Annotated in this window: 52 protein-coding genes (2 of these 52 running past the window's edge); 33 read left to right on the top strand and 19 right to left on the bottom strand. The window is 65.8% G+C overall.

What is annotated here, in order from left to right:
• Positions 1-345, top strand: the 3' end of a protein-coding gene (gene icmH / locus LDO54_RS03340; protein ID WP_224006232.1) for a type IVB secretion system protein IcmH/DotU. It extends 480 nt beyond the left edge of the window; only the last 345 of its 825 coding nucleotides appear in the window; its start codon lies beyond the left edge, outside the window; it ends in the stop codon at positions 343-345.
• A 77-nt stretch (positions 346-422) separates the two neighbouring features.
• Here the strand turns inward: icmH and LDO54_RS03335 are convergent, their stop codons facing one another.
• The gene (locus tag LDO54_RS03335; RefSeq protein ID WP_224006229.1) at positions 423-941 is read right to left on the bottom strand and encodes an Hcp family type VI secretion system effector; all 519 of its coding nucleotides are present in this window, start codon (positions 939-941) and stop codon (positions 423-425) included.
• A gap of 698 nt (positions 942-1,639) precedes the next feature.
• Here LDO54_RS03335 and LDO54_RS03330 point away from each other — a divergent pair.
• The 14 genes from LDO54_RS03330 (at position 1,640) to LDO54_RS03265 (ending at position 17,560) form a co-directional block, all read left to right on the top strand.
• Entirely contained in the window at positions 1,640-4,180 is a 2,541-nt protein-coding gene (locus LDO54_RS03330; RefSeq protein ID WP_224006226.1) for a type VI secretion system Vgr family protein, read from the top strand.
• 12 nt (positions 4,181-4,192) lie between these two features.
• Positions 4,193-6,364, top strand: coding sequence for a T6SS effector phospholipase Tle3 domain-containing protein (locus LDO54_RS03325; protein ID WP_224006223.1), 2,172 nt, complete (start codon positions 4,193-4,195; stop codon positions 6,362-6,364).
• A gap of 244 nt (positions 6,365-6,608) precedes the next feature.
• Positions 6,609-8,093 carry a type VI lipase adapter Tla3 domain-containing protein gene (locus tag LDO54_RS03320; RefSeq protein WP_224006220.1) on the top strand — a complete coding sequence of 495 codons (1,485 nt, stop codon included), beginning with the start codon at positions 6,609-6,611 and terminating at the stop codon, positions 8,091-8,093.
• Between the two features lie 71 nt (positions 8,094-8,164).
• On the top strand, positions 8,165-8,683 hold the full coding sequence (locus LDO54_RS03315) for a hypothetical protein (protein ID WP_224006217.1): 519 nt from the start codon (positions 8,165-8,167) through the stop codon (positions 8,681-8,683).
• Positions 8,684-8,716: 33 nt separating this feature from the next.
• A complete protein-coding gene (locus LDO54_RS38990) occupies positions 8,717-8,974 on the top strand; it encodes a PAAR domain-containing protein (protein ID WP_224006215.1) in 258 nt (85 codons plus the stop codon).
• Positions 8,975-9,466: 492 nt separating this feature from the next.
• A complete protein-coding gene (locus LDO54_RS03305) occupies positions 9,467-10,432 on the top strand; it encodes an AraC family transcriptional regulator (RefSeq protein ID WP_224006212.1) in 966 nt (321 codons plus the stop codon).
• A 229-nt stretch (positions 10,433-10,661) separates the two neighbouring features.
• Complete coding sequence (locus LDO54_RS03300) at positions 10,662-11,261, top strand: carboxymuconolactone decarboxylase family protein (RefSeq protein WP_224006209.1); 600 nt, start codon at positions 10,662-10,664, stop codon at positions 11,259-11,261.
• Positions 11,258-12,373, top strand: coding sequence for an acyl-CoA dehydrogenase family protein (locus LDO54_RS03295; RefSeq protein ID WP_224006206.1), 1,116 nt, complete (start codon positions 11,258-11,260; stop codon positions 12,371-12,373). Before LDO54_RS03300 ends, LDO54_RS03295 begins: the two co-directional genes overlap by 4 nt.
• Complete coding sequence (locus LDO54_RS03290; protein ID WP_224006203.1) at positions 12,370-13,215, top strand: ABC transporter ATP-binding protein; 846 nt, start codon at positions 12,370-12,372, stop codon at positions 13,213-13,215. The genes LDO54_RS03295 and LDO54_RS03290 overlap by 4 nt, the downstream gene beginning before the upstream one ends.
• Positions 13,216-13,292: 77 nt before the next feature.
• The gene (locus LDO54_RS03285) at positions 13,293-14,483 is read left to right on the top strand and encodes an ABC transporter substrate-binding protein (protein ID WP_224006199.1); all 1,191 of its coding nucleotides are present in this window, start codon (positions 13,293-13,295) and stop codon (positions 14,481-14,483) included.
• Entirely contained in the window at positions 14,476-15,321 is an 846-nt protein-coding gene (locus tag LDO54_RS03280; protein WP_436975488.1) for an ABC transporter permease, read from the top strand. The genes LDO54_RS03285 and LDO54_RS03280 overlap by 8 nt, the downstream gene beginning before the upstream one ends.
• Positions 15,322-15,439: 118 nt before the next feature.
• A complete protein-coding gene (locus LDO54_RS03275; protein WP_224006196.1) occupies positions 15,440-16,441 on the top strand; it encodes an aliphatic sulfonate ABC transporter substrate-binding protein in 1,002 nt (333 codons plus the stop codon).
• A 158-nt stretch (positions 16,442-16,599) separates the two neighbouring features.
• A complete protein-coding gene (locus LDO54_RS03270; RefSeq protein WP_224006193.1) occupies positions 16,600-16,929 on the top strand; it encodes a DHCW motif cupin fold protein in 330 nt (109 codons plus the stop codon).
• Between the two features lie 64 nt (positions 16,930-16,993).
• Positions 16,994-17,560 (top strand): DNA-binding protein, encoded by a 567-nt coding sequence (locus tag LDO54_RS03265; protein ID WP_224006191.1) that lies wholly within the window; start codon positions 16,994-16,996, stop codon positions 17,558-17,560.
• Between the two features lie 25 nt (positions 17,561-17,585).
• On the opposite strand, the gene LDO54_RS03260 is transcribed toward LDO54_RS03265, so the two are convergent.
• Positions 17,586-17,837 carry a hypothetical protein gene (locus LDO54_RS03260; RefSeq protein ID WP_224006188.1) on the bottom strand — a complete coding sequence of 84 codons (252 nt, stop codon included), beginning with the start codon at positions 17,835-17,837 and terminating at the stop codon, positions 17,586-17,588.
• Between the two features lie 75 nt (positions 17,838-17,912).
• The gene (locus LDO54_RS03255) at positions 17,913-18,563 is read right to left on the bottom strand and encodes a response regulator transcription factor (RefSeq protein ID WP_224006185.1); all 651 of its coding nucleotides are present in this window, start codon (positions 18,561-18,563) and stop codon (positions 17,913-17,915) included.
• A gap of 510 nt (positions 18,564-19,073) precedes the next feature.
• On the opposite strand from LDO54_RS03255, the gene pstS reads away from it, so the two are divergent.
• Positions 19,074-20,153, top strand: coding sequence for a phosphate ABC transporter substrate-binding protein PstS (gene pstS, locus LDO54_RS03250; RefSeq protein WP_436975487.1), 1,080 nt, complete (start codon positions 19,074-19,076; stop codon positions 20,151-20,153).
• A 49-nt stretch (positions 20,154-20,202) separates the two neighbouring features.
• Here the strand turns inward: pstS and LDO54_RS03245 are convergent, their stop codons facing one another.
• The 7 genes from LDO54_RS03245 to LDO54_RS03215 all read right to left on the bottom strand — a co-directional run bounded on the left by LDO54_RS03245 (position 20,203) and on the right by LDO54_RS03215 (position 25,074).
• Entirely contained in the window at positions 20,203-20,934 is a 732-nt protein-coding gene (locus LDO54_RS03245) for a 2OG-Fe(II) oxygenase (protein WP_224006182.1), read from the bottom strand.
• Positions 20,935-20,956: 22 nt separating this feature from the next.
• Entirely contained in the window at positions 20,957-21,709 is a 753-nt protein-coding gene (locus LDO54_RS03240) for a 2OG-Fe(II) oxygenase (protein ID WP_224006179.1), read from the bottom strand.
• A gap of 108 nt (positions 21,710-21,817) precedes the next feature.
• Complete coding sequence (locus tag LDO54_RS03235) at positions 21,818-22,093, bottom strand: DUF3325 domain-containing protein (protein WP_224006176.1); 276 nt, start codon at positions 22,091-22,093, stop codon at positions 21,818-21,820.
• A complete protein-coding gene (locus LDO54_RS03230; RefSeq protein WP_224006173.1) occupies positions 22,093-23,751 on the bottom strand; it encodes a PepSY-associated TM helix domain-containing protein in 1,659 nt (552 codons plus the stop codon). Before LDO54_RS03230 ends, LDO54_RS03235 begins: the two co-directional genes overlap by 1 nt.
• On the bottom strand, positions 23,751-24,062 hold the full coding sequence (locus LDO54_RS03225; protein WP_224006170.1) for a DUF3649 domain-containing protein: 312 nt from the start codon (positions 24,060-24,062) through the stop codon (positions 23,751-23,753). Before LDO54_RS03225 ends, LDO54_RS03230 begins: the two co-directional genes overlap by 1 nt.
• Entirely contained in the window at positions 24,059-24,316 is a 258-nt protein-coding gene (locus tag LDO54_RS03220; RefSeq protein WP_224006167.1) for a hypothetical protein, read from the bottom strand. Before LDO54_RS03220 ends, LDO54_RS03225 begins: the two co-directional genes overlap by 4 nt.
• Before the next feature lie 98 nt (positions 24,317-24,414).
• The gene (locus LDO54_RS03215) at positions 24,415-25,074 is read right to left on the bottom strand and encodes an NADPH-dependent F420 reductase (protein WP_224006164.1); all 660 of its coding nucleotides are present in this window, start codon (positions 25,072-25,074) and stop codon (positions 24,415-24,417) included.
• Positions 25,075-25,240: 166 nt separating this feature from the next.
• Here LDO54_RS03215 and LDO54_RS03210 point away from each other — a divergent pair, with 166 nt between their 5' ends.
• Positions 25,241-26,128 carry a LysR family transcriptional regulator gene (locus tag LDO54_RS03210; RefSeq protein ID WP_224006161.1) on the top strand — a complete coding sequence of 296 codons (888 nt, stop codon included), beginning with the start codon at positions 25,241-25,243 and terminating at the stop codon, positions 26,126-26,128.
• A 37-nt stretch (positions 26,129-26,165) separates the two neighbouring features.
• Here the strand turns inward: LDO54_RS03210 and LDO54_RS03205 are convergent, their stop codons facing one another.
• A complete protein-coding gene (locus LDO54_RS03205) occupies positions 26,166-26,507 on the bottom strand; it encodes a hypothetical protein (RefSeq protein WP_224006158.1) in 342 nt (113 codons plus the stop codon).
• Positions 26,508-26,532: 25 nt separating this feature from the next.
• Between LDO54_RS03205 and LDO54_RS03200 the strand changes: the two genes are divergently transcribed.
• From LDO54_RS03200 to dbpA, 8 genes are all read left to right on the top strand, one after another.
• Entirely contained in the window at positions 26,533-26,916 is a 384-nt protein-coding gene (locus LDO54_RS03200) for a hypothetical protein (protein ID WP_224006156.1), read from the top strand.
• Between the two features lie 291 nt (positions 26,917-27,207).
• Positions 27,208-29,127, top strand: coding sequence for an SMP-30/gluconolactonase/LRE family protein (locus LDO54_RS03195; RefSeq protein ID WP_224006153.1), 1,920 nt, complete (start codon positions 27,208-27,210; stop codon positions 29,125-29,127).
• A 108-nt stretch (positions 29,128-29,235) separates the two neighbouring features.
• Positions 29,236-29,883: an acrylate utilization transcriptional regulator AcuR gene (gene acuR, locus LDO54_RS03190; protein WP_224006150.1), complete on the top strand. Its 648-nt coding sequence runs from the start codon at positions 29,236-29,238 to the stop codon at positions 29,881-29,883.
• A gap of 57 nt (positions 29,884-29,940) precedes the next feature.
• Positions 29,941-30,924, top strand: a complete 984-nt coding sequence (gene acuI / locus LDO54_RS03185) for an acrylyl-CoA reductase (NADPH) (RefSeq protein WP_224006147.1) — start codon at positions 29,941-29,943, stop codon at positions 30,922-30,924.
• A 195-nt stretch (positions 30,925-31,119) separates the two neighbouring features.
• Positions 31,120-32,019, top strand: coding sequence for an alpha/beta fold hydrolase (locus LDO54_RS03180; protein WP_224006144.1), 900 nt, complete (start codon positions 31,120-31,122; stop codon positions 32,017-32,019).
• A 51-nt stretch (positions 32,020-32,070) separates the two neighbouring features.
• Entirely contained in the window at positions 32,071-32,670 is a 600-nt protein-coding gene (locus tag LDO54_RS03175; protein WP_224006141.1) for a CGNR zinc finger domain-containing protein, read from the top strand.
• A gap of 197 nt (positions 32,671-32,867) precedes the next feature.
• Positions 32,868-33,521, top strand: coding sequence for a DsbA family oxidoreductase (locus LDO54_RS03170; protein ID WP_224006139.1), 654 nt, complete (start codon positions 32,868-32,870; stop codon positions 33,519-33,521).
• Positions 33,522-33,806: 285 nt separating this feature from the next.
• Positions 33,807-35,204 carry an ATP-dependent RNA helicase DbpA gene (gene dbpA / locus LDO54_RS03165; protein ID WP_224006136.1) on the top strand — a complete coding sequence of 466 codons (1,398 nt, stop codon included), beginning with the start codon at positions 33,807-33,809 and terminating at the stop codon, positions 35,202-35,204.
• A gap of 51 nt (positions 35,205-35,255) precedes the next feature.
• Here the strand turns inward: dbpA and LDO54_RS03160 are convergent, their stop codons facing one another.
• Together LDO54_RS03160 and LDO54_RS03155 are read right to left on the bottom strand one after the other, a co-directional pair.
• Entirely contained in the window at positions 35,256-36,377 is a 1,122-nt protein-coding gene (locus LDO54_RS03160; RefSeq protein WP_224006133.1) for an ATP-binding protein, read from the bottom strand.
• Positions 36,374-37,087 carry a response regulator gene (locus LDO54_RS03155; protein WP_224006130.1) on the bottom strand — a complete coding sequence of 238 codons (714 nt, stop codon included), beginning with the start codon at positions 37,085-37,087 and terminating at the stop codon, positions 36,374-36,376. Before LDO54_RS03155 ends, LDO54_RS03160 begins: the two co-directional genes overlap by 4 nt.
• 296 nt (positions 37,088-37,383) lie before the next feature.
• Between LDO54_RS03155 and LDO54_RS03150 the strand changes: the two genes are divergently transcribed.
• The 4 genes from LDO54_RS03150 (at position 37,384) to LDO54_RS03135 (ending at position 44,276) form a co-directional block, all read left to right on the top strand.
• Positions 37,384-38,625: an efflux RND transporter periplasmic adaptor subunit gene (locus LDO54_RS03150; protein WP_224006127.1), complete on the top strand. Its 1,242-nt coding sequence runs from the start codon at positions 37,384-37,386 to the stop codon at positions 38,623-38,625.
• Between the two features lie 8 nt (positions 38,626-38,633).
• Positions 38,634-41,765 carry an efflux RND transporter permease subunit gene (locus LDO54_RS03145; RefSeq protein WP_224006123.1) on the top strand — a complete coding sequence of 1,044 codons (3,132 nt, stop codon included), beginning with the start codon at positions 38,634-38,636 and terminating at the stop codon, positions 41,763-41,765.
• On the top strand, positions 41,762-43,282 hold the full coding sequence (locus tag LDO54_RS03140) for an efflux transporter outer membrane subunit (RefSeq protein ID WP_224006119.1): 1,521 nt from the start codon (positions 41,762-41,764) through the stop codon (positions 43,280-43,282). Before LDO54_RS03145 ends, LDO54_RS03140 begins: the two co-directional genes overlap by 4 nt.
• Before the next feature lie 100 nt (positions 43,283-43,382).
• The gene (locus LDO54_RS03135) at positions 43,383-44,276 is read left to right on the top strand and encodes a LysR family transcriptional regulator (RefSeq protein ID WP_224006116.1); all 894 of its coding nucleotides are present in this window, start codon (positions 43,383-43,385) and stop codon (positions 44,274-44,276) included.
• Positions 44,277-44,308: 32 nt separating this feature from the next.
• On the opposite strand, the gene LDO54_RS03130 is transcribed toward LDO54_RS03135, so the two are convergent.
• Entirely contained in the window at positions 44,309-45,319 is a 1,011-nt protein-coding gene (locus LDO54_RS03130) for an aldo/keto reductase (RefSeq protein ID WP_224006113.1), read from the bottom strand.
• A 281-nt stretch (positions 45,320-45,600) separates the two neighbouring features.
• Between LDO54_RS03130 and LDO54_RS03125 the strand changes: the two genes are divergently transcribed.
• Complete coding sequence (locus LDO54_RS03125; protein WP_224006111.1) at positions 45,601-46,302, top strand: carboxymuconolactone decarboxylase family protein; 702 nt, start codon at positions 45,601-45,603, stop codon at positions 46,300-46,302.
• 275 nt (positions 46,303-46,577) lie between these two features.
• The gene (locus LDO54_RS03120; protein ID WP_224006108.1) at positions 46,578-47,891 is read left to right on the top strand and encodes an MFS transporter; all 1,314 of its coding nucleotides are present in this window, start codon (positions 46,578-46,580) and stop codon (positions 47,889-47,891) included.
• A 27-nt stretch (positions 47,892-47,918) separates the two neighbouring features.
• Here the strand turns inward: LDO54_RS03120 and LDO54_RS03115 are convergent, their stop codons facing one another.
• The 5 genes from LDO54_RS03115 to LDO54_RS03095 all read right to left on the bottom strand — a co-directional run bounded on the left by LDO54_RS03115 (position 47,919) and on the right by LDO54_RS03095 (position 55,825).
• Positions 47,919-49,154, bottom strand: a complete 1,236-nt coding sequence (locus LDO54_RS03115; protein ID WP_224006105.1) for a CaiB/BaiF CoA transferase family protein — start codon at positions 49,152-49,154, stop codon at positions 47,919-47,921.
• A 1-nt stretch (position 49,155) separates the two neighbouring features.
• Positions 49,156-49,971 carry an enoyl-CoA hydratase/isomerase family protein gene (locus tag LDO54_RS03110; protein WP_224006102.1) on the bottom strand — a complete coding sequence of 272 codons (816 nt, stop codon included), beginning with the start codon at positions 49,969-49,971 and terminating at the stop codon, positions 49,156-49,158.
• Between the two features lie 15 nt (positions 49,972-49,986).
• On the bottom strand, positions 49,987-51,273 hold the full coding sequence (locus LDO54_RS03105) for an MFS transporter (RefSeq protein WP_224006099.1): 1,287 nt from the start codon (positions 51,271-51,273) through the stop codon (positions 49,987-49,989).
• A gap of 137 nt (positions 51,274-51,410) precedes the next feature.
• On the bottom strand, positions 51,411-54,491 hold the full coding sequence (locus tag LDO54_RS03100; protein WP_224006096.1) for an FAD-binding and (Fe-S)-binding domain-containing protein: 3,081 nt from the start codon (positions 54,489-54,491) through the stop codon (positions 51,411-51,413).
• A gap of 113 nt (positions 54,492-54,604) precedes the next feature.
• A complete protein-coding gene (locus LDO54_RS03095) occupies positions 54,605-55,825 on the bottom strand; it encodes a pyridoxal-phosphate-dependent aminotransferase family protein (RefSeq protein ID WP_224006093.1) in 1,221 nt (406 codons plus the stop codon).
• Positions 55,826-56,061: 236 nt separating this feature from the next.
• On the opposite strand from LDO54_RS03095, the gene LDO54_RS03090 reads away from it, so the two are divergent.
• Both LDO54_RS03090 and LDO54_RS03085 read left to right on the top strand, forming a co-directional pair.
• A complete protein-coding gene (locus tag LDO54_RS03090) occupies positions 56,062-56,805 on the top strand; it encodes a GntR family transcriptional regulator (RefSeq protein ID WP_224006090.1) in 744 nt (247 codons plus the stop codon).
• A gap of 97 nt (positions 56,806-56,902) precedes the next feature.
• A protein-coding gene (locus tag LDO54_RS03085; RefSeq protein WP_224006087.1) for an NAD(P)/FAD-dependent oxidoreductase crosses the window boundary here: on the top strand, positions 56,903-57,530 show its start. Its footprint extends 797 nt past the window's final position; only the first 628 of its 1,425 coding nucleotides appear in the window; it begins with the start codon at positions 56,903-56,905; its stop codon lies off the right edge, out of view.

Below are 57,530 nucleotides of genomic sequence, written 5' to 3'. Positions count from 1 at the left end.
CCGCGCAAATACCGCGACGTGCTCGAATTCAAGTACCTATGCCTTTGTCTGGGATTTCGCGGCCGGTATGGCCTGCAACACAACCAGTCTGAAGCACTCCAGGCCTTGATCACGAAGCTTCACAGTACCCTTCGCGGTCTGCGGGGCGACGCGCCGGAAGCTTTGACCGAGGCCCGCGACCACGTTGCGTCACGGCGTTACCTCATGGGTCGCGCCTGGCCATGGTGGACGCCGTGGCTCTCAGCGCTCGTGGTCCTGACGCTCGCTTACAGCTTCTACGCGCTCAGTCTGCGCGGCACCACCGACGAAGTGCTGCACTCGCTCGACACCATGCTCCGGCGTTAAGCGCGCTTCCACCGCTACGCCAAAACCACAAAAAAACGGCCTGCATTCCGCAGGCCGTTTTTCATCTGATCAGGAGATCAGGATTCCAGCGGCTTGCGCCAGTCGTCGGCCGCTTCAGTACCGGCAATTGCGTGCGTCCACGTAATCTTGCGGTAGGCGAGCGACACCTTGATCAACTGCGTGTAGTCGGACTTCGAAGCGTCCTGAGCGTGCGGCAGCACCGTGTTGATATCGACAACCGTTGCGTCTTCGAGCTTGGTCGTGAAGAAGTGCTCCTGCTTGCCTTCCGTGGACGTGCGATACCAGTGCGTTTCGACGACCGGCAGCATTTCACCCGAGGCAAGCGCCTGGTACAGCAGCGGCACGGCCTTATTCAGCGCGCACGTGAAAATATACGGCTTGTGCACGCGTTGGCCCGACGGCTGGCCGCTTTGCGGATCGGTCGGGGTCGTGACGCGATGCTCGATTTCCTGGACGAGGATCTGATCTTCGTGACCTTCGACGAAGACGTTACCAACGGAATCGGCCGTGGTGGCGCCCTTCGTGATGTTGCCTTGGGTCTTGCCAGTGATGTTGATATAGGCGGGAGTCGGCATGTGCGATCCTTGAATAAACCATCTGGATGCGCGGAACGGATGTGCCGCGCGTCATCAATGTAATGACGCAGGTATTAATGCAGTATCCGTGCCAGCGCATCCAACAACGTGTCCCCCCATGAAATCAGGCATTTAGAGCGAAACGGATTCGAATCATTCGATGCTGGCGAAACCATCTCTCATACTGCTTGGGCCATTGTTGGCTCGATATCCGCGAAACTCCCGAAAATACGCAGCATATCCTAGGCCACTTTTGGCCCGCACCAGTCAACAGTGGCCCGATACCAATAACAAGGCGTTTTCGAGAACGCCTGTGTGTGAGGCGATTCAATGGACACGGCACGCGCGAGCACCCCGGCAATTCGCTGAACCAGCTGAGCGTCGACTTCCCCGAGCAAGCATGTGGCGCTAAATTGATACAGAGATCCTCTATAGGCACACGTCATCGACTGCTTTTTTCTGCTCTCCGTTATCTCCCGCTCCCGGCCACAACGATATATCTGGCCAGAGAAACTGATTTGCCGTCGGTCGACCGCAGCGTTGACGTTGCGCAAGCCCATCGTGAGCGCGCAGGTTCAATATTCTTCGCGTTATAGCCGTCCCGCTTCTATCTCGGCGAAAAATTAAATGACTTAGTACTGCAATATTTCAAGAGAGATTAAACGCACACCATGTTCTGCGCCGAGGAGGCCTAAGGCATGCCCCGTCAAAGTGATTTGCATTTTTCGTTCAAATCGGAAGGCAGTACCGCATTTGACGTTATAAGTTTTCAGCTAGACGAGGGCATCAGCCGCCCTTTCAGGCTCACCGTCGATCTTTCCAGTACCGATCCCGACGTCGATTTCCGCAAGGTGCTCGATCAGTCGGCGACCTTTACGATCTGGCGCGGCGAGACCGCCGTGCGTTATGTGAACGGACTCGTTAGCCGCTTCGAGCAGGGAAAAGCCGGCTTCCGGCGTACCTATTACCGCGTGGTGGTCGAGCCACAGTTATCGCGCGCAGATCTGCGCTCGGACTGGAGAATGTTCCAGCAGGAGAGCGTGCCGCAGATATTGCAGACCGTGCTCAAGCGCTCGGGCATCAACGACGCCGTACAGGATCTGACCAAAGAGCATCTGGTGCGCGAATACTGCGTCCAACCCGGCGAGACGGATTTTCATTTCATCAGTCGACTCTGCGCAGAAGAAGGACTGTTCTATACGTACCGGTTCAGCGCCACGGAGCATCGCCTGATCATGGGCGACCGGCTCTACGTCCACGGCACAATCGAAGGCGGTCCGGTCATCTACAACGCCACGCCCAGTGGTGACCAGGCCGAGCCGTGTATCACAAACCTGAGTTACGCCGAACAGGTACGGACAGCGCGGCAGGTCCAGAGGGATTACTCCTTTAAGAATCCGCGTTATAGCCACGAGAGCCGTAGCGACGGGGTCAACCTCGAACATCAGGGCCGCGAATACGAACGCTATGACTACCCGTCGCGCGCGAAACGCGACGAGGCGGGCCGTCCCTTTACTGAAACCCGTTTGCTTGCGCTACGGCACGATGCTCAGATCGCTGAGATCGAGGGCGACGATGCGCGCCTGCAACCGGGGCTGGCGTTCGATCTTGAGGGCCATGCCCGCGAGGACTGGAACACCGGCTGGCGTGTGGTGAGCATGATCCACACCGGCACGCAGACCGTGAGCCAGGAGGAGGAAGCCGCAGAGGCCGAGGTAGGTACGCAGTACGGCTACACCGCGCACATCGTTCCAGACCACATTGAGTGGAAACCGGAACCGCTGCCCAAACCCCGCATCGATGGCCCGTTGATTGCCACCGTCACCGGGCCTGCTGGAGAAGAAATCTACTGCGATGAATTCGCGCGTGTTGTCGTTCAATTCCCATGGGACCGCTACGGGAACAACGACGAACACAGTTCCTGCTGGATACGCGTGGCGCAGAACTGGGCCGGTGCGACGTGGGGGCACATGGCGATACCGCGCATCGGGCAGGAGGTAATAGTCGCATTCCTCGATGGCGATTGCGACCAGCCGATCATTATCGGGCGAACGTATCACGCGACCAACCTGCCGCCCTACGAACTGCCACGTCACAACATCATCAGCACGATTCGTAGCAAGGAACATAAAGGTGACCGTGCCAGCGAACTGCGTATTGACGATACGCAACAGCAAATCAGTGCAGCGCTGATGAGCGACCACGGCGCGACCGCACTGCATCTCGGTTATCTCACGCACCCGCGCCCACAGGGTGGCAACCCGCGCGGCGAAGGTTTCGAGTTGCGTACAGGCGAACATGGGTCACTGCGCGCCGCCAAGGGATTGCTACTTACGACGGATGGTCAAGCAAAAGCTCAGGGCGGACAACTCAGTCGCGCCGAACTTGTGCAGTGCCTTGAAAGCGCTCTTGATCTGGCCAGAAACCTCGGCGACTACGCCGGGCAGCACCAAAACCTACCTCACGATGCCACGCCTCAACAGAACCTGAGCGATGGCGTACGCGAGCTAGGGTACGGCACCAATGACGAAAGGGAACAAGGTAATGGCGGTCAGCCGCTCATTGCGCTGAGCAGCCCCGCAGGCATCGCAGCGGGTACGCCGAAATCCATCACACTGGCAGCCGGCGAGCACATCGACAGCGTGGCGCAGCAGAACCAGCAACTCACCGCCGGCCAGAAGCTTGTCGCAAACGCAGGCCAGGGCATCGGCATGTTCGCGCACGGTGGGGAGCTCAAACAAATCGCCCATCAGGGAGATCTCACCCTGCAGGCACAACAAGCTACGGTGCGGATCGAGGGCAAGCAGAGCGTCGAGTTGTACGCAACGGACAACCACATCCTCGCCGTCGCGGGTAAAGAGCTCATGCTGATGTGCGACGGAGCCTACATCAAGCTCCAGAGCGGCGATATCGAGATAGGTTGCCCGGGAACGCTCCGTTTCAAGGCCGCCAACTATGACATGCAGGGTCCGGTCAGCCAGAACGCCGACGTGCCGCAGTTCAATGTAGGCAATACACAGTGCAGGTTCGTCGCCACGCTGCCGGATGGCCAGCGCGCGGTGCCCAACCAGCCCTACACCATCACGCTCAAGAACGGTGAAGTCATCAAAGGCGTGACCGACAGCCAGGGCGGCACGCAACTGTTGCAGAAAGACGCAATGCATATCGCGGAACTGGCACTGCATCCGAAGACGTCGCAAGCACTGACGCTACCGCAATCATTTGGAAATTGCCGATAAGGACAACGTGAGATGTTCACATCAAACCTTCCCCTGATGGGGCAAACGGAGGCGCTGTTCTATCCCGGGGCGAGTCCTGCCTTCGTGCAGGTCCAGCAGCCCAAACCCTGCATTACGATCCTGGTCCATGGCGTGAACGATCTGGCCGGGATTTATGCCGACATCGAGCAAGGCCTATGCGATGGACTCAACGATCGGCTAGACCACCTGACCAACGCGCGCGGCCAGTTCAACGTAGCGGCACTCGTAAGCGCCACTTACTCACTGCCCACGGACGATGATCACCTCGCAAAGGATCCCGATAAGGTCTACTACCGGCGCCTGGCGAATACTGGCAAAGGCGGCACGTCTCCGCGTAGTGTAGTTATCCCATTTTATTGGGGCTTTCGTGAGGATAGTGGTAAAGATCCAAAGACCAAACTGCCGTACGTCCAGAAAGACACGCCCCACGGCGAATGGCTAGACCGTTACGGCAATCGTCTCGACAAGGCCGCGACGAAGGAAGGCGGTGCGTTCGCCAACGCCACCACTACGTTGCCAGATATGTGGCTCAAGGGCTTCAATGACCTGCTGTTCGGTTTCTTGCCGATGAACGTCCTGGCAGGCACGCCGCGCCATCCGCTGTTTGCGGCACCGCCCCGGAATTACATGCTGCTGGCCGCCAAGCGGTTAGCTATGCTGGTCAGGATCATCCGAGCCAAACACCCGGACGATACGGTAAACGTCGTCGCGCACAGCCAAGGCACCATGCTCGCACTGCTCGCCAATGCCTTTCTCAAAGACGAAGGCCAGCGGCCGATCGACAGCGCCGTGCTGATGAATTCACCTTACAGCCTGTTTGAACCTCTGGCTGAGCTCACGCAGCTTTATGCCGCCCAGCAAACCCGGGATACGCGTGTGAGCACGCTATCCGGAATACTTCATTTCATCGGCGACAGTCCTCATACCGTTCCCGCACTGGCCGACGTGGCCGATCCGGGGCAGTTCGAACGCTGCATCGGCGGACTGCGCTGGACAGGTATGGCTTGCGCCACCACGCTCAAGACCAGCACCGTAGGTTTCGACGAGCGCGATAACCGCGGCAGCGTTACGTTGTATTTCACACCACTGGATCAAACCGTGGGGCTGCGCAACGTGCAGGGCATCGGCTGGCAGGGCGTACCAGATGAAGTGCTGGCGCAACTCGGTCAGCGCTTCCACCAGCGCATCTTCACGGTGCGCGAACGTGACGGTATATCAGAAGAAGTGGGCGCCCATCCGCCCGGCTATCGCTACGTCATGCGACAGCCGGGCGAAAGCACCTGGGACGGTAACGGCCAGGGATTTACGGGTAATGCGAAAAAGTCCGAACTCGACGTGGGGCAAGCCGTGACGCTCAACGCTCCTGTGCTTCCGGAGCCATTCAAAGCGAACTTCGACTCAGGCGGAACCGCGGATTTCACTGGAGCGAAGGATGGCATCCACATGGTCAAGGCGGCGATGGACCCAATCGAAGCCTCAATAGGCCTCACCTACAAGGGATGGAAACCTGGCGTTTACCGAGACTATGAACTGGGCGCGGATGACCCGGCGCTGGCACACGGAAACAGCCGAGAGGCCGTTCAGGCAGCGCTGAACCAGGACAAGGAAACGTTCGACCTGACACAGGTGAGGCAGATCACTCAGCTTGAGAGCGGCAAGGTGCGCGTGACGCGTCTGGAGACGCCCAGTGATGCGCGTCGCCGCATGATGGAGACGCCCAATGACCAGCTTACAAAAGATGACGCGCTGTCGTTCCATTCGGCCATTCCATCAAATCCAGAGCATAGCCGAAAGGCTGTCGCGTACGACCTGGCTATTGGTCAGGCTCGGAGTATCGATGATGAGGTGTTCTATGCATATTTATGCAGGGTTGCGGATTGGAGATTGGGGTGGGGGAAGATCAACCAAAAGGACTCTGGCGTTCGCCACATGGATAACATCATGTCAGAAGAAAATCGGGAACTTACTGCAATGAATATTCCGAGTTCCGATGTAATGGAGAATTACTCGAAAGATGCGCCAGAAAACAAATTATTGATCGACGCCACGGCAGACTACTTCGCACACGGAAGGTCAGATACATATCCGGAATATTTCACCCCAGATATGCCGTCATTGGTGACGACCGAAACCCGGTCCGGGAGGAATGCGCGTCGTGGATAACGCTCCCCGGTTCCGTCTCTATCGGCGCGGTGATATTCGGACGTGCGTCGCGGGCTTGATATTCGTAGTTTTCGCAACAGCCTGTGCAGCTGCAGATACTTCCCCGCTCCGTCGACCGCTCAACGCACCTGTGACGATGCCAGACTTTGTCGGGAAAGCGAGTCCCCCTGCATCTCCCGCAATACATTCCATCGATGCCGACAATACGCGCCAAAGATCGGCATTTGTAAAGGATGCTTCTACCGTGACCACCTCACCGCTCTACAGTGCCCCGACATCATCACCGCACTTGGATACGCTGTCTGTCGTCAGCATAGGCCTGAGTCTGGATGTCTATCGCCAAGGACAAGTGTGGACGCTATTGCTGCAGCAGGATAGGCGCGAGCCCAACAGTCTACATGTCAGTTCGATCTTGCCGACGGATCCGGAAAAATACCCGGTAACCACGGATACAAAGAACAATGCCTATGATCAGCGCAAGCTTGATGCACTGGAATTGGCTTTGAAGGACTTTCGCGAAGCATGGCCAATTCCTACCGTCACTGTCGTGCGTGGGTGGAACCCGAAAGCTCCGAATTTGAGAATGCCTCCAGCAGAAACGACGGAAACATCGTTGCACAATATGGTGACGAATCTTCGCCCGGCAGCTGGCTTGCATTGGCACGAAATCAATCAACTAAAGAATGGTGTGATCTGTAACGACACGCCAGAAAGCGTAGTGGAGATGATCTTCCGCACTTTCGAAGCTGCTCCCGACCTGCCCGCGATACTCATTTACGTAGTGGATGGGTACAACATGGCCGCCATGCTATCGACCACTGACCAGCGCATAATTGGTGTTGGCAATGGCCCCCGACAGCCCGGCGAACTAACCGATTCCATCGTAGCCCTCGTCGTTGCCCGTCCAGAACGGGTGAACTGGTTACGCAATTTCGTTAAATACACCAAGGCCCCTCCTGGTCGTTCCATCTATCCCGGTTTCACCGGATGGGAGCAGCAACCACGCATGGCATTCCATCCATCGCCATTTGTTCCAGAGCCGTGGACTGAACTCGGTTTCAAGCAATGGGATGCAATGAAAACCCTCGCCATCCTGCACCGTCCGGTAGTTGTCCCCCTTTCCGAATCCTCCAAAGCTGGCGCACGCCTCAAAAACGATGCACTCACCAGCGCCCTGTCTGACGGCTGGACAACGGCCATCGAAAATATCACCCCAACGCCTTCGCGTGTGTTCTACGACGGTGGACAAACTCCCGTAAGGCCGCCACTGTCCGATCTAATTCCGGCCCTGATGGCAGCCGGCAGTCCGCTCGATCTGCTGGAATCGAATGAGAGTTACGACCTGACTCAGCGCCTCGGGGACACCGGTGCGGCTTCGCCGTTTGTCGCTATTGCGCTGGCCACCATGGCAACCTATCTCAACGCAGATACAAGCATGGTAGTACCGTTGCGCCGCGCTGATCAGGCTACGCTCATTACGCTCACTTCGGCCACGCCTGGCCGCAAACCCACCACCAATCCCTTCGGCGTGAACCTGCTGCCGCAGACGGCAAGCAGTGAGACGCCGTCGGCGAGAATCCGCGAACAACTGATCGCTGAACATCAGCAGACCCAGCCTCAGGTTCCGTATGTACCACCGCGCGACCCCGCGCTGATGGCGCGCGAGCAACGCATTCTCGATGACTTCATCCGCGGTGGCGAGGGTATCGATCTGTCTGGCGAGGGATAAACGAAGTTGTATTCATTAATTTAGCAACCCGAAACTATGCGGATAAAATTCCTACACTGACGCCACTTTCATTGAAGAAGATGTTTTCCGGTGCCCTCTACGCTGCGTGGATGGCCGCCGCAGCACTGGTTGCTGGTTGTACCAGCCCTATCGGCGAAACCGCTGACACAGGTAAAGGCGCATACGTCCAATCGTTCGCCCTGCAAGACCCATCGACCGGCCAACCGCTCGCGGACCGTCCGTATGCCGTGATCGCCGACTTGCGTACCCAAAATCAATCTGACGGGACATCAATCGTGCTGCGCGGCACGACGGATGCCTCAGGGCGTACCGCCGTTCTGCATTTCGAACAGCCGATCGCCAATTATCGAATTTACGCCGTAGAGCGTATCGGCAATGGTGTGAACGGTCGAAATTTTGTCGTGACACTTCCCGATGGGGTACGCCCCGCCGCCAGGCAGCCTTACTTCATTGATGGTTGCGATGGCCGTCCCGCATACAAGGGCTACACCGACGCCAACGGATCTACCGTCTATCTGACCAGTGACCAGTCCTGCGTTATGAGGATAAGGGTGGTAACGCGCTTCTGACACTCCCGCACCCCATTTCATTCGAGGACGAGCATGCATTTCCCCGGGAAGAGACCCATACGTGTCGGAGATTCGACCACGCACGGCGGCACAGTACTGCCGAGCGCCCATAGACTGGCCATAGACGGCAAGCAGGCAGCGGGCCTGGGCGACGATGTGATGTGCCCGCTTTGCGGGCTGACCGTGATTACCGAATGTGATCGGTCCTGGCGCCTGGGCGGGACCTTCGTGGCCCTGCACGGCCATAGAACCAGTTGCGGTGCAAGCCTGATTTCCAGCCTGCCGGGTTAGCGTAGGAGGACAATGCCTGCGAGCTTTAATAGACGCCGACCAGGGGCGTGACTGGACAGGAAGGATCGTGCACTGACCGACACCCAAAATCTGCGGACATGATGGCGTGCGGTTTCGCGGCGTTAAGTGGATCGCGCCGAATCTGGTCGTCACGAGAAAAACCCTCGGCGCATCAGTGAGTTGGCGAACTCGTCCATGGGTTACCCACAGGGCTATCAACGAAAACTGTGGAAAACTTTACAGTGCTAAGGAAGGACGCCGCCCCTCAACCTTTACGGTGACGTTTCTGGGTTGGATACGTCGCGGACATGACCATCAACATCGCCGACGCGTAGCGACTAAGCCAACCTAAACTAACCTCACCGCACCGCGCAAAACCAATCCCCAATCCCCCATAAGCATCGAACAATAACTTCGTAGGCCCCGAGCCAAAACGCATTATGGTGAGAGACCGTGCGCAACGTCCGCGCACGCTTTTACCGTTCCGATTCCATGCCGTCCCAAGTCGATGCGTTTTCCGCCTGGCTGATCGAAGGCCTCGAAGTCACCAGCACGCTGTTTCACGTCGGCCAGTATTGCGGCGCGTGGCAGGCTTCGACTAGCGGCCATCGCCGCGCCAGTTTTCACCTCGTCCTGCATGGCCGCTGCTGGCTGCATCTGCCGGCGCGGGCCGGCCGCCCGGCGCGCAGCGTGGCGCTCGCGGCCGGCGACGCCGTGTTCCTGCTCGACGATGTCACGCACTGCCTGTCGCCGCATGCGCTGCCGCCCGAAGCGGGCCAGGAGCGCGCGCGCCACGGCACGATGACGCCGCTCGACACGGCGAGCCTGCCCGCGTCCGACAGCCTCGGTCTCGCGTGCGGCTTCTTCGAGTTCAAGTCCGGTCTCGACAGCCTGATGCTCGACCTGCTGTTGCCCGATCACGTGATCGCGCGCCACGAACAGCCCGCGCTGCACGGCGCGCGCCAGATCTTCGAGCTGATCCGCGCCGAGGCGCATCTCGATCCGCACACGCCCTCGCCCTTGATCGCGCGCCTGACGAGCCTGCTGTTTCTCTACACGCTGCGCGCGCTCGATTCGAACGACGAACTCACGCCCTGCTTCTGGGCGCTGCTGCGTCGTCCGGCGTTCGCGCCGCTGGTGGCGGCGATCGTCGCCGAGCCGGGCAAGCGCTGGACCACGGCGAGCATGGCCGATTTCGCGCACATGTCGCGCGCGCGTTTCTGCAAGCAGTTCGCCGATCTCTGCGGTCAGCCGCCCGCGCAGTTCCTCACGCTCGTGCGCATGAAGCTCGCGGCGTCGATGCTGAGCACCGGCACGAGCATGCCCGATGCCGCCGAGCAGGTGGGCTACCAGTCCGAATCGGCGTTCGCGCAGGCCTTCAAGCGCGTGACCGGCGTGCAGCCCGGCGCGTGGCGTCGCGCGGCGACGGGCGACGCGGCGCTTGCCGCGCTGCACTGAGCGGACTCAGTTCGAACGCACTTCGAACGCACGCCGGAGCCGCCGCGAACGCGCAGCACCGCGCAAGACAATCGCGCATGAATCGCGGACAGCGGCGCATTGTCCGCGCCCCGTGCGGCACCCACAATCGGCGCATCGATCTGTACATCGGTATGCAAGCCGGTCTCCCTACCGATCCGCCTGTCGCTGCCGATTTCCGCCTATATCCGCCTGTCCGCGAGGAACCGAAATGAGCCGTCTGCCGCTGCACACCGTCGAGAGCGCCCCCGAGGCGAGCCGCCCTTTCCTCGAGCGCTCGCTCGCCGCGAACGGCTTCCTGCCGAACCTCGTCGCCTCGCTTGCGAATGCGCCGGTCGCGCTCGAAACCTATCTGAGCGTCGGCGAAATCAATGGCCGCAGCGGCCTCACGCTCGCCGACCGCGAAGCCGTGCAGATCACCGCCGCCGCGATTCACGGCTGCGGCTTCTGCGTCGCGGGCCACACGGCCGTCGCGTTGAAAAAGGCGCAACTGGCCGCGCCGCTGGTCGACGCGCTGCGCACGGGCCGCCCGAGCGGCGACGCGCGTCTGGACGCCGTGGCCGACTTCACGCGCGAAGTGATCGCCACGCGCGGCGCGGTCGCCGATGCGGCGCGCGCCGCCTTCACCGCCGCCGGTTTCAGCGACGCGAACGCGCTCGAAGTGATCCTCGGCGTGAGCCTCGCCACGCTCTGCAACTTCGCCAATAACTTCGCGCAGAACGAACTGAATCCGCAACTCGCGGGCTATCGCTGGAACGCGCACGACTATCTGCCCGGCCAATCGACACCCGCCACGGAGCACAGCGCATGACACGCCCCGCCGAGCTCACGCTGCCCGCCGATCTCGCCGCCTGGCTCGACGCGCACGCCGAATCGCTCGATACGGACAGCACGCACGCGGCCGAGGTCGTGCCGCGCCTGGGCCGCGCCGGACTGTTCCGCATCGGCGTTGAGCAGACGTTCGGTGGCACGGGCGGCACGACCGTCGACGCCATCGAGGCGATCGCCGCCGTCGCGCGCCGTTCGCTCGCGAGCGCGTTCGTGTTCTGGGGCCAGCGCACCTTCATCGAATATCTGCTGCAAAGCGCGAACGCCGCGTTGCGCGCGCGCTGGCTGCCCGCCCTGCTCGCGGGCGAACACGCGGGCGCGACCGGCCTCTCGAACGCGATGAAATACCTCAGCGCGATCGAGCCGCTGCAGATGCGCGCCGCGCCGCTCGACGCCGCGCAGACGCGCTTCGCACTCGACGGCGCGTTGCCGTGGATCACCAATCTGCGCCGCGAGGGCTTCGTGGTCGCGGCGGCATTCGATCGACACGACGGCGCGCCGCCTGCGATCTTCGCGCTGCCGCACGATGCGCCCGGCGTCGCGCGCAGCGACGACCTCGACCTGATCGCGCTGCGCGGCAGCAACACGGCTGCGCTCACGCTCGACGGCGCGCAACTCGACGCCTCCTGGCTGATCGACGCCGATGCGCGCGCCTTTCTCGCCCGCGCGCGTCCTGCCTTCCTCGGCCTGCAATGCGGCATGTCGATCGGGCTCGCGCGCCGCGCGCTCGATGCCGTGGACGCAAGCAGCCCGGCCGTGCGCGCCGCGCTCGCCGACGACGCCACCGCGCTGCGTCACGAACTCGACGCCCTCGCCGCTAGCCTCTACGCCGGCGTGACGAGCGGCGCGTTCGTCGCCGCGCCCGCCGCGCAGTTCGAGTTGCGCATCGGCCTCGCTGCCGTCGTGGACGCCGCCGCGCGGCTCGACGTACAGGCGGCGGGCGGACGCGGCTATCTGCGCTCGCACGCCTCGCGCGCCACGCCGAACGACACCGCGCGCCGCAGCCGCGAAGCCGCCTTTGTGCCGATCGTCACGCCGAGCCTCGTGCAACTGAAGTCGCAACTCGCGCAGCAACGGCGCAGCGAGGCCGCATGAACGGCGCGGACGCCATGAACGGCGACGTCGGCGCGCCGCAGGGCACGCCGCGTCTGCGACTGCGCGGCGTCGGACTGCGCCGCCAGCAGCGCAGCGTGCTCGCGAACGTCGATCTCGACGTCGCGCCCGGCGAACTCGTCTCGATCATCGGCGCGAGCGGCGCGGGCAAGTCGACGCTGCTGCGCGTCGCGGCGGGCCTGATCGCGCCGCAAGCGGGCAGCATTCACGTCGATGGCGCGCCGCTCGACGGTCCGCGCCCCGACGTCGCGCTCGCGTTTCAGGATGCCTGCCTGCTGCCGTGGCTCTCAGTCGAGCGCAACGTGGCCTTCGGCCTCGGTTTTCGCAAACAGCCGAAGCTCGCGCGCCGCGAACGCGATGCGCGCGTGCGGGCGGCGCTTCAGGCCGTCGGGCTCGCGCACGCCGCGCATTTCGCGCCGCGCCAGTTGTCGGGCGGCATGGCGCAGCGCGCCGCGCTGGCGCGTTCGCTCGCGCGCGCGCCGCGCACGCTGCTGCTCGACGAGCCGTTCGGCGCGCTCGACGAAGTCACGCGCGCCGACATGCAGCGCCTGCTCGTGCGCGTCGTGCGCGAGAGCGGCGCGGCGACGCTGCTCGTCACGCACGACATCGACGAAGCGCTGCTGGTGTCCGACCGCGTCGCCGTGCTCGGCCCGGAGGGTATCGCGCTCGATCTTCGCGTCGCGCTCCCCGAGCCGCGCGCAGACCAGGTCGAAGCGCTCGGTGCGCTGCGCGTGCGGCTCGTCGGTGCGCTGCACGCAAGCATCCACTCGACGATCCACGCCGCGCGTCACGCAAACGCGGATCACGCGCCACTTCCGGCCTGAATCACCGCATCGACTCACTGCATCGACTCACTGCACCGACTCACCGCAACGCCCCACCACAAGAGGAAGACCACCGCATGTGCCAGCTCCCCATGACCCGCCGCGAGTGGCTCAAGCTCGCCTCGATGTTCACCGTCGCGGGCGCGGCGCCGCTGCTGGGCGCCGCCACGGCGCGCGCGGCCATCGAGCCCGACGCGCCGCTGCGCATCGGCTATCTGCCGATCACCGATGCCGCGCCGCTGCTCGTCGCGCACAACAACGGCTATTTCGAGCAGGCGGGCCTCAAGGTCGAAAAGCCGACGCTCCTGCGTAGCTGGGCGCAACTCGTCGAGGCGTTTCTGTCCGGCCAGGTCAACGTCGTCCACCTGCTCGCGCCGATGACGATCTGGGCGCGCTACGGCAGCCACGCAAGCGCGAAAGTGGTCGCGTGGAATCACGTGAACGGTTCGGCGCTGACGGTCGCGCCCGAGATCGGGCAGGTCAAGGATCTCGGCGGCAAAACCGTCGCCGTGCCGTTCTGGTATTCGATTCACAACGTCGTGGTGCAGGACATGCTGCGCGCGCAGGGCCTCACGCCGGTGCTGACGCAGGACGGCGCGCTCAAGCCCAACGAAGTGCGGCTCGTCGTGATGGCGCCGTCGGACATGCCGCCCGCGCTCGCCGCGAAGCAGATCGCGGGTTTCATCGTCGCCGAGCCGTTCAACGCGGCCGCCGAAGCGCTGAAGGTCGGCAAGGTGCTGCGTTTCACCGGCGACGTCTGGCGCGATCACGCCTGCTGCGTCGTCTTCATGCACGAGCGCGATTTGAGCGGACGGCCCGAGTGGTCGCAGAAGGTGGTCGACGGCATCGTCAAGGCGCAGGCCTGGACGCGCACGCATCCGCAGGAAGCGGCGCAATTGTTGTCGAAGAGTGGGCCGAACCGCTATACGCCGCACGCGGCGGGCATTCTGCAAACCGTGCTCGCGCCCTCGCCCGCCGACGAAGGCCGCTATCTCGCCGACCGCGCGATCGTCCATGCCGACTGGCACGAGAAGCGCATCGACTTTCAGCCCTATCCGTATCCGGCCTACACCGAGGAACTCGTGCGGCGGCTCAAGACCACGCAGCTGCAAGGCAACGGGCAGTTTCTCGGCGCGCTCGATCCGGCCTTCGTCGCGCGCGATCTCGTCGACGACCGCTTCGTGAAAAAGAGCATCGACGCCGTGGGCGGCATGAAGACTTTCGGCCTGCCCGACACCTACGCGCGCACGGAGACCATCGTTGTCTAGCTTCAGCGATACATCGGGCGAGCGCGATGCCGCAAACATCGCCCTAGCCGCACACACGCCCGCCAGCCGCCTGCGCCAGCGCGCGGCGCGCGTGCTGCTCGGCGTCACCGGACTCGCGGCCATCGTGCTCGCGTGGTGGATCGGCGTGGCGCTGGTCTCGCGTCACAGCGCGCTGGCCGCGCAGTTCGGGCCGCTCGCCGCATGGCGCACGTTTCCCGCGCTGATCGGCGAGGATCAGCTGTTCACGCATATCGGCGCGAGTCTGCGCAGGATCGGCGTGGGGCTCGCGTGGGCGATGCTGTTCGGCGTGCCGCTCGGCTTTCTGATCGGCCGCTTCAAGGCGCTCGAAACCGCGCTGTCGCCCGCGCTGCAATTCCTGCGCATGATCTCGCCGCTCGCGTGGATGCCGATCGCCGTGATGTCGCTCGGCGTCGGCGACCCGCCCGTGTATTTCCTGCTGACCTTCGCGGCCGTGTGGCCCATCGTCATCAGCACGGCGGCGGGCGTGCAGCAGATCGACACGCGCTGGGTCCAGCTCGGCGAGAGTCTGGCCGCGACTCGCGCCGAAATGCTCTGGCACATCTACGTGCCCGGCATCGCTGCGCATGTGCTGACCGGCGTGCGCCTCGCCATCGGCATTCTGTGGATCGTGCTGGTGCCCGCGGAAATGCTCGGCGTGAATTCCGGGCTCGGCTTTCTGATTCTCGATTGCCGCGACCGGCTCGCCTATTCCGAACTGATGGCGGTCGTGCTCGTGATCGGCGCGCTGGGCTTTGCGCTCGACACAGTGGCGCGCGGGGTTTATCAGCGCTTTGGCGCGGTGCGCGAACGCGAATGAACACGGCAGCGCGCTTCGATGCTTATCAGCATTGCTTGGTTGGTGCGCGGCGGTGCGGGTTTTAGAGTGCTCGTTTTGCTCAACGCCGCTCAACGCGACGCAACCTCACGGACCCGCCATGTTCTCGAGTACCCGCCGACGCTTTCTCTTCAACGCCTCGATGCTCGGCGCGGGCGCGCTGCTCGCACGGCCCGGTTTCGCGGCGGCAGCAACCGCGGCGACATCGACCGTGCGCATCGGTTATCAGAAGTCGTCGACGCTGATCACCGTGCTCAAGACGCAAGGCACGCTCGAAACGGCGCTCGCGCCGCTCGGCGTGAACGTGAGCTGGAGCGAGTTCGCCAGCGGCCTGCCGCTCACCGAGGCGCTCAACGCCGAAGCGATCGACCTCAGCGCCGACGTCGCCGACACCGTGCCGATCTTCGCCCAGGCCGCCCACGCGCGCTTCGTCTATCTCGCGCAGGAAGCGCCCTCGCCGGGCGCGCAGGCGATCATCGTCAAGCGCGCGGGCGTGCTGCACACGGCCGCCGATCTGCGCGGCAAGGACATCGCCGTGACCAAGGCCGCGGGCAGCCATTACCTGCTGCTCGCGGCGCTCGCGAAAGCGGGCGTGCCGCCGGACGCCGCGCGCATCCACTACCTCACGCCCGCCGATGGGCGCGCCGCCTTCGAGCGCGGCAGCGTCGATGCGTGGGTGACGTGGGATCCGTATGTGGCGTCGGTCGATCAGCAGGCCGACGTGCGCATTCTCGCGGACGGCAACGGGCTCGCCTCGTACCAGCGCTACTATCTGGCCTCGACGCGCTACGCCGAAGCGCGCCCCGACGTGCTCGCCGCCGTGTTCGCGCAGTTGCGCGAGGCGGGCGACTGGGTGCGCAAGTCGCCGCAGGACGCCGCGCGTCTGCTCGCGCCGGTCTGGGGCCTCGACGCCGCCACGATCGAGCGCGCCAACGCGCGCCGCAGCTACCTCGTGCGCCCGGTCGAAGCGGCGAATTTCGGCGAGCAGCAGAAGATCGCCGATACCTTCCTCGCGGCCCGTCTCCTGCCCGCCGCCGTCGACACAGCGCACGCGCAGCGCTGGGATTTCAGCGGCAAGCGCGCGGTGACGATCGGGGCGTAAACGGCGCTTGAAGTTGTTTCGAAGCGTTGTTTCAAAGCGTTGGCCCAAAACGTCGCCGCATAACGCCTGTATCGGTTCAAATCCGCGCGGGCTGTATCTGACGCTCGCGCTGCCGGATCGGTAAGGTTCGATGCTTCATCGATCGAACCGGAGCCCGCATGCGCATCGACGCCGTACCGTTTGGCATCACGAACTGGGACACCGTGGAGCCGACGCTCCACGCGGGCGAGCACGGCAGCGCGTCGTGGCGCACGCGCCAGTTCGGCGCGATCCGCGTGCGTTTCGTCGAATACAGCCCGGGTTATGTCGCCGATCACTGGTGCACGAAGGGCCACGTGCTGCTGTGCGTGGCGGGCGAACTGGAGACGGAACTCGCGGACGGACGCCGCTTCGTCTTGACGCCCGGCATGAGCTACCAGGTCGCCGACGACGCCGAACCGCACCGCTCGTCGTCGCCGAAAGGCGCGACGCTGTTCGTGGTCGATTGACTCGCGCCCACGTAAAATCCCGTCCATCAGCGCATTACGCACAATCACGGACAGGAGGAGCGCGGTGGCAATCGTTGGCGTCATGGGTTCCGGCAAGACCGAATGGCCGGAACTGTCGGTCCCGCTGGGACACTGGATCGCCGGGCAGGGTTTCGACCTGCTGACCGGCGCGGGGCTGGGCGTGATGCTGTCGACGGCACGCGCGTTCGCGACCACGCCCGGACGCAAGGGCCGCTCGATCGGCATCATGCCGAGCGAAGCGCATCCCGTGCAGGGCTTCGCGCCGCTCGCGGGCTATCCGAATCCCTATATCGACCTGCCGATCCTGACGCCGCTGCCGCGCAAGCTCGCCGACGCGCCCGACGACGCGCTGAACCGCAATTACGTGAACGTGCTGACGAGCGACGTCGTGGTGGCGCTGCCCGGCGGCCCGGGCACGCTCGATGAAATCCGGCTGGCGACGCGCTTCGGCAAGCCGCTGATCTGCGTCGGCCCCGAAGCGGCTTTCGAGGGCGCGCCGCCCGGCACGCGCATCGTCGCCGCGCTCGAAAACGTTTTCGCGTTCGTGCTCGACCAGACGCAGGCGGCGCTGACCGTTCGCGCGGCCGCGCCCGCGTCCTCAGAGGGCTGACGAGGCTCAGCGGCGGCCAGCGCGCCTATCCGGCCGCGCCCGCGCCGAACAGGTCGTCGTCGTCCTGATCGGGCTGCTCGGCGTAGAGCACCAGCACGCGCTGGACGTCGCGGACGAACGCCTCCATCGCATCGAGACACGCGTCGCTGCCGGCCGGGAAATCCTCAGGATTTTTCTTGCCCTGAGCCCGCCGGATCGCGCGAATGCTGGCCTCAAGGGCGCGTGCTTCAGCCCAGATGGGATCGTCCTCGGGAAGTTGGGATGAATCGTGCGTCATGCCCGGATTTTCGGCATCCGGCAGGCGAACTTTAGACGATTGGCACGATGTTTTTAGAGTCCCCGCCCCAGAACCTCAGCGCAACCGATACCCCACGCCGCGCACCGTGACGATCTGCTCCGCGCCGAGCTTGCGCCGCAACGCGTGTACGTGCACGTCGACCGCGTTATTCACGACGCTTTTCCGGCGCCCGTAAATGCGCATCGCCAGTTCGGCGCGCGTGAAAATGCGCAGCGGCTCGTTGACCAGCGCGAACAGCAGCCGGAATTCGCTGGGCTTGAGCGCGACGGACGCGCTGTTGAACTCCACCGCGCAGCGGCTGTGATCGAGTTTCAGATCGGCGAGCGCGCCGTGTTCGACGTTTTGCTGCGGGCGGCGCAGCAGCACGCGGATGCGCGCGCTGAAATCGGCGGGATCGAACGGTTTGATCAGGTAATCGTCGGCGCCCGCGTCGAGCGCGGCCATCGGGTTCTCGGCCGTGTTCCGGCCGATCATGGCGATGACCGGCGCGCTGCCGCCGCGATGGCGATAGCGCCGCAGCATGTCGAGCGCGTCGAGGCGCGCGAAGCCTAGCGCGAGCAGCACGAGATCGTAGCTGCCGTTCTGGAGCGACAACTCGGCTTCGTAATCGTTACTGGCCCAGTCGGTTTCGTGACCGGCGCTGCACATCAACTCGTAAATCGGGCCAGCGATCGTTTCATCATCTTCAAGCAGCAGCAATCGCACAAGCGCCTCCCATCATCGAGAGGAATTTTCGCCGCCGCAGGCTTAGGAGAACCTTAATTGGCGCGCCTCGCAGCAATCGCCATGCCGGTTATCGCACCGTTTTTTATTTAAACCGTTCGTGACTGCGCGATTTTATTGAATCGATTTAAAACATGGCCGAATGAATTGGCGTGGAATTGGCGCGGTTTAATCGGGCTCCAGAGCGGCCTCCAGACCGGTCTCTCAAGCGGCCTCTCAAACGGCGTATCAAGCGGCCTCGTTAGCTATCCTCGCCGCCGTTATGTGCGCCAGCCCACCAATGGCTGCACGATAGCGGGATTCAATTTGAATCCCGCCGGTCATCGACCTGTAATGCAAATCTGTATCACGCGCTTTGGCCGAATAACAAGGCGTGGCGCGGCGCGCAACGGCCGCCCCGAACCCAGGTCGACCCGCATCGAATCCGACCCATCCGACGAATCGGGCCGTAATCGGGGCATGCCGTGCCGCGCCAATCGAGTGGAGACGCCCGTGAGAACAACGCGAAGCCTGATCACCGCGCTGACGGCCGCGCTGCTGGGCGCGTCGATCAGCGGTTTTTCCGGCCTGTGCCTGCCCAGCGCGCACGCGGACGGCGTGAGCGGCGCCGGCAGCACCTTCGCCGCGCCGCTCTACGCGCGCTGGGCCGCCGACTACCAGAAGTCGGGCGGCGGCAAGGTCAGCTATCGTCCGACCGGTTCATCGGAAGGGCTCAAGCAGGTGCTCGCGCGCGAAGTCGATTTCGCGGGCTCCGACGCCCCGCTCACCGACGATCAGTTGAACAAGGCCGGCCTGCGGCAATTCCCGACCGCCATCGGCGGCGTGGTGCCGGTCGTCAATCTGCCGGGCATCAAGGCGGGCGAGCTGATGCTCACGGGCGAAGTGCTTGGTGACATCTTCCTCGGCAAGATCCAGTACTGGGACGATCCCGCCATCGCGCGCCTGAACCCGAAGCTCAAGATGCCCGACACGCCGATCGCCGTGGTGCGGCGGCTGGACGGCTCCGGCACGACGCTGATCTGGACGCACTATCTCGCGCAGGTCAACGCGGAATGGAAGCGGCGCGTCGGCGAAGGCACCAGCGTGCGCTGGCCGCTCGGCATCGGCGGCCGGGGCAACGAAGGCGTGGCGACGTTCGTCGGTTATCTGCCCGGCGCGATCGGCTATATCGCCTGGGACTTCACGAAGCACAACCGCCTGACCTACACGGCGATGACCAACGCGGCGGGCACGGTCGTCGAACCGGGCGCGGCGTCGTTCAGCGCGGCGGCGGCGAATGCCGACTGGTCCGGCTCGCTCTATCAGGTGCTCACGAATCAGCCCGGCAAGGACGCCTGGCCGGTGATGGGCGCGACCTACGTGCTGCTGAGCACGACGCCCGCGAAACCGGGCCGCGACAAGGAAACGCTCAAGTTCTTCGACTGGGCGCTCACGCATGGCGAGCCCACGATTCAGGCGCTCGATTACGTGCCCTTGCCGGACATGGTCGTGGCGAAGATCCGCGCGCAATGGCATGACGGCGACACGCGCAACGCCGAGGACGTGGCGCGCAAATCGATCGCGGGACAGTGAGCGGTTTTGCCTGGACGCTTAAGTTTGAGGACGACGATGACGCTCGCGGTCAGCGCGCGTCAACGCCCGGCGCGTGATGAAACGCGAGTTCGAGCCCGATGCGCTCGCCGCCGCGCACCCGGCTGATGGCGTGCTTGAGCCCGACGCGATAGACGCCCTGCGCCCCTTCGCACGGACGCAGCGAGGTCGCCACGATGGCGAGATCGCCGGGCCGCAGCGGCACCACCATCGGCCGCGACTGCATGCGCGGCCGGCGCTCCGTCATCACGAATTCGCCGCCCGTGAAGTCGCGCTGCGGCTCCGAAAGCACCGCGACGGCCTGAAACGGAAACACTTCGCCGCCGTCGTCGCGCTGATGTAGCGCCTGCCAATCCTCGGCGCTCAAATGCGAGACATTCGATTGCGGCTGCGTTTGTCCGGCCGCGAGATTGGCGTCGAGAAAGGCGCCCCAATGCGGCGCGAAACGGTGCGGCGCGCCGAGCTTCGCGCTCCATCGGTTCGCAATGGGCGCGAGACGGCGATACAGCGCGTCGCGCCACGCGCTCAGCGGCGCGGGCAAGGCATCGCCGAAATAGCGCAGTTCGCCGCGCCCGAGATCGAGCGATTCCAGCGCGACGCGGCGCCGATAAACCGGCTCGCCAGCGCGCGCGAGTTCGTGTCCGAGCGACAGCGCCTGAGCCGTTTCGATGCAGCCCGCCAGCACCGCATAGCCTTCGGCGTTCAATTGCGTTTCGATGATCGCCCAGTCCAGCTGATCGAAAGGCGTGTCGAGCTTCGTCATAGTCGTTCGGCATCCTTGCTATCTAGCGTGCGTCGTGAAAGATGAGCCCGACGGTGTAGCGATTGCCGCTACGCACGACGCTCACGCCGTGCCGCATCGCGACTTTGCGATGTCCACCGCGCTTGCCCGCCGCCGGACGATGATGCACCGCGAACACCACGGCATCGCCTTGCGCGAGCGGCACGACTTCGGCGCGCGGCGCGCTCGATCCACTCGACGCCGATTCCGTCATCACGAATTCGCCGCCCGCGAAGTCGCGTTCCGGCGCGCTGAGCAGAATGGCGACCTGCAACGGAAAGACATGGTCGCCGTAGAGGTCCTGATGCAGACAGTTGTAGTCGCCGCTGCCGTAACGCAGGATCAGCGGCGTCGGACGCGTTTGTCCGGCGCGATGGCAGCGCGAGAGAAAGGTGTCGAGATCGTCGGGATAATGTTCGTCGATGCCCAGTTGACGATGCCACCGGTTCGCGATGGGCGCGAGCCGCGCATAGAGCGCGTGGCGCAACGCGTCGAGCAATGGCGGCAGCGGATACGAAAAATACCGATATTCGCCGCGCCCGAAATTGTGGCGCGCCATCACGATGGTCGAGCGGAACCGCGCGTCGTCCGCGTAGAGTGCGGTGAGCGAATCGCATTGCGCCGGGGTGAGCAGCGCGGGCAGGATCGCGTTGCCGTAGCGATCGAGCGACGTGGCCGCGGCGTGCCAGTCGGTGCCCTCCGGCGCGGTGTTCGCGCGCGGCGTGAAATCGAAACCCTCCTGCACTGCAAGCGTCATGATGCGTACCTGAAAAGCCCTGAGCCGTTTCAGCCGCAGTGTACGCGCAACGAGCGCGGATCGAACTCCGCTTTTTGCGCTCGAATTGGGTTCGAAATGTGCACGAATCTAGGCCCGCGCGCGCTGACGCCACAGAATCGCGCCATACACGATCCCCGCGGCGGCACTCGTGCAGCCCGCGTAATAGACGAGCCCCATCGCCCAGCCCGCCTCGCCGACGATCATGCGCAGCGTGATCGCGAGCGCGCACCAGCCCGCGATCCTGAAGCCGCGCGTGCGCCCGGCGTCGAGCGCGCGCCCGAGCACGGCGACCTGATGCCGCTCCATCGCCATCGCGAGGAACGCGAACGCCATCACGCACAGCAGCAACGTGAGCCCGACCATCACGCCTCCTCCTCTTGTTGCACCGGCGCCGTCGCGCGCCGCCCCGCCGCTTTCACACGCGGACGATGATTCGCCGTGCGCCACGCGAGCACCGCATGGAGCGCGGCGAACGCCCACATCATCAGATCGAAGCCCGCGAACACGAGGTCGCCTTGCGCGAGGCTGCGCCAGAACGGACGCTCCGTGGTGAACGCGTTGAGCACCGGCAGCAGCGCGAGCAGCGCGGCCGCGAGCCAGAGCAATTCGATCCACGCGCGCTTCGCGGGACGCACGAGCGCGTAGAGCAGCGTCGCGGCCCAGACCGCGAAGAAGACATTGATTTCCGTATCGGCGCGATGCGCAAGCGCCACGGGCAGCAGCCGGTTGCTCCACAGATACGCCGTCATCGCAATCGACAGCCCCGCGATGCTCGCGATGTTGAGCCGCTCCACGACGCGAAAACCGAAATAAGGACGCGCCGGATCGGCCAGCTTCTGGCGGCGCTTGACGGTCCACATCACGAGGCCCGTGCCGACCATCGCCGTGCCCGCGAGGCTGACGAGGAAATACAGCCAGCGCGCGGACAGATCGCCGAAACGGCCCATATGCAGCGCGTAAAGCACGCCGCGCGTTTCGGCCGCGCCGCCCACATGGTCGTGCGTTTCGAGCAGCTTGCCGCTCACGCCGTCGAACAGCAGATATTGCGGACTCACCGAGACGCGCAGCGCCTCGCCGCGCGAAACCGCCACGCGCGCGCTCGCGTCGCCGGGATTCGTCGCCGTCACGCGCAGCACGTTGTTTTCGCCCCAGCGCGCCTGCGCCTCGCGCACCATCGACTCGACGTTCGCGAGCGGCGCGGCCACGCCCTGCGGCTTGCCCGGACGGATGAACGCGTTCAGCTGCGCGGCGACTTCCTGGCGCTGCGCCGCCGTCTTCAGCGCGATCTCGCCGCCCCACGGCATGTACATCGTCATCAGCGTGACGAGGCCCGTGTAGGTGATCATCAGATGGAACGGCAGGCCGAACACCGAGAGCGCGTTATGCGCGTCGAGCCACGCGCGCTGGCCCTTGCCCCAGCGGAACGTGAAGAAGTCGACGAAGATCTTCTTGTGCGTAATCACGCCGCTGATGATGGCGACCAGCATGAACATCGCGCAGAAACCCGCGAGCCAGCGGCCCCACATCACCGGCATGTAATAGAACTGGAAATGGAAGCGGTAGAAGAATTCGCCGCCGAGCGTGTCGCGCGCCTTGACCGCACGGCCCGTCGCCGGATCGAACACGCCTTCCTGGAACATGCCCTTCTGGGCGGAGCCGGGCGGCGTGCGCCAGAAGGCGCTGGCGAGATTGCTGCGCGACGTTGGCAACTGCACGCTCCATTGCGTGGTGCCCGCGGCGAGCGCGCCGAGCGTCGTCGCCACGCGCTGCGCGACGGCGGCCGGATCGGGCACCTGCTGCTGATGCGCCAGCTCGGGGCGCATCCATTGCGAAATCTCTTCCTTGAAATAGCTGACCGTGCCGGTCAGAAACATCGCGTAAAGCAGCCAGCCGACCAGCAGGCCCGCCCACGTGTGCAGATCGGACATGCTCTGGCGCACGCCTTTGCCCTGCGGCTTGTTCGGCTTGTTTGCTTTGGCGCGCTTTCGCGCCGGCGGCGTTGCCGGGTTGGGATGCGTCATCACTTTGCGCCTCCGGCCGCCGTCCATACCGACCACGACGCCAGCAAAAGCGGCGCCGCCGCGATCAGCAGTCCGCCCCAGGCGCGCCGCGCGCTGCGCGCGAGAAACACGCCGATCACCACGCACGCGTAGACGACGAAGCTCGCCAGCATGCCCGCGATGACCGCTTGCGGCGCGGCGATCGGCAAGGCGAGCGTGGCGACGCTCGTGAGCGCGGCCAGCGCGTAGCCGCCGAAGATCGCCGCGACGATGCGCGAAATCAGCGAAACGAGCGGCGCCGCACGGCGCACGCGGGCGAGCGCGGCACTCATGCGCGCCGGGCCGCGGCGGTGGCCGGGGTGGCGAGGATAAAGAGGGACAACACAACGAAATACGCGGCGGACAACACAGGCATGGCGGTCATCATGAAAGCGAAAAGACGGAAAGCGGCGAGCGCCGCAATGATCTCGTAAGTTGCGCGCGTTCGCCAGCCATTGCGCATTGCCGCGGATTTCGCGGCGTTCGATCCCGCGTTCGATGGCTTGTTCGATCCCGCGTTCGATGGCTTGTACGTTTGCGCGCTCATCCTTCATGACACGCGAGCCGCCCCAAAAGGGACAGCCGCGCGCCCGCTTTTTGTAACGGCGCATGACGCGCGCCGTTTCCCGAAGCGCCGTCCGCTCGCTATTTGCGCCAGGAACCGTGCGGCAACTCCACGTCGCGCCGCGCGTCGGCGATCGCCCGCGCCATGCCCGCGCGGTCGAGCGGAATGCAGTACGCGGGCTTCGCGCGCTCGAAGCGCCAGCTTTGCGCCAGCCCGCCCGTCTCGACGACATCGAAACCATAACGGTCCTGCCAGGCGCTCACGCGGTCTTGCGCGGCCGCGTCGTCGCTGGCGAGCGGCAGCGCGCGCCGCCCCGGCTGGCCGCCGGGCGCGCCCGTGGTGCCGATATCGGCGGCCAGGATCGCGTTGAACGCCTTCACCACGCGCGCGCCCTGGAAATGGGCGGCCACGATCTGGCTCGTGGTCGTCTCGCGCGCGTCGAGCGCGGCGACGTGGCCGTCGCGGTCCGGGTAGTAATTGCAGGTATCGACGACGATGCGTCCATCGAGCAGGCCCGGCGGCAACTGCGCGAGATTGCCGAACGGCACGGCCAGCACGACGATGTCGCCGAACGCCGCCGCCTGCTCAATCGTCCCGAGTTCGCAGCCGATAGCCGCGCGCGTGCTCGTCAGCGTCTGCGGGCCGCGCGAGTTGCTGAGCATCGCGGAGTCGCCGTGACGCAGGGCGAGTTCCGCCATCGCCCGTCCGATAAAGCCTGCGCCAATGATGCCGATTTTCATGCCGATGTCCTCCTGACGGCCTCGCGCCGTCGCCAAGTAGTGGTTGCGGTTTTCGCGGCGCATCACACGCACGCCCCGGATGCCACTATGATTCGAACACTGGACGCGATAAAGCGGCGAGAATGATTGGCTGTCGAAAAGAATCGTTTCGAATGGGGAAGCAGCGATGGATCGATTGACCGGCATGGCGGCGTTTGTGAAGACGGTCGAATGCGGCTCGTTCGCGGCCGCGGGCAAGGCGCTCGGCATGACGCCGCAGATGGCCGGGCGCCACGTCGCCGAACTGGAAACCCGCATCGGCACGCGCCTGCTGAACCGCACCACGCGGCGGCAGAGCCTCACGGAAGCGGGCCACGCGTTCTACGAGCGCTGCCGCGCGCTGCTCGCCGACGCCGAAGCCGCCGAGGCCCAGGCGCGTTCGCTGGCCGACACGCCGCGCGGACGCCTGCGCATCACCGCGCCCGTCACCTTCGGCGCGTTCGCGCTGCCCGAGGCGATCGCGCGTTTTTTGAGCCGCTATCCCGAGGTGCAGATCGATCTCACGCTGACCGATCGCTTCGTCGATATCATCGACGAGGGCTACGACGCCGCGATCCGGCTCGGCGCGCTCAACGACTCGACGCTCGTCGCGCGCGCGCTCAAGCCGTATCGCTTCGTGGTGTGCGCCTCGCCCGCCTACCTCGCGGCGGCGGGCGCGCCCGAGACGCCGCATGCGCTGATCGAACACGAATGTCTGGGCTTCGCCTACACATCGGCGCCGCCGGCGAGCGGCTGGGGATTTGTCGAGAACGGTCAGGCGTGGACCGCACCGATCGCGCCGCGCCTGCGCGCCAACGACATGAAGGCGCTGATCACGGCGGCCATCAACGGACTCGGCATTGCGCTCGCGCCCGAGACCGCCGTGCGCGACGCGCTGCGCGACGGCACGCTCGTGCCGCTGCTCACCGGATACGAACTGGTGGCGCGGCCCATGCACATCGTGATGGCGAGCAGTCCGACGACGCTCAAGCTGCGGTATTTCGTGGAGGAAGTGGTGGCGGCGTTCGGCGCGTGAAACGGTCGCCGCGCGGCAAGGAAAGCGACGCGGCGCGTCAGAGCGCCTCGTGACACAGCGACATCATCCGCTGCACCATCGTGGAGGCTTCGTTGAGTTCCATCTCGGCGGTAAAGAGCACCGAGACGCTCGACAGGCGCACGGCGATACCCGCGCCCAGCAGGTCGCGGCTCGCGATCTTCAGCGCGAGCTGGCCGAGGCGCACGCGGTCGAGCCAGTGCATCGTCAACGCGCTCTTGTCCAGCCATTCGCGGCAGCACTGCACGACGTGATCGACGCGCCATTCCTGCGTGAGCGCATACGACGACGCGGCGATCGCGACCAGATAGCAGAGCAACTCGGGGCGTGCACTGCTCGCTTCGACAAATTCGACTTTCACGGCTTGCTGTCCCTGATTTCCCGGCGTGGAATCAGTCCACGCCGCTACTGAAACGAAGTCCTCTACCTATGGGCGGGTGCGGCAAAAGCAAGCATTGTGCACCCGAAAATACTCGCAGATTCATCTGGCCAGCATGAAAGTTTCGCGACTGGTTTTGCCGACCGGATTCGCCGATCAGCCGACTGAATTTGCCGATCTGCCGACTATACGCGCACTCGGCGACAGCAGGCATAAACGGCGAATCGATCTGCATGAGATCGCTGCGCGCGAAGGGAGTTCGCATCCCGTTCATGCGAGCCCCGCCGAAAAACACGCCATAAACAAAAACGTTGCGTGCACTTTCTTCCCGCGCGCTGCCACGAATCTGCACCGCGAATCACCGTTCGCCGATGTCTTGCAATCCGCATAGCGCGCGCGTCGAACACCAACTCATTGCTGCATAACGCAGTTTCGATTCCTCGCGCATAGCGTGCAAAAAGAGCCGCCGCGCGGCATGCCGCTTGCTCCGATGCGCGCGCGTTAACCCGCAAATGCGCCCGCAAATTCGCTAGCAAATGCGACCGCGAAATCGCCCGCACCCGCGAAAGCGACACGCGGATCACGCACATCGATTCGTCCCATTTCCGCCATGACATCGAGCGCCGCTTGATGTGCTCATCGTCATCGCGTCACCGGTTTTTCCGCATCAGGAGTTTTATCCATGTTCACGAAGCGCATGTGCGCCACGCTCGTCTGCACCGCGATTGCCACGATCTCGCCCGCGTCCCACGCGCAGCAGTACACCACCGACTGGCTCGCCAACACGTACGGCACACTCGCGGCGCACGTCGGCAACGGCGCGCGCTCGATGTGGGTCGCGCCCGAAGGCGTCATCTATACGTCATCGCTCTGGGACGAGAACGAAGGCGGCGTCGCGATCTATCAGAACGACAAGAGCCTCGGCTCGATCGGCATCCACGACGAATTCCAGGGCGGCGCCATCACCGGCAACGCCACCGATATCTTCGTCGCGCTCTCGGCGAACACCTCGTACGGCAGCGGCACCGTGGGCCGCTACAACCGCGCGAGCGGCCAGCGCGACCTCACGTTCAACGTGAGCGTATGGAACGCCCTGAGCCGCGTGGATGCCATCACCGGCCTCGCCACCGCCGGCACGCTGCTCTACGTGAGCGACTTCTACGGCAACCGCGTGCGCGTCTACACGACCGACGGCGCCTGGCAGCGCGATATTTCGATCGGCAACCCAGGCGCGCTCGCGCTCGACAACGCGGGCAACGTCTGGATCGCGCAAAAGAGCGCGGGCACCGTGACCGCATTCAGCCCGGCGGGCGCGCAGCTTCAGCAGATCCAGATGCCGGCGGGCTCGCAACCGTCGGCGCTCTACTTCGACGCGACCACCGCGCAGCTGATGATCGGCGACAGCGGCCCCGACCAGAACATCAAGCTCTACAGCCTCACCGGTATGCCGACGCAAACCGGCAGCTTCGGCGTGAAAGGCGGCTATCTCGACACCACGACCGGCATCAAGGGTCAGGTGGGCGACAAGCGCTTCACGCGCGTGACGGGAATCGGCAAGGACAGCACCGGCAATCTCTACGTGCTCAACAATCCGTGGGGCGGCGGCTGGGATCTCGGCCGCAACGGCGGCACCGACATCCACGCATACAACGCGGCGGGCGCGCTGCTCTGGAAACTCCAGGGCCTGAATTTCGAAGGCGTGGCCGCGCCCGATCCGGTCACCGACGGCGCGCTGTTCTACAGCGGCACCGCCATCTACACGGGCACGGCGGGCGGCACCTTCGTCGCCAATACGGTCGATCCGTTCACCTACCCGAACGACCCGCGCCTGAACATGAACGACACGCAGCGCGACGAACACTTCGGCCAGCTCGTGACGGTGAACGGCAACCGCATCCTGGTGGCCTCGGGACAGAACCCCGGCATCTTCTACTTCTATCACTTCAATGCCGCCAGCGGCTATATCGCCATTCCCGACGGCTCGATTCCGGGCACGCCGTTCAACACCTCGCTCCAGGTGACGGGCGGCTTCTGCCTCGACAGCCGTGGCGACGTCTGGGCCGGGCTCAACCGCACGAATCACATCTACCACTATCCGCTCACCGGCTTCGACAGCACCGGCAAGCCGCAATGGGGCGCGGCCACGACGATCTCAACGCCGGAGAGCGTGCGGCCGACGGCACGCATCGTCTATCTGCCCGAAAGCGACACGATGATTCTCGCCCAGGGCCTCGCGGGCAACTGGGACTGGACCGCGATGAACGGCTATATCGAGGTCTATCACGGCTGGAGCTCGGGCAACATCAACCGGCCGAGTCCCGTCATCACGCTCACCAGCGCGAATCCGAAGTCGATCGCCGCAGCGGGCAACTATCTGTTCGTCGGCTACGTGCATACGGTGCCCAACATCGACATCTACGATCTGACGACCGGCAAGCTCGTCACCACGCTGACCAACGCGAACCCGGCCAACGTGGACGTGGGCAACGATGTCGATTCGATGTACGGCCTGCGCGTGTATCTGAATTCGGCCGGGCAATACGTGATCACCAAGGACAATTACAACGGCACGAGCGTGATCGTGCATCGCTGGACGCCGTGAGATCGCACGCGGATTTTCACGCGTATCAGCACGCCGATTAGCGTGTGAATTCGTGCATCTTCAAGCCGGGGATTGAATTTTCGAGACGATCGGTCTAATATCCCCGGCATGGATGAATCGACCGACCGGCCGCGACGCGGCCGCCCTCGCAAAGACCCGCACGCGCACGCCGATACGCGCGCCACGCTGATCCGCGCGGGCATGGAACTGCTGACCGGGCAAAGCTTCGCCGCCACCGGGCTCGACGCCGTGCTCAAGCGCGTGGGCATGCCGAAGGGCTCGTTCTATCACTACTTCGAGAGCAAGGAAGCGTTCGGCCGCGCGCTGCTCGACGCCTACGACGCCTACTTTCTCGCCAAGCTCGATCGCTGGCTGCTCGATGCATCGCGGCCCGCGCTCGATCGCCTCGCCGCTTTCGTCGACGACGCCAAGGCCGGCATGGCGCGCCACGACTACACGCGCGGCTGCCTCGCGGGCAATCTCGGCATCGAAGTCGACATCCTGCCCGAAGACTTCCGCGACACGCTCGAACGCGTGTTCCAAGGCTGGCAGGCGCGCGTGGCGGCCTGTTTGCGCGAGGCGCAGCAAGCCGGCGAACTCGCCGCCGACGCCGACCTCGACGCGCTGGCCGCGTGCTTCTGGATCGGCTGGGAAGGCGCGGTGATGCGCGCGCGGCTGGTGCGCAGCGCCGCGCCGCTCGATACGTTTTTCAAGGGATTCATCGCCGGGCTGCCGCGCGCGCGTTACGCGCAATAGCGCCGCAGCCGTCCATCCATTCGAGCGGCACCGCTCACGTCACACGGGAGACGAACGATGTTCAAAGCCATTCTTATTGAAAAGGAATCCGAATCATACTCGGCGCGTATCGCCGAACTCGACGACGCGCAATTGCCGCCCGGCGACGTGCTCGTCGACGTGCAATACAGCACGCTGAACTACAAGGACGGCCTGGCGATCACCGGCAAGGGTCCGGTCGTGCGCAGCTTTCCGATGGTGCCCGGCATCGACTTCGCGGGCACGGTCGCGCAGAGCGCGGACCCGCGCTATGCGGTCGGCGATGCGGTCGTGCTCAACGGCTGGGGCGTCGGCGAACAACATTGGGGCGGTCTCGCGCAGCGCGCCCGCGTGAAGGCCGACTGGCTGATTCCGCTGCCCGCCGGACTCACGCCGCGCCAGACGATGGCCGTCGGCACGGCGGGCTATACGGCGATGCTCTGCATACTCGCGCTGGAGCGCCACGGCATCGCGCCCAGCCACGGCGATGTGCTCGTGACGGGCGCGAGCGGCGGCGTGGGCAGCTTCGCCATCGCCCTGCTCGCGCGGCGCGGCTATCGCGTGGTCGCCTCGACGGGCAAGTTGCAGGAAGCCGATTATCTGAAGCAGTTGGGCGCCGCGGACGTGATCGATCGCGCCGCGTTCACCGAACCGGGCAAGCCGCTGCAAAAGGAGCGCTGGGCGGCGGCGATCGATTCGGTCGGCGGGCACACGCTCGCGAACGTCTGCGCAAGCCTGCGCGCGGATGGCGCCGTCGCGGCCTGCGGTCTCGCGCAAGGCATGGATTTGCCGGCCACGGTCGCGCCGTTTATTTTGCGCGGCGTGAGCCTGCTGGGGATCAACAGCGTAACGCGTCCGTTCGAGGAACGCCAGGAGGCGTGGCAGGCGCTGGCTTACACGCTCGATCTGAACGATCTTGAGACGATCACGCGCGAGATTGGGCTGGAGGAGGCGATTTCCGCTGCCGGTGATCTGCTGGCGGGACGCGTGCGTGGGCGGATTGTGGTGGATGTGAATCGGTGAGGTTGGGCTGGCGAAAAGCTGGCGTGAATGTTCGGAAGCCCGCGAGATCGCGGGCTTTTTTATTTCGGCGGGCGGACGGGAGCATGCTTCAGTAACCCCTAAAAAATAATTTGACAGGTTACAAATCCGCGCCCAGAATGAAACCGTCAATTTGACGTTTTACCGGTTTCAAACCCACCCACCCCGGAGCCCGCCATGCCGACTGCCGCCCCCACCGCACTACCCACCTACCCCGCCGTCGCCCTCAAGACCGTCGAAGCCGACGGCGTGCAGGTGTTCTACCGCGAAGCCGGCCCCGCCGACGCGCCCGTGATCCTGCTGCTACACGGCTATCCGTCGTCGTCGCATATGTTCCGGCACCTGATTCCGCGGCTCGCCGCGCGTTATCGCGTGATCGCGCCCGATCTGCCGGGCTTCGGCTTCACCCAGGTACCCGAAGCGCGCGGCTACACGTATTCGTTCGACGCGCTCGCGGCCACCACGGCGGCTTTCGTCGATAAGCTCGGCCTCGAACGCTACGCGCTCTACGTGTTCGATTACGGCGCGCCGGTCGGCCTGCGCCTCGCCCTGAAGTACCCCGAGCGCGTGAGCGCGCTGGTTTCGCAAAACGGCAACGCCTACGAGGAAGGTCTCGGCGACGCGTGGGACCCGATCCGCCGCTACTGGGCCGATCCGAGCGCCGCGAACCGCCAGGCCGTCGCCGACGCCGTGCTCAATCTGGAAGGCACGCGCTGGCAGTACGTGCACGGCGTGGCCGATCCGTCGACGGTCGAGCCCGAGGCGTATTACCTCGACACCGCGCTGATGCAACGCCCCGGCAACAAGGACATCCAGCTCGATCTGTTCCTCGATTACGCGTCGAACCTCAAGCTTTATCCGCGTTTTCAGGCGTTTTTCCGCGAATACACGCCACCGACGCTCGCGATCTGGGGCAAGCACGATCCGTTTTTCATTCCGCCGGGCGCGCAGGCGTATCGACGGGACAATCCGAACGCTGAGGTGACGATGCTCGACACCGGCCATTTCGCGCTCGAAACCCATGTGGACGAGATCGCGGCCGCCATCGCCGGATTGATGGAACGGGCGCGGACGTAACCAGTTAATCGGCGAAAAACGGTTACAATTCGCGGCAAGGAGGAAGCGGGCATGGACGCAGCATCAGCGCACGGCAGCGACGCGCACGACCACGGCGAAGTCGATTTTCTCGGCGGCCATCCGGCGCTCGACGCCCTGAACACCGTGCAGATGACCGACGGCGAGTTGATCGACACCTGGCAAAGCGACGCCGACGTGGCCGCCTGGCTGGCGCGTCACGAACTGTCCGCCGAGGCGAAAAAGCCGCGCTTCAAGGCGCACGCGCTGCTCGATGCGGCACGCCATCTGCGCGAGACGGCGCGTGCGCTGGTGGACGCGCGGCGCGCGGGCGAGCCGCTCGATGCGCGCGCGCTCAACCGCTTTCTGGCGCAGGCGCCGCGCACGCTGGAACTGACCGTCGACGAAAGCGGCGAGCCGCGCCTCGTCGAGCGACACGCGCACGGCACGCCCGAGCAATACCTCGCGCCGCTGGGCGCGGCGGTGGCGGAACTCGTCTGCGAGGCCGATTTCGCGCTCGTGAAAAAGTGCGAGAACCCCGAGTGCGTGCTGCATTTTCTCGATCGCACCAAATCGCACCGGCGGCGCTGGTGCAGCATGGCGATGTGCGGCAACCGCGCCAAGGTCGCGGCGTTCCGGCGCCGCCAGCAATAGCGCGGCGTGAGTGGCATTAGCGGCCTGAGCGGCGAAGGCGGCGCAGGCGGCGTGGCGGGCCGCATCTGGCGCAAAGCCGGCTTGGGCGCGCTCAGCAGACATCGCCGTTTCCGGCTAACCTTGCGCCATTGCTGCGTCGCGGCGGCGCATCGCAGGTCCGCCGCGCGCCGCGCCCTTCTTCATTTCCCGGGATCGCCATGAAACAAGCGCTACAAATCGACTTCATCTCCGACATCGCCTGCCCGTGGTGCGCGATCGGCCTCAGCTCGCTGCAGCGCGCGCTCGCCAATCTCGGCGACAGCGTCGACGCGAACCTGATCGTCCATCCGTTCGAACTGAACCCCGACATGACGCCGGGCGGCGAGTCCATCGTCGATTATCTCGGCAAGAAATACGGCCGCACGCCCGAGCAGATCGCCGAAACGCAGGAAGCGATCCGCGAGCGCGGCGCGAGCGTCGGCTTCGAATTCGGCCCGCGCACCCGCATCTACAACACCTTCGACGCGCATCGCCTGCTCTACTGGGCGCGCCTCGAAGGCCAGCAGGTGCCGCTCAAGCTCGCGCTGCTGCGCGCCTATCACGGCGAAGGCAAGGACACGAGCGATCACGCGACGCTCGTCGCCGCCGCGCAATCCGTGGGGCTCGACGCCCAGAAGGCGCGCGAGGTGCTCGAAACCGGCGCGTATGCCGACGAGGTGCGCGGCGAGGAGCAGCAGGCGCAGGCGATGGGCATCCAGTCGGTGCCGGCCATCGTGTTCAACGAGCAGTACCTGATCAGCGGCGGCCAGCCGGTGGAAACCTTCGAGAACGCGATCAGGCAGATTCTGGAAGAAGCCGCGAAAGAGGCTTGAGCCTCGCTGGATGTCCGTTTGAGTCCTGCCCAGGCCCGACGCCGCGAGCCCCGCGCGTCGGGCCTGTCTGTTTTCCCGCCCCGCCCGTTTCAGGACGAACTCGTTCGATTCCGCCCGAATCCGGCCGAATCAGGCCGAATCCGCCCGTTCCAGCACGCTGGAACCGCCGACCTGCGCGCATCCGGTAAAATTGCGCGACGCGCGACTTCCGTCGCCGCCTGATCCATCCTGCAGCGCGCCCGCCCGCGCCGCGCGCTGCCCACGCCTTAGGGCGCGAGACCCCGTATGACGAAATCACCCACTGCCACGCCCTTCAGCGAGCTTGCGCTCGCGCCCGCCACGCTCGAGAACCTCGCGCGCCTCGGCTACGTCGAGATGACGCCGATCCAGGCCGCCAGCCTGCCGCTCGCGCTCGCCGGCCACGACCTGATCGCTCAGGCGAAAACGGGCAGCGGCAAGACCGCGGCGTTCGCGCTCGCGCTGCTCGCGCGTCTGGACGTGCGCCGCCAGGACGTGCAGACCGCCGTGCTGTGCCCCACGCGCGAACTCGCCGACCAGGTCACGCAGGAAATCCGCCGCCTCGCGCGCGCGGAGGAAAACGTCAAGGTGCTCACGCTCTGCGGCGGCACGCCCATGCGTCCGCAGACCGCGAGCCTCGAACACGGCGCGCATATCGTGGTCGGCACGCCGGGCCGCATCATGGATCACCTGGAGCGCGGCAGCCTCGACCTGAGCGCGCTGAACACGCTCGTGCTCGACGAAGCCGACCGCATGCTCGACATGGGTTTCTTCGACGACATCGCCAAGGTCGCGCGCCAGTGCCCGAAGGAACGCCAGACGCTGCTGTTCTCGGCGACGTATCCCGAAGGCATCGCGAAGCTGAGCCAGCAGTTCCTTCGCAATCCGAAGGAAGTCAAGCTCGAAGAACATCACGACGACAGCAAGATCCGCCAGCGCTTCTACGAAGTCACCGAAGACGAGCGCCTGCACGCCGTGGGCATGTTGCTCAATCACTTCCGCCCGGTCAGCACGATCGCGTTCTGCAACACCAAGCAGCAGTGCCGCGACCTGCTCGACGTGCTGCGCGCGCAGGGCTTTCACGCGCTCGCGCTGCACGGCGAACTCGACCAGCGCGACCGCGATCAGGTGCTGATCCAGTTCGCGAACCGTAGCTGCTCGGTGCTCGTGGCGACCGACGTGGCCGCGCGCGGTCTCGACATCGCCCAGCTCGAAGCCGTCATCAACGTCGACGTGACGCCCGATCCCGAGGTCTACGTGCACCGCATCGGCCGCACGGGCCGCGCCGATCAGGACGGCTGGGCGCTGAGCTTGTCGACCATGAACGAAATGGGCCGCGTGGGCGGCATCGAGCAGGCGCTCAAGCGCGAAGTCGAATGGCATCCGCTCGCCGAACTCAAGCCCGCCAGCGACGCGCCGCTGCTGCCGCCGATGGAGACCGTGCAGATTCTCGGCGGCCGCAAGGAAAAGATCCGTCCGGGCGACGTGCTGGGCGCGCTCACCGGCGAGGCGGGCTTCACCGGCGCGCAGATCGGCAAGATCAACGTGACCGATTTTTCGACCTATGTGGCCGTGGAGCGCAGCATCGCGCGCGACGCGGTGCGCAAGCTCAACGCCGGCAAGGTGAAGGGCAAGAAGGTGCGCGCGCGGTTGATGGACGAATAAACCGCGCGGGGCGGCCGCGCAAGTGCGAGCGGGCCAAGCGGGCCAAGGAAGCTAAGCGGCCCGCTCGCGCGGCAGCACGAGTTCGAACACCGAGCCGCCCGCCGCCGACGCGCGGTAGCGCGCCTGGCCGCCATGCGCGAGCGCGATCGCCCGCACCACCGACAAACCCAGCCCCGAGCCGCCGAATTGCCGCGAGCGCGAAGCGTCCGCGCGCGTGAACGGCTCGAACACCTGTAGCGCGAATTCGGGCGCGAGGCCGGGGCCGTCGTCTTCCACGCCGAGCACGAACGTCTCGTCCGCCCGCGCGAGCGCAATGCGCAGCCGCCCCGGCACCGCATAACGCCGCGCATTGTCGAGCAGCGCCAGCAGCGCCTGGCGGATGCGCGCGCCGTCGCACGGCACGCTCGCCGCCGCGAGATCGAGTTCGAGCACGAAACCCGCTTCGTGCAGCGCGTCGGCGATCGACTCCACGGCGCGGCGCATTTCCACGTCGATACGCGTGGGCTCGACGCGCATCTCCAGCCGCCCGATGTCCTGCAAGGTTACGATATGCAGATCGTCGACGAGGCGCGTGAGGCTTTCCACCTGAAACAGCAGCCCGCGGATCTGCGTCTCGTCGGGCTGAAACACGCCGTCCTTCATGCCTTGCAGACGCCCGCGCAGGATCGTCAGCGGGGTGCGCAGTTCATGCGCGATCGCCGCGTTCCAGGCCGTCATGTCGGCGGCCATGCGCTGCAGGCGTACCGCCATCGCGTTGAAATCGTCCACCAGCAGCGCCGTTTCGCCGAGCGAGCGGTCGCCCGGCTGCGCGCGCGCCGCGAGATCGCCCGCCGCGATGCTGCGCGCGCTCTGCGCGAGCGAATTCAGCGGCGCGAGAATGCGCCGCGCGAGCCGCGTCGCCATGATCGCCGCCACCACGAGCCCCGCCAGCAGCAGGATCGCGAAGACCAGATAGTCGCGCGGGTCGGGAATGAAAAGTTCTTCGGTCGTGAGCGGACCGTGCGGCGGCGCGAGCAGATACAGCAGCCCGTAGATCACGATCGAGCCCACGAACGCGATCAGCATCGTGATGCTCGACACCAGCCCCATCGAGAGCACGATCTGGCGCACGAGCCGTCCGCGCTGCTGCCGCGAGAGCGCCGACGAAGGGTCGGGGTGCAGCGGCTGCATCATGCGCCGCCCAGACGGTAGCCGACGCCGCGCACCACCGCGATCACGTCGGCCGCGCCCGCCTTGTCGAGTTTCTTGCGCAGGTTGCTCATGTGGCTGTCCACCGTGCGCTCGAGCGCGTCGCCGCCGGGCAGGCAGGCGTCGATCAGCTCGCTGCGCGTGAACACGCGATTGGGCGATTTGGCCATGTGCGCGAGCACGCGGAATTCAGTCAGCGTGAGCGCGAGTTCGACGCCGCCTTGCGCGCTGCCGTCAGGTTCGCCCGACTCCGAAGGACGCACGCGCGCCACGTAACTCTGCGTATCGATTTCCAGCCGCCCCACGCGCAGCACCGGCTCCGCGCGCGAACCGCCCGTGCGCCGCAGCACCGCGCCGATGCGCGCGACCACTTCCACGGGATTGAAGGGCTTCACCACGTAATCGTCGGCGCCGATGCGCAAGCCTTGCAGACGGTCGATGTCCTGATCGAGCGCCGTGACAATCACCACGGGCGTGTCGCCGCGGCGGCGCAGTTCGGCGAGCACTTCCCAACCGTCCTTGCCCGGCATCTTGATGTCGAGCAGCACCAGGTCCGGCTTGAGCAGCGGCTGCACGTCGAGCGCCGACTGGCCGTTGCCGACGCGATAGGTGCGATAGCCCTCGCGGGTCAGATAGGCATCGAGAATTTCGGCGATTTCGGGTTCGTCTTCGGCGATCAGAATCAGCGCGTTCATGGTGCGTCGCGTGCGTCGGGGCGGACCGCTCATCGTGAGCGCACGCGGGGCGCGCCGCAATCCGCTCCATCAAATCTCCATCATAGCTCAACAGTTTGACGCGCTTGCCGCGTTAGCCGAAGCGCGCGTGGGCGTCGCCTGGCCTTGCGCACGGTCAGACGAAGTTGCATTTCGATGCCCCAGGCCGCGCGCTCCACGCGATCTCCACATAGCCTCCATGGTCCACGAACGGCCGCACGCGACGATTCACGCTCCGGCATCACGCCGCATCACCGCACACCATGAACAGACACTCGATGACAACAGCGGCCACGGCCGCCCTGCTGCTGGCACTCGCGGCCTGCGGAAAATCGCACGGCGACGCCGACGCGCAAGCTCAGCCCCAGGCGCACGTGAGCGTGGTCACGCTGCACGCGCAAGCGGTGCCGGTCACGGTCGAACTGCCGGGACGCGTGGTCGCGTTTCTCGAAGCCGAGGTGCGCCCGCAGGTCGGCGGCCTGATCGAGCGGCGGCTGTTCACGGAAGGCGCCGAGGTCAAGGCGGGCCAGCCGCTCTATCAGATCGACGCCGCCAGCTACAAGGCCGCGCGCGACAACGCGCGCGCCGCGCTGCAACGCGCCGAAGCCACGATTCCGGCCGCCCAGGCGAAGGCTGCGCGCAACGCCGGGTTGATCGCGCAAAACGCGATCAGCCGTCAGGATTACGAAGAATCGATGGATGCGCTCGCGCAGGCGCGCGCCAGCGTGGCGTCCGCGAAGGCGGCGCTCGAAGCGGCGCGCATCGACCTCGACCGCACCACGATCCGCGCGCCCATCTCGGGCCGCATCGACCGCTCGACCCTCACGCCCGGCGCGCTCGTCAGCGCGAGTCAGAGCACGGCGCTCACGGCGATTCATCAGATCGACCGCGTCAACGTCGACCTCACGCAGTCGAGCGCGAGCCTGCTCGATCTGCGCGCGGCCGTCGACGCGGGCCACCTCGTGAGCCGCGAGGGCGGCGTGCCGGTCAAGCTGCGGCTCGAAAACGGCACCGACTATCCGCTCGAAGGCCGCCTCGAATTCGGCGAGTCGAGCGTGGCCACGGGCACCGGCACCTACACGCTGCGCGCGACCGTGCCGAATCCGCGCCGCGTGCTGCTGCCCGGCATGTACGTGCGCGCGATCGTCGAGGAAGGCACGGCGCCCAGCGCTTACTTGCTGCCGCAGCGCGCCGTGAGCCGCAACGCGCGCGGCGAGGCGACGGCGCTGTTCGTGCGCGGCGGCAAGATCGAGCAAGTCGTGCTCGGCCACGCGCGCGAGCACGGCAATAACTGGCTCGTGACGCAAGGCGTGCGCGACGGCGATGCGCTCGTGGTCGAAGGCAGCCAGCAGGTGCGCGCGGGCGACGCGGTCGCGAGCACGACCGTCACGATCGACCCGGCGACCGGCAAGGTCCGCGCGGCCAGTCGCGACGCCGCCGCGAAAGACGCTCAAGGCGCTCAAGACACGAAAGACACGAAGGCTGACCACGCCGCCTCGTCCGCCGCCACCCGCACCTGAGGAATCCCATGTCGGCATTTTTCATCAAACGTCCGGTGTTCGCGTGGGTGCTCGCGATCGTCGTGATGCTCGCGGGCCTGCTGGCGCTCAAGCGCCTGCCGGTCGCGCAGTATCCCGAGATCGCGCCCACCACGATTTCGATCTCGGCCAGCTACGCGGGCGCCGATGCGCAGACCATCGAGAACTCCGTCACGCGCGTGATCGAGCAGGGCCTCACCGGGCTCGACAATCTGCTCTATATGTCGGCGGGCTCGGACGCCTCGGGCGAAGTCGAGATCCGCCTCACGTTCAGCAACGCGGCAAATCCCGACGTCGCGCAGATGCAGGTGCAGAACAAGCTCCAGCTCGTGACCGCGCAGCTGCCTTCGGTCGTGCAAAGCACGGGCCTCACGGTCACGAAGTCGTCGGCGAGCTTTTTGATGGTGATCGGCATCGTCTCGAAGGACGGCAAGCTCAGTTCCGTCGATCTCGACGATTACGCGGGCAGCACGCTGCAAGACCCGATTCGCCGCGTGCCGGGCGTCGGCAATACGCAGCTGTTCGGTTCGAGCTACGCGATGCGGATCTGGCTCGATCCGAACCGCCTCGCCAAATACGGCCTCATGCCCGGCGACGTGGAAACCGCGCTGCGCGCCCAGAACGCCCAGGTCGCGGCGGGCCAGCTCGGCGCGCAGCCCGCACGGCCCGGCCAGCAGCTGAACGCGACCGTCACCGCGCAAAGCCGCCTGCAAACCGCGCAGCAGTTCCGCGACGTGATCGTCAAGAGCGCCGCCGACGGCGCGCTGGTGCGCCTCAGCGACGTGGCGCGCGTGGAACTCGGCGCGGAAAACTACACCTACGCGTCGACCTACAACGGCATGCCGGCGTCCTCGCTGGGTGTGAATCTCGCGACCGGCGCAAACGCCATCGAGACCGCGAAGGCCATCAAGGATCTCATCGCCTCGCTCAAGGGCACGCTGCCGGCGGGCGTCGACGTGGTCTATCCCTACGACACCACGCCGTTCGTCCAGCTTTCGATTCACGAGGTGATGAAGACGCTCGTCGAGGCCATCGTGCTCGTGTTCGTCGTGATGCTGCTGTTCCTGCAAAACGTGCGCGCGACGCTGATTCCCACGCTGGCGATTCCGGTCGTGCTGCTCGGCACCTTCGGCGTGCTCGCGGCGTTCGGCTACTCGATCAACACGCTGACCATGTTCGCGATGGTGCTCGCCATCGGCCTGCTCGTCGACGACGCCATCATCGTGGTGGAAAACGTCGAGCGCGTGATGGCCGAGGAGCAGCTTTCGCCGCTCGACGCGACGCTCAAGTCGATGCGCGAGATCACCGGCGCGCTGATCGGCATCGCCACCGTGCTCTCGGCCGTGTTCGTGCCGATGGCGTTCTCGTCGGGCTCGACGGGCACGATCTACCGGCAGTTCTCGGTCACCATCGTCACGGCGATGCTGCTGTCCGTGGCCGTGGCGCTGATCCTCACGCCCGCGCTGTGCGCGACGATCCTGCGCCGCCCGCACGCGCATGACAGCGATGGCGCGACGCACGGCGCGCAGCGCGGTTTCGCGGCCTGGTTCAACCGCGGCTTCGATCGCACCTCGCACGCCTACCGCGACGGCCTCGCGGGCATGCTCGCGCGCGGCAAGCGTTTTCTCGCGATCTTCGTGGCGCTCGTGGTGGCGATGGGCTGGATGTTCATGCGTCTGCCGGGCTCGTTTCTGCCGGTCGAGGATCAGGGCATTCTGCTGACCGCCGTGCAACTGCCGTCGGGCGCGATGAGCGAGCGCACGCGCGACGTGCTCAAGGACGTGAGCCGCTACTACCTGACCAAGGAGAAGGACGCGGTGGAAGGCGTGCTCGCCGTCGAAGGCTTCGGCTTCGGCGGATCGGGGCAGAACGCGGGCATGGTGTTCGTGCGCCTGAAGGACTTCGACGCGCGCCAGTCCGCGAAGCTCTCCGCGCAGGCCGTGGCGCAGCGCGCGAGCGCCGCGTTCGCCGCTATCGGCGACGCCCAGGTATTCGCGCTGCTGCCGCCCGCCATCGACGGCATGGGCACCTCGAACGGCTTCGACTTCTATCTGGAAGACACCAACGGCGCGGGACGCGAGCGGCTCGCACACGTGCGCGACCAGTTGCTGGGCGCCGCCGCGCGCGACAAGCGGCTCGCCAACACGCGGCCCACGGGCCAGGAGCCGACGCCGCAATTCGCCGTCGATATCGATCAGGCGAAGGCCAGCGCGCTCGGCCTGAATCTTTCCGATATCAACACGACGCTCTCGGTGGCCTGGGGCAGCGACTACGTGAACGATTTCATCGACCGGGGCCGCGTGAAGCGCGTCTACGTGCAGTCCGACGCCGACTTCCGCATGCAGCCGAGCGACCTCGACGGCTGGCACGTGCGCAACGCGAGCGACCAGATGGTGCCGTTCGCCTCGTTCGCGCAGGGCCGCTGGACCTTCGGTCCGACGCGGCTCGCGCGCTACAACGGCGTCTCCGCGCTGGAGATCCAGGGCGAGGCCGCGCCGGGCGTGAGTTCCGGCACGGCGATGCACGCGATCGATCAACTGGTCGCGCAATTGCCGCCGGGCTTCCGCCACGAATGGACCGGCCTCTCGTATGAGGAACGGCTCGCGGGCGATCAGGCGGCGGCGCTCTACGCGATCTCCGTGCTGGTGGTGTTCCTGTGCCTCGCGGCGCTCTACGAGAGCTGGACGATTCCGTTCGCGGTGATGCTGACCGTGCCGGTCGGCATGGCGGGCGCGCTGCTCGCGGCGATGCTGTGCGGCCAGACCAACGACGTCTATTTCAAGGTTGGCCTGCTCACGACCATCGGCCTCGCGGCGAAGAACGCGATCCTGATCGTCGAGTTCGCGCTGGAGCGCGAGGCGCACGGCGCGAGCCTGATCGACGCCACGCTCGACGCTGCCCGCCAGCGCCTGCGGCCGATCCTGATGACCTCGTTCGCCTTCATCCTCGGCGTGGCGCCGCTCGCGGTGGCGACCGGCGCGGGCTCGGGCGCGCAGAACGCCATCGGCATCGGCGTGATGGGCGGCATGATCGCCGCGACCGTGCTCGGCCTGTTCTTCGCGCCGCTGCTTTACGTGGCCGTGCGCATGGTTTTCTCGAAACGCAGGAGCACGCGCGCATGAACGCCGTCGAACCCAGGCTCACCATGAATCACGCCCGTCACCGTGCCGCGCGCGCGGTGCTCGCCGCACTGCTCGTCGGCGCGCTCGCGGGCTGTGCGGTCGGCCCCGATTACCGCGCGCCCGAGGCCGACGTGCCCGCGCAATGGATTGGGCACGGCACGCAGCAAGCCGGACACGCCGATCTACAGCGCTGGTGGACGCGGCTCGACGACCCGCTGCTGAATACGCTGATCGAAGAAGCCGTGCGCGGCAACCTCGACGTCGCCACCGCCGATGCGCGCGTGCGCGAAGCGCGCGCCGTGCTGCGCCAGGCGGGCGGCGCGCTGTGGCCGTCGTTGACCGGCGGCGCCGCACTCACGCGCTCAGGCGCGGGCCCGACGGCCGCAAGCAGCGGCTCGTCGGGCAGCGCATCGTCGGGCAGCGGTTCGGACACGTCGTCGCTCGGCGCTCTCGCCGGAACCGGTCCGTCGAATCTGTTCCGCGCGGGCTTCGACGCCAGCTGGGAAATCGACGTGTTCGGCGGCAACCGGCGCGCGCTCGAAGCGGCGCGCGGCGGCCTCGACGCCGCGCAGTGGGATTGGCGCGCCGCGCAACTGACGCTGATCGGCGACGTGACCACGCGTTATGTCGAAGCGCGCGGCTATCAGGCGCGCCTCGCGCTCGCCCGCGCGACCGCCGACGCGCAGCAGGAAACCGCGCGCCTCACCGAAGTGCGCCACGCGGCGGGCTCGACCTCGGGACTCGACACCGCCAACGCCACGGGCGAGGCGCAATCGACGCAGGCGGCGATTCCGGCGCTCGAAGCCGCCTACGCCGAAAGCGTGCACAGCCTCTCGGTGCTCACGGGCCGCGCGCCGGGCGCGCTGCTCGAACGCCTGGACGCGCCGCGCGCCGTGCCCGCGCCCTCGGTGCCCGTGGCGCTGGGCGTGCCCGCCGACGTGCTGCTCGCGCGCCCCGACGTGCGCGCCGCCGAACGCCGCTACGCGCAGAGCACGGCGCGCGTGGGCCAGGCCGAAGCCGCGCGTTATCCGCGCGTGACGCTGACCGGCTCGCTGAGCACGTCGGGCACGCAGTTCGGCGACCTCGCGCGGCATTCGTCGATTGGCTGGTCGATCGGGCCTTCGGTGACGATTCCGCTATTCGACGCGGGCCGCCTGAAAGCCGCCGTCGAGATCGCCGATGCGCAGCGCGACCAGAGCTTCATCGCGTACCGCTCGGCGGTGCTCACGGCGCTCAACGATGTGGAGAACGCCAGCGTCTCGCTCGCGCGCGAGAGCGAGCGCGTGCAAAGCCTGCAACGTTCCGCCGATGCCTACCGCTCGGCGGCCGCGATTGCGCAGTCGCTCTATCGCTCGGGATCGACGGGCTTTCTCGAAGTGCTGACCGCCGAGCGCTCGCTCTATGCCGCGCAGGACGCGCTGATCCAGAGCCGCGTGCTCATCGCGACCAACTACATCGCGTTGAACAAGGCGTTGGGCGGCGGGTGGGATGGCGATGCCGGCGCGACGCCGGAGTAAGTCAATCGGCGAACACGCCTTGTGAACGCAGCGCGCCGCGATGGACGGCGCGCGCGCCGATGGTACGATGCGCACCACCGTCAGCGAACCCGGACCCATCATGGCGCGCGAAAATTTCAGCGATCTCCTTGCCTTTCTCGCCGTCGCGCGCGAACGCAGTTTCACGCGCGCGGCCGCGCAACTGGGCGTGTCGCAATCGGCGCTGAGCCACACGATCCGCTCGCTCGAAACGCGGCTCGGCCTGCGCCTGCTCACGCGCACGACGCGCAGCGTCTCCACCACCGAAGCGGGCGAGCGGCTGTTTCAATCGCTCTCGCCGCGCTTCGAGCAGATCGACGCCGAACTCGCCGCGCTCGCCGACCTGCGCGACAAACCGGCCGGCACGATCCGCCTCACCGCGACCGATCATTGCGTCGATACGGTGATCTGGCCAAAGCTCAAGCACTTCCTGCCGCAATATCCCGACATCAAACTCGAAGTGAACGTGGATTACGGGCTGCGCGACATCGTGGCCGAACGCTACGACATCGGCGTGCGCGGCGGCGACCAGGTCGCGAAGGACATGATCGCCGTGCGCATCGCGCCCGATCTGAAGATGGCGATCGTCGGCTCGCCCGAATACCTCGCGAAACGCAAGGCGCCGAAGTCGCCGCAGGATCTGCTCAAGCACGACTGCATCACGCTGCGCCTCACGAGCGCCGGCGGCCTCTATGCGTGGGAATTGGGCCGCGACGGCGAGGAGCTTTCGGTGCGCGTGGACGGCCAACTCACCTTCAACACCGTGCCGCAGATGCTCAACGCGGCGCTCGCGGGCCTCGGCCTCGCCTTCATCCCGCAGGACGTCACGCTGCCCTACGTGCGCGCGGGCGCGCTCAAGAGCGTGCTCAAGGACTGGTGCCCGGAGTTTCCGGGCTACCACGCGTTCTATCCGAGCCGCCGCCAGTCGTCGCGCGCGCTCGGACTCGTGATCGACGCGCTGCGCTATCGCGGCTGACGGCTTGATCGGACGCGCAATTAGACGCGCATTCAGACGAGCTTGCGCCCTTCGATCGGATAACCGGGATCGGTATAACCTGGCGTCGAGGCGTGGCCCGGCGGCACGAGGCTGTCGATGAAGCGCTCGTCGTCGGCGTTCAGCTTGAAATCGAGCGCGGCCATATAGCTGTCCCAGTGCGCCTCGGTGCGCGGACCCGCAATCGCCGAACTCACGCAGCGGTTGTTGAGCACCCACGCGAGCGCGAACGCGATGCTGTTCGTGCCGCGTTCGGCCGCGTGCTTCGCAATCTGCTGGGCGATATCCAGCGACTCCGGCCGCCACTCGGTCTGCTGGATGCGGCGGTCGCCACGACCCACGCGGCTGTCGGCGGGCGGCGGCGTATCCACGGCATATTTGCCAGTCAGCACGCCGCGCGCGAGCGGGCTGTACGGCACCACGCCGAGCCCGTAATGCGCGGCGGCGGGCAGTTGCTCCACTTCGGCGGTACGGTCGACGATGTTGTAAAGCGGCTCGCTCGCGACGGGCCGATCGATACCCAACTGATCGGCGAGACGCACGACTTCGGCAATGCGCCAGCCACGGAAATTCGACAGCCCGAAATAACGTACCTTGCCCTGGCGGATCAGATCGGCCACGGCGCGCACGCCCTCTTCCAGCGGCAGATCCGGCAGCGCGCGATGGAAATACAGCACGTCGATATAGTCGGTGCCGAGTCGCTTGAGGCTCGCCTCGACCGTCTGGAAGATCCACTTGCGCGACTGCCCCTGCTGATTCGGCCCCTGCGCCGGGGCCGCCGGAAAGCCGAACTTGGTGGCGACGACCCAGTCGTCGCGGCGCGCGGCAATGGCGCGGCCGACGATTTCCTCCGAGCGGCCCGCGTGATAGACGTCGGCCGTGTCGATGAAATTGATGCCCTGATCGAAGGCCTTGTCGATGATACGCACCGACGTGGCTTCGTCGGTTTCGCCGCCGAACATCATGGCGCCCAGACACAACGGCGACACCTTCAATCCACTGCGGCCCAGATTACGATAGTCCATTCGCTTTTGCTCCAAGGTTGCTGCGCGTCCCGTCGACGGCGTATTCGTTTGATTCGCTTATTAGATAGCTTCCCAGACATGAAATAAATACCCATTCGTGGCATGGCTTCATGAATGCTATTCATGAATAGATCGGTGCTGCCATCCTTAGCGACTAACGCAATCCCCGAGCGATTCATGAATGGCGCTCATGAGGGCATGCGCCTGGAGGGTCTCAATCGAAACCGTCCGATCTGATAGAAATATCGCGTTTGCGCCCTCCCCAGCCAAGGATACCGATCATGCAGAAAACGCCCTCTCTCGCCGACATGCAAGCCGTCGCGCCCGCCTTCGCGCGCTACACGTCGGAGACCGTGCTCAACGGCCTGTGGAAGCGCCCCCAACTCACGCCGCGCGAGCGCAGCATCGTCACCTATGCGGCGCTCGTCGCGCGCAATCAGGTGGTCGAGCAGCCGCGTCATTTGCGGCTCGCGCTCGACAACGGCGTGACGCCCGCCGAAATTTCGGAGATCGTCACTCATCTCGCGTTCTACGCAGGCTGGGCCAATGCGAGCGCGGCCGTGGCCGCCGCGCTGCCCGTGTTCGAGGAACGCGAGATCGGCGCGAGCCAGCTCGCCGACGCTGTGCCCGATCCGCTGCCGCTCGACGAAGCCGCCGAAGCGCAGCGCGCCACGCTCGTCTCGCAACTGTTCGACGACGTCGCGCCCGGCGTCGTGCAGTACACCACCGACGCGCTGTTTCGCGACCTCTGGCTGCGCCCCGGCCTCGTGCCACGCGAGCGCAGCCTCGTAACCGTGACCGCGCTGGTCGCCAATGGCCAGGCCGCGCAAATCACCTATCACCTGAATCGCGCAATGGACAACGGCCTCACGAAAGCGCAAGCCTCGGAAACCCTCACGCAACTCGCCTTTTATTCGGGCTGGCCCAATGTGTTTTCGGCGATGCCGGTATTCAAGGAAGTGTTCGAACGGCGCGGAGTCTGATTTTATTCCGGCATCCTGATTAATTATCAGAAGCGAGTCATGCATTCTGATTACTCGCCGCCGTGCCCCGCTTCTTTCCCCTCCGCAACGATTTCCCATTCCCTCTTCCCGCTGCGCGCCCAATAGCGCAGAATGGTCTGCAAACGCATTTCGCGATTTCGAGCCTGAAAACAAGGCTTGAAATCGCGTCGCGTCCCACATTCTGGGCGAATCACCTCCCTCGGCCTCGCGCCGAACCGCCCAGGGCTCACGCAGACCACACAGGAGGAGACACGATGGACAACAAGGTGCTGACGCCCGCGAGCGCAGCGGCGGCCACCACACGCGCGAATTTCCGCTGGCGCGTGCTCATCTGGCTGCTGATCGGCGGCATCATCAATTATCTCGACCGCGCCAATCTCGCCATCGCCGCGCCCGGCATGATTCACGATCTCGGCCTCACGCGCACGCAGATCGGCCTGCTCGGCACCGTATTCGCCTGGACCTATGCGGTCATGCAATTGCCCGCAGGCTGGATCATCGACCGCTTCGGCGCCAAGCGCGCCTACGCGATCGGCATGATCTGGTGGAGTCTCGCCACGTGGCTCACGGGCGTGGTCGGTTCGATCGCCGGGCTCGTCGTGATGCGCGTGCTGCTCGCCGTGGGCGAAGCGCCGTGCTGGCCCACGTCCGCGAAAATCACCGCCGCCTGGTTTCCCGCCAAGGAACGCGGCTTCGCAACCGGCATCTGGGACTCGTCGTCGAAATGGGGCCCGGCGCTCGCGCCCGCCTTGCTCGTCGCGCTGATGATCGCGTTCGGCTGGCGCTCGCTCTTTCACGTGACGGGCGCGATCGGCATCGTGTTCGCCGTGCTGTTCCTGATGCTCTATCGCAATCCGATGCAGAGCAAGCGGCTCACGCGCGAGGAGTTCGCCTATATCGAAGCGGGCGGCGGCGGTCATGAACAATCGCTCACGAACGCGCCGATCAAATGGCGCTCGCTGTTCGCTTCGCAAAGCGTGTGGGGCATGATTCTCGGCTACTTCTGCGCGATCTGGCTGTGGAATCTCTTTCTCGTGTTCCTGCCGCTTTATCTGCTCGACCGCTTTCACATCACGCTCGTGCAACTGGGCCTCTACGCGAGCATTCCGTGGTTCGGCGGCGCAGTGGGCGAAATCGTGGCGGGCTATGTCGCCACCAAACTCGTCGATGACGGGCTCGCCACGCCAATCGTCGCCAAGCGTCTCATGATCGTCGTGACCTCGCTCGGCGCGGCCGTCTGCGCGGTGGCGCTGCCGTTCGTCGATAGCATCGGCGCAACCGTCACGCTGATGACGCTCGGCCTCGCCTGCATCGCGGCGACCATCGGCAACGCGTGGGCACTCGCAGGCGACATCGCGCCGAATTCGATGATCGCCTCGGTCAGCGCGATCCAGAATTTCGGCGGCTATTTCGGCGGCGCGTTTTCGCCCGTCGTCGCGGGCTTCATCGTCGACCGCACGGGTTCGTATCTGCTGGCCTTCGTGATCGGCGGCGCGATCGCGGGCTGTGCCGCGCTGTTCTACTGGTACATGGCGCGGCGCGCGATCGTGGACGCACGCGCCGCCTGAAGCGGGTTGAAGCGGGTTGAAGCGGATTCAAGGCGCGGCCAGCACCGCGCCTTCCTGCTCCAGCACGCCGATCTGCGCCACGTCGTAACCGCATTCGCGCAGCACCTCGCGCGTGTGCTCACCGTAAAGCGGCGCGGGCCGCGCATGCGAGGTCGGCGACTGCGAAAAATGAATCGGCAAGCCGATGCCCGACATCGTCCCCCCCAGCGGATGCTCGGTCTCAACGATCATGCCGCGCGCGATCGCCTGTTCGTGCGCGGCGGCTTCCGGCACGCTGAGCACCGGCCCGCACGGCAAGCCGATTTCGTCGAAAGTCGCGAGCCATTGCGCGGTCGTGCGTTCACGTAGACGCGCGCTCAATATCGCCACCAGATCGGCGCGATGTTCGAGCCGTCCCGCGTTGGTGGCGAAGCGCGCGTCGTCGGCGAGACCGGGAATCGCCAGCACGGACACGAGGCGCTCGTAATTGCTCTGATTCGCCGCGCCGATATTGATCCAGCCGTCGCGCGTTTCGAAGGCCTGATACGGCGCGCTCGTCGGATTCGCCGAGCCTGCTTTTTGCAGCACGGTGCCGTCGGCGAAATAATTCGCGAAGGCCCAATACATCTGCTGCAATCCTGCTTCGAATAGCGACGTGTCCACCATCTGCCCGAGCCCGGTCACTTGCCGCCCCGCATAGGCCGCGCAAATGCCGAGCGCCGCGAGGATGCCCGCGTTGATATCGGTGACGGGCGAACCGGCCTTGATGGGCGCCTGCCCCGGCTCGCCCGTCATGCTCATGAGGCCGCTCATGCCTTGCGCGATGAGGTCGAAGCCGCCTTTGTCGGCATACGGGCCGCTGCGGCCATAGCCCGAAATCGCACAGTAAATCAGGCCGGGATTGTCGGCCTTGAGCGTCTCGTAGCCCATGCCGAGCTTTTCCATCGTGCCGCGCCGATAGTTCTCCGTCACCACGTTGGCGTCCGCGAGCAGACGGCGCAGCACCGCGCGCCCGCCCTCGGTCTTCAGATTGAGCGCGATGCCGCGCTTGCCGCGATTGACCATCATGAACGACGCCGATTCGCCGCTCGCGAGGATCGGCGCAAAACGGCGGCAGTCGTCGCCGCCCGGCATCTTCTCGACCTTGATGACTTCCGCGCCCATGTCGGCAAGCATCATGCCGCACACGGGCCCCGACATGATGTGCGCGAGTTCGATCACCTTCATGCCCGCGAGCGGTCCCACGCTTTCGCCACGCGGCGCGGTGTGCTTCTCTGCGTTCATCTCAGCGTCCCTTGAATTGCGGCGTCGATTTCGCGAGAAACGCCTGGTAGCCAATGCAGAAATCCTCGGTGCCGAAGCACACGAAGCCTTCATCGCGTTCCGCTTCGCTGAGCGGTGCCGGATTGCGCGCGCGGCGCACGAACTGCTTGTGCCAGCGCGCGACCAGCGGCGCGCCCGCCGCAATGCGCCGCGCCGTGTCGAGCGCGTGCTCGCTCACCTCGGCATCGGGCACCACGCGCGTGACGAGACCTTTGGCGAGCGCTTCGCGCGCGTCGAGAATGCGGCCTTCGAGCAGGATCTCCAGCGCCACCGCTTCGCCCGCGAGACGCAGCAGCGCGTTGAGTTCCGCGTGCGCCATCACGAGGCCGAGGTTCTTGATCGGCGCGCCGAAGCGGCTCGACTCACCGCAGAGTCGCAGATCGCAGAGCGCAGCGAGTTCGAGCCCGCCGCCCACGCAGATGCCGTGAATCATCGCGACGACGGGAACCGGACACGCATCGATCAGGTTCAGCGTGCGATGCATGAGCGCGCCGTATTCGCGCGCCTGCTCGACGTTCGAGCGATCGGTGGCGAATTCGCCGATATCGTTGCCCGGCGAAAAGGCTTTCTCGCCCGCGCCGCGCAGCACGATGCAACGCAGCGACGCATCGGCGGACAGCGTCTCGAAGGTGTCGCCCAGTGTGCGCCAGAGCGTGCGTGTGAGCGCGTTGAGCTTTGCCGGCCGGTCGATCGTGACGATGGCGATGGCGTCATCGCGTTCGTCGCGATCGACACGGATGCGCCCATTGACGGCTTCATTCGTGTCGTTATCGTTCATCAGGATTCCCTGGTATTACGCTGCGGTATGCGCATGCGCGCCATCGGCGGAACGCGAAGCGCTGTCGAGCGCGCGGTCCGGACGCATCGCGAACGACAGCACGATGCCCGCCGCCATGATCGCCATCGACACCGTGAACGGCAGGTTCCAGTTGCCCGTGCGGTCGATCAGCCAGCCGCCCACCACCGGACTCACGATAGCCGCCGCCGCCGACCCCGTATTCATGATGCCGCTCGCCGTGCCCGCATGTTTGGGCGCGATATCCATCGGCACGGACCACATCGGACCAATCGTCATTTCGTTGAAGAAGAATCCCGCGCTCAGGCACAGCGCGGCGAGCGTGACCGTGACGTTCTGCACGAGCAGGATCGGCGCGAGCGAGAGCAGCGTGAGGAACATGCACACGCCCACCATCACGTTGCGCGCGAGGCGCAGATTCTGGCTTTTCTTGAGGATGCGATCGGTGACGGAGCCGCCGAGCCAGTCGCCCAGCACGCCCGCGAAAAACACGCCCGACGCGAACAGCGCCGACTTGCCGAGCTGCATGTGATAGTTGTGCAGGAAGTATTGCGGAATCCAGCCGAGAAACAGCCACAGCACCCAGCCATAGCAGAAGTACACGGCGGTGACCGGCGACATGCGCGCGGCCAGACGACGCCACGGCACCGGTTCGCGTTCCTTCGCGCCCGTGTAGCGTTCGAGTCCGGCGCATTCGGCTTCGGTGATGCGCGGATGCGCGCGCGGATCGTCGCGGAAGTACCAGATCCACAGCACTGCCCAGAGGAAACTCACCACGCCCGTGACGATGAACGCGCCGCGCCAGCCCGACATCAGCATGAGCCAGACGATCAGCGGCGGCGCGACGGCGTTGCCGATGCGCGAGGCGGCGTGCGTCGTGCCCTGCGCGAAGCCGCGGCGGTCGGCGGGCATCCAGTTCGACATCGCGCGCGTGCCGGTCGGGAACGTCGCGCCTTCGCCGAGGCCGAGCAGGAGGCGCGCGACGATCATCGACGCGAAGCCGCCCGCGAGACCGGTCAGCACGGTCGCGCCGGCCCAGATCACGGCGCACACGGCGAGCGTGCGGCGCGGGCCGAAGCGGTCGCCCACCCAGCCGCCGATGATCTGGAACAGCAGGTACGGATACGCGAACGCGGAGAATACGATGCCGATTTCGGTATGCGAGAGATGCAGCTCGGCCGCGAACTGGCTCGCTGCCGTGCTCACGTTGACGCGGTCGACGTAGGTGATGAGGTACATCGCGCACAGCAAGAGCAGCACGCGCGTGGTGGCTCGGCGGAACATCGTCGTCTCCTGTTTAGTCATGGCGCGGACGCGGGGATGCGGCGCGCGGGCTCACTGCTGTAGCGTGATGCGACTGCGTGTACGACTGCGTGAATTGACTACGTGTAGCGACTGCCTGTAGCGACTGCGTGTTTCGACTACGGTTGCGGCGCGGCGGGATGCAGCGCGCGTTCCAGCACCTGCGCGACGTGCAGCGCGTGCGCCGCCGCGCCATCGGCGATCTGATGACGGCAACTCGTGCCGTCGGCGACCACGAGCGCGTCGCCTGCCTGCTGTGCCGCGCGCACGGCGGGCAGCAGCGCGAGTTCGGCCATCGCCATCGAAGTCGCGTAATGCTCGCGTTCGTAGCCGAAGCTGCCCGCCATGCCACAGCACGACGACTCGACTGCTTCCACCTTCAACTGCGGAATCCAGCCCAGCACGGTTTGCACGGGCGTGAACGCGCCAAAGGCTTTCTGATGGCAATGGCCGTGCACGAGCGCGCGCGCTTTCGGCAAGGCGTGCAGCGTCAAATCGAGCCGCTGCGCGGCCCGCTCGCGCACGAGAAACTCTTCGAACAGAAACGCATGGCGCGCGAGCTTCGCGGCGTCCTCGCCGAAACCGTAGGCGGTCCATTCGTCGCGCAAGGTCAGCAGGCACGACGGTTCGAGGCCGACCACCGCCACGCCGCGCTCGACGAACGGCAACAAGGCATCGAGCGAGCGGCGCGCTTCCGCTTTGGCTTCGTCGACGAGACCGGCGGACAGCATCGTGCGCCCACAGCACAGCGGACGCTCGCCCGCAAGCTGATTCAGATGCACGGTGTAGCCCGCCGCTTCGAGCACGCGCTGCGCGGCGCGCGCGACGCCCGGCTCCAGGTAGTTGTTGAAGGTATCGACGAACAGCAGCACTTCGCGCGTGGCAGTGGTCGATTCCGTTTTGCGCTGTTCGCGTTGATCACGCTGCTGCGCGAGATACGAACGCCCGATGTCGGGCAACGCGCGCGCCTCGGCCAGACCGATGCGGCGCTTGATCCACGCCGCCACGCGCGGCAGACGTTCGAGCGCGGCCGGTCCGCCCGGCACGCGGCTCGCGAGCGGCGCATAGCGCGGCAGATACGCCACGAGCCGGTCGCGCCAGCGCAAGCCGTGCTCGCGCCGCCACGCCGCGCGCGCCTCGATTTTCAGGCGCGCCATGTCCACGCCGGTCGGGCAATCGCGCTTGCAGCCCTTGCACGACACGCACAGATCGAGCACGTCCTTGACCGCCTGGCTCGCGAGACCGCCCGCGCCCGCGCCGCCTTCCGCGCCGTCGAGCTGGCCCGACAACGCGAGCCGCAGCGTATTGGCGCGGCCGCGCGTGACGTGCTGTTCGTCGCGCGTAACGCGATAGCTCGGACACATCGTGCCCGCGTCGAACTTGCGGCAATGCCCGTTGTTGTTGCACATCTCGACGGCTTTCGCGAGGCCCGCGCTCGCATCGTGGCCCGAGCCCGGCGCGCCTTCCTCGCCCGTCAGCGGATCGCGCGTGACATTCCACGCGGACCAGTCGAGCGCCGGTTCGAGCGCGCGCTCGCGATAACCGGGCGCGAAACGGAAATGCTCGGCGGCGTCCATCTTCGGCGGATTGACGATGCGGTCCGGGCTCAGCCGATTGCCCGGATCGAACAGCGTCTTGATCTGCGCGAAGGCGGCGTTGATGCGCGGACCGTATTGCCACGCGACCCATTCGCCACGGCACAATCCATCGCCGTGCTCGCCCGAGAACGCGCCCTTGTACTCGCGCACCATCGCGGCGGCTTCTTCGGCGATGGCGCGCATTTTCTGCGCGCCGTCGCGGCGCATATCGAGAATCGGCCGCACATGCAGCGTGCCGACGCTCGCATGCGCATACCACGTCCCTTCCGTGCCGTGACGATGAAACACCTCGGTCAAACGACTCGTGTAGTCGGCGAGATGTTCGAGCGGCACCGCGCAATCCTCGATGAAGGAGACCGGCTTGCCGTCGCCCTTCATGCTCATCATGATGTTCAGGCCCGCCTTGCGCACGTCCCAGAGCGCTTTTTGCGCGGCGGCATCGGCCATTTCGACCACGCTGCCGGGCAGGCCCAGATCGCCCATCAACTCCACCAGCTGCGCGAGACGCGCGATCTGCGCCTCGCGGTCGTCGCCCGCGAACTCCACCAGCAGCACCGCTTGCGGCGAGCCCACCAGCGCGCGCTCGATCACGGGCTTGAACGCGGGATTGCTCAGCGCGAGATCGATCATCGTGCGATCGACCAGCTCGACGGCCGCCGGCCCGAGCTTGACGATGTGCTGCGTGAGGTCCATCGCGCCGTAGAAGGTCGGAAAATTCACCACGCCGAGCATCTTGTGGCGCGGCAGCGGCGCGAGCCTGAGCGTCAACTGGCGGCTGAACGCAAGCGTGCCTTCCGAGCCCACGAGCAGATTGGCGAGATTGGGTTCGCCGTCCGCTTCGAAGGCGAGCGGATTCTGGCAATCGAACAGGTCGAGGTTGTAGCCCGCCACGCGGCGCAGCACTTTCGGCACGCGCTCGCGCAAGGCGTCGCGCTCGCGTTCGGCGATCTCGCGCACGCCGCTCACGAGCGCCTGCGTGCGCGGGTCGCGCGCCATCGTGGAGAGCTTGCCGAAGCGCGTTTCGTGACCGTCGGCGAGCACGGCGTCGATCGCGGCCACGTTGTGCACCATGATGCCGTATTCGATCGAGCGCGAGCCGCACGAGTTATTGCCCGCCATGCCGCCGATCGTGCATTGCGCGCCCGTCGACACATCGACCGGAAACCACAGGCCATGCGGCTTGAGCCACGCATTCAGATGATCGAGCACGATGCCCGGCTCGACCGTCACCGTACGCGCGTCCTTGTCGAAATCGACGATGCGGTTCAGCCATTTGCTCGTGTCGATCACAAGCGCTTCGCCCACCGTCTGCCCACACTGGCTCGTGCCCGCGCCGCGCGCGAGCAAGGGCGTGCCGGTTTCGCGCGCGATGTCGAGCACGAGACGCAGATCGTCTTGATCGCGCGGCACCGCCACGCCGATCGGCATGATCTGGTAGATCGATGCATCGGTGGCATAGCGCCCGCGCGAGGCGCGGTCGAACAGCACGTCGCCGCGCAGCTCGCGCGCGAGGCGCGTGGCCAGCGGCGTGAGCGCGGCGCGCGCCGAAGCGGGCATCAGACGGATCGGCTGAACGAGCGGTTTGGGCGTGGACGTGAGCATCGCGCTTGGGGCAACGTTATGAATAAATCAGGAACCCGAATTTTCTGGGTGTGAGCGATGAGGCGCGCGTGCGTGGCGGATATCGTCACGCACGCACCCCGCTTTCAGAACGATCAGGCGGCCGCTTTCAACGCGGGCCGCGCCGCGTGCTCGGTCAGATAGTCCATCGCCGCGCCCACGCCCGTTTCCGCAAGCGGCACGCCCGCGAGCCGCAGGCCCATTTCGCAGCCGGTGAGCGCCGCCATCAGCGTGAGGTCGTTGCAGTCGCCCAGATGGCCGATGCGGAACATGCGCCCTTTTACCTTGCCGAGCCCCGTGCCCAGCGACAGATCAAAGCGTTCGTAGATGATCTTGCGGACCGCGTCGGCGTCCACGCCCTCGGGCATCATCACGCCCGTGAGCACCGGCGAATACACGGCGGGATCGGCGCACTGGATCTCCAGGCCCCACGCCTGTACGGCGGCGCGGCACGCGGCGGCGAGGCGCTGATGACGCGCGAACACGTTGTCGAGCCCTTCACCGAGGATCATGTCGAGCGCCTCGGCCAGGCCGTACAGCAGATTCGTGTTCGGCGTGTACGGCCAATAGCCCTGCTGATTCATTTCGATGATCTCGGTCCAGCCCCAGAACGCGCGCGGCAGCTTCGCCTCGCGGCTCGCGGCGATGGCCTTCTGCGAGACCGCGTTGAAGCTGATGCCGGGCGGCAGCATCAGGCCTTTCTGCGAGCCGGACACGGTCACATCCACGCCCCATTCGTCGTGCCGGTAGTCGGCGGACGCAAGACCCGAAATCGTGTCGACCATCAGCAGCGCCGGATGCCCCGCCGCGTCGATTGCGCGACGCACGGCGGCGATATCGGACGTCACGCCCGTCGACGTTTCGTTGTGCACGACGCAGACGGCCTTGATCGCGTGGCCCGTGTCCGCGCGCAGGCGCGCCTCGATCTGATCGGCCTGCACGCCGCGCCGCCATCCTTCGATGCCCGGCAAGCCGAGGAATTCAGGCTTGAGGCCGAGGCTTTCGGCCATCTTCTTCCACAAGGTCGCGAAGTGGCCGGTCTCGTACATCAGCACGGTGTCGCCGGGCGACAGCGTGTTGGTCAGCGCCGCCTCCCACGCGCCCGTGCCCGAGGCCGGATAGATCACCACGGGCTGCGCGGTCTTGAAGATCTTCTTGATGCCGTCGAGCACGGCGAGCCCGAGCGCGCCGAATTCAGGCCCGCGATGGTCGATGGTCGGATAGCTCATGGCCCGCAGGATGCGGTCCGGCACCGGGCTCGGACCGGGGATTTGCAGGAAATGGCGGCCAGCGGGATGGAAGTCGAGTTTCAGCATGAAGGCGTCCCACGTCAGGAAAGGTCGGAAGTCACACGCACTGCGTTCGAAGCCACCCGGCACCTGCTCTCACGCCGAAATGGCATTTTGCATGCAAAATACTCTAGTTCACTGAGCCGCAGATGCAAGGCTCAATTGGCATGAAATGCCCCAGGGGAAACCCGTCGATGCAGCGCAGCGAAGCTTTCCGGGCGATCACGCTAGAATGAGGGCACGTCGGTCGATCGGGGTTTCGTATGCAAAATGCAGACATTCCGGACGCACAACTCGCGTCCGCGCAGCCTGAGGCGCACGAACTGGCGCTGCCCAAGCTCGCGCGCCAGCGCCTGCACGACACGGTGGTCGATCATCTGCGCGAATTCATCGTCGAGGGCCAGCTCGCGCCGGGCGTGAAGCTCAACGAGCGCAAGCTCTGCGAAGTGCTCGGCATTTCGCGCACGCCGCTGCGCGAGGCGCTCAAGGTGCTCGCCGCCGAAGGGCTGATCGAGATCTCGCCGAATCGCGGCGCGACCGTCGCGCAACTGAGCGAGGCCGAGATCCGCGACATGTTCGAGCTGATGAGCGGACTCGAATCGTTCGCGGGCGAACTCGCGTGCGCGCGCATCAGCGAAGGCGAACTTGCGCAGATCAAGGCGCTGCACGCGGCCATGCTCGTCTGCCGCGCGCAGAACGACCTGTCCGGCTATTACGCGCGCAATCACGCGATTCACGATCTCATCAACGCGGCCGCGCGCAACGTGGCGCTGCGACAGACCTATGTGACGCTCAACCGGCGCTTGCAGGCGCTGCGTTTTCGCTCGAACTTCCAGACCGCGAAGTGGGACAGCGCGATCCGCGATCACGAAGCGATGATCGCCGCGCTCGAAGCGCGCAACGGCGCGGCGCTCGCCGCGATCCTGCGCTCGCATCTGCTGGCCAAACGCGATGCCGTGCTCGCCGAACGCACGCTCACGGTGGCGGGCATGAACGCGCCGCGATAGCGGTTTCGCTGTTCAAACATCTTTTGACGTGAAGGCGAACGATCTGTGCGCATGCACAGATCGAAGCGCGTGACGAGCCGTGCGCAGCGATTGGCGCGTGCCGACGCCGCCTGCCTTTATACTGCTGGCCCCGGAAACAACGACAGACAAGGACGGCGGCGCCGCGCGCGCCTTCGTCGACAAGGAAGACCAGATGGGACCGTATGTAGACGCCGTGCCCTCGGCCGAAGTGCTGCCCGCGCGCGCCGACGTGGTGATCGTGGGCGGCGGCGTGATCGGCGTATCGGCTGCGTGGCACCTCGTTTCGCAGGGCTATAGCGTGGTGCTCTGCGAGAAAGGCCATATCGCCGGCGAGCAGTCGAGCCGCAACTGGGGCTGGTGCCGCCAGGCGGGCCGCGATATGCGCGAGATGCCGCTCATCACCGAAAGCATGCGCCACTGGCGCGGCATGGCCGAGGCCGTGGGCGCCGACGTCGGCTACCACGAATGCGGCGTGCTCTATATCGGCGCGAACGAGGAAGACGAAGCGGGCTTCCAGCAATGGTTCGACGATGCAGCGGGCTACGACACCGGCGCACGCATGGTGCGCGGCGCGGAACTCGCGAAGCTGATGCCCGGCGCGTCGCGCGCCTATCGCGCGGGCCTGTTCGTGCCGACCGACGGCCGCGCCGAACCGCAGCGCGCCGTGCCCGCGATGGCTCGCGCCGCCCAGGCGCGCGGCGCGA

The organism is Paraburkholderia tropica, assembly GCF_914484835.1.
GTDB lineage: Bacteria > Pseudomonadota > Gammaproteobacteria > Burkholderiales > Burkholderiaceae > Paraburkholderia > Paraburkholderia tropica_A.
Note: the sequence above shows the minus strand (reverse complement) of the source record. Positions and strands in the feature narration are given on the sequence as shown.

Excerpts from the sequence above, each read along its gene's own strand:
- LDO54_RS03235 (WP_224006176.1), bottom strand. The coding sequence starts at position 22,093 with ATGGTCGGGCTCACGTTGCTGCTGTGCGTGATGGCGTTCGCGTTCCTC.
- LDO54_RS03335 (WP_224006229.1), bottom strand. The coding sequence starts at position 941 with ATGCCGACTCCCGCCTATATCAACATCACTGGCAAGACCCAAGGCAAC.
- LDO54_RS03245 (WP_224006182.1), bottom strand. The coding sequence starts at position 20,934 with ATGACGAAGCTCGACACGCCTTTCGATCAGCTGGACTGGGCGATCATC.
- LDO54_RS03275 (WP_224006196.1), top strand. The coding sequence starts at position 15,440 with ATGTTCTCGAGTACCCGCCGACGCTTTCTCTTCAACGCCTCGATGCTC.
- LDO54_RS03240 (WP_224006179.1), bottom strand. The coding sequence starts at position 21,709 with ATGACGCTTGCAGTGCAGGAGGGTTTCGATTTCACGCCGCGCGCGAAC.
- LDO54_RS03210 (WP_224006161.1), top strand. The coding sequence starts at position 25,241 with ATGGATCGATTGACCGGCATGGCGGCGTTTGTGAAGACGGTCGAATGC.
- LDO54_RS03090 (WP_224006090.1), top strand. The coding sequence starts at position 56,062 with ATGCAAAATGCAGACATTCCGGACGCACAACTCGCGTCCGCGCAGCCT.
- acuI (WP_224006147.1), top strand. The coding sequence starts at position 29,941 with ATGTTCAAAGCCATTCTTATTGAAAAGGAATCCGAATCATACTCGGCG.
- LDO54_RS03105 (WP_224006099.1), bottom strand. The coding sequence starts at position 51,273 with ATGTTCCGCCGAGCCACCACGCGCGTGCTGCTCTTGCTGTGCGCGATG.
- LDO54_RS03180 (WP_224006144.1), top strand. The coding sequence starts at position 31,120 with ATGCCGACTGCCGCCCCCACCGCACTACCCACCTACCCCGCCGTCGCC.
- LDO54_RS03170 (WP_224006139.1), top strand. The coding sequence starts at position 32,868 with ATGAAACAAGCGCTACAAATCGACTTCATCTCCGACATCGCCTGCCCG.
- LDO54_RS03285 (WP_224006199.1), top strand. The coding sequence starts at position 13,293 with ATGTGCCAGCTCCCCATGACCCGCCGCGAGTGGCTCAAGCTCGCCTCG.
- dbpA (WP_224006136.1), top strand. The coding sequence starts at position 33,807 with ATGACGAAATCACCCACTGCCACGCCCTTCAGCGAGCTTGCGCTCGCG.
- LDO54_RS03155 (WP_224006130.1), bottom strand. The coding sequence starts at position 37,087 with ATGAACGCGCTGATTCTGATCGCCGAAGACGAACCCGAAATCGCCGAA.
- LDO54_RS03100 (WP_224006096.1), bottom strand. The coding sequence starts at position 54,491 with ATGCTCACGTCCACGCCCAAACCGCTCGTTCAGCCGATCCGTCTGATG.
- LDO54_RS03270 (WP_224006193.1), top strand. The coding sequence starts at position 16,600 with ATGCGCATCGACGCCGTACCGTTTGGCATCACGAACTGGGACACCGTG.
- LDO54_RS03220 (WP_224006167.1), bottom strand. The coding sequence starts at position 24,316 with ATGAGCGCGCAAACGTACAAGCCATCGAACGCGGGATCGAACAAGCCA.
- LDO54_RS03330 (WP_224006226.1), top strand. The coding sequence starts at position 1,640 with ATGCCCCGTCAAAGTGATTTGCATTTTTCGTTCAAATCGGAAGGCAGT.
- LDO54_RS03305 (WP_224006212.1), top strand. The coding sequence starts at position 9,467 with ATGCCGTCCCAAGTCGATGCGTTTTCCGCCTGGCTGATCGAAGGCCTC.
- LDO54_RS03130 (WP_224006113.1), bottom strand. The coding sequence starts at position 45,319 with ATGGACTATCGTAATCTGGGCCGCAGTGGATTGAAGGTGTCGCCGTTG.
- LDO54_RS03225 (WP_224006170.1), bottom strand. The coding sequence starts at position 24,062 with ATGAGTGCCGCGCTCGCCCGCGTGCGCCGTGCGGCGCCGCTCGTTTCG.
- LDO54_RS03175 (WP_224006141.1), top strand. The coding sequence starts at position 32,071 with ATGGACGCAGCATCAGCGCACGGCAGCGACGCGCACGACCACGGCGAA.
- LDO54_RS03140 (WP_224006119.1), top strand. The coding sequence starts at position 41,762 with ATGAACGCCGTCGAACCCAGGCTCACCATGAATCACGCCCGTCACCGT.
- LDO54_RS03145 (WP_224006123.1), top strand. The coding sequence starts at position 38,634 with ATGTCGGCATTTTTCATCAAACGTCCGGTGTTCGCGTGGGTGCTCGCG.
- LDO54_RS03295 (WP_224006206.1), top strand. The coding sequence starts at position 11,258 with ATGACACGCCCCGCCGAGCTCACGCTGCCCGCCGATCTCGCCGCCTGG.
- LDO54_RS03230 (WP_224006173.1), bottom strand. The coding sequence starts at position 23,751 with ATGACGCATCCCAACCCGGCAACGCCGCCGGCGCGAAAGCGCGCCAAA.
- LDO54_RS03300 (WP_224006209.1), top strand. The coding sequence starts at position 10,662 with ATGAGCCGTCTGCCGCTGCACACCGTCGAGAGCGCCCCCGAGGCGAGC.
- LDO54_RS03290 (WP_224006203.1), top strand. The coding sequence starts at position 12,370 with ATGAACGGCGCGGACGCCATGAACGGCGACGTCGGCGCGCCGCAGGGC.
- acuR (WP_224006150.1), top strand. The coding sequence starts at position 29,236 with ATGGATGAATCGACCGACCGGCCGCGACGCGGCCGCCCTCGCAAAGAC.
- LDO54_RS03215 (WP_224006164.1), bottom strand. The coding sequence starts at position 25,074 with ATGAAAATCGGCATCATTGGCGCAGGCTTTATCGGACGGGCGATGGCG.
- LDO54_RS03115 (WP_224006105.1), bottom strand. The coding sequence starts at position 49,154 with ATGAACGCAGAGAAGCACACCGCGCCGCGTGGCGAAAGCGTGGGACCG.
- LDO54_RS03125 (WP_224006111.1), top strand. The coding sequence starts at position 45,601 with ATGCAGAAAACGCCCTCTCTCGCCGACATGCAAGCCGTCGCGCCCGCC.
- LDO54_RS03135 (WP_224006116.1), top strand. The coding sequence starts at position 43,383 with ATGGCGCGCGAAAATTTCAGCGATCTCCTTGCCTTTCTCGCCGTCGCG.
- LDO54_RS03195 (WP_224006153.1), top strand. The coding sequence starts at position 27,208 with ATGTTCACGAAGCGCATGTGCGCCACGCTCGTCTGCACCGCGATTGCC.
- LDO54_RS03150 (WP_224006127.1), top strand. The coding sequence starts at position 37,384 with ATGACAACAGCGGCCACGGCCGCCCTGCTGCTGGCACTCGCGGCCTGC.
- LDO54_RS38990 (WP_224006215.1), top strand. The coding sequence starts at position 8,717 with ATGCATTTCCCCGGGAAGAGACCCATACGTGTCGGAGATTCGACCACG.
- LDO54_RS03325 (WP_224006223.1), top strand. The coding sequence starts at position 4,193 with ATGTTCACATCAAACCTTCCCCTGATGGGGCAAACGGAGGCGCTGTTC.
- LDO54_RS03110 (WP_224006102.1), bottom strand. The coding sequence starts at position 49,971 with ATGAACGATAACGACACGAATGAAGCCGTCAATGGGCGCATCCGTGTC.
- LDO54_RS03120 (WP_224006108.1), top strand. The coding sequence starts at position 46,578 with ATGGACAACAAGGTGCTGACGCCCGCGAGCGCAGCGGCGGCCACCACA.
- LDO54_RS03260 (WP_224006188.1), bottom strand. The coding sequence starts at position 17,837 with ATGACGCACGATTCATCCCAACTTCCCGAGGACGATCCCATCTGGGCT.
- LDO54_RS03095 (WP_224006093.1), bottom strand. The coding sequence starts at position 55,825 with ATGCTGAAACTCGACTTCCATCCCGCTGGCCGCCATTTCCTGCAAATC.
- LDO54_RS03160 (WP_224006133.1), bottom strand. The coding sequence starts at position 36,377 with ATGATGCAGCCGCTGCACCCCGACCCTTCGTCGGCGCTCTCGCGGCAG.